Below are 57671 nucleotides of genomic sequence, written 5' to 3'. Positions count from 1 at the left end.
GTGGAAGGTGTCGACCCCCTCGACACCGACGGCGCGCACCTGCACGCCGGCCTTCTCGGCCTTCTTGATGTTGCGGCGCCACTGCTGGTTCATGCCCTTGAGCACGGACTCGGCGTCACGCCCCGCGAGGTCGACGATGCAGAGGTAGCGGGGCTGGCCGACGGCCGAGGTGGTCCCCCACCCGATCGGCTTCCACTCGTTGGCGTCGAGCCAGCTCTCGACCCGGCGGGCGACCGGGTTGTCGACCGCGGGCGGGAGCTCCGTGAACGAGAGCAGGCCACCGTCGGCGATCTGCTTCTTGACCGGGTCGGGCTCCCACGTCCGCGAGACGATCGGGAAGCCGAGCCGCAGGGCGAAGGCGCCGGCCGAACGGGCCCACTCGACGAGCGGGTCGAGCCATGCCGACGGGTCGTCGGCGACGGCAGCCCAGGGCAGGGCCGGCCCCTCCGGCAGGTAGGCGAAGGTGTGCTTGAGCTTGGGGATGTTGCGGGCGAGGACGAGACCGGCCCCGACCAGCTGCCCCGACGCGTCGAACCAGCCGAGGAACTGACGGCGCCAGTCGGGCTTGGTGTCGGCCCACGAGGGCGTCTGGAGGAAGCTGCCCCCGACCGAGAGCATCGCCTGCTGGGCCTGGTCCGCCGGGATCGGACGGACGGTGAAGGGGCCGGTCGGCTCGGGAGCGTGGGTCTGCTGATCCATGGGCGTCACCCTATCGGCGCCCCGCGGCGGCTCCGGGGGTGGCCTTCGAGCTCACCGGGAGGTGGCGGCCTACGGGGTGGTGACCTCGGCCGTCGAGGACGCCGCGCTCGTGCGACGGATCCACCACAGTCCGACGATGGGCAGCACGAGCGGCACATAGCCGTAGCCGGAGCCGAAGTGGGACCAGACGGTCTTGTCGGGGAAGGCGGACGGGAAGGCATACGAGATGGTCCCGACGACGAGGACGCCGATGAGCTCCACCGTGAGGGCGATCCTGGCCACGCGGACCGAGGCTCGGTCGCCCCGGGCGAGGCCGACGGTCGCGACGATGTAGATGACGGCCGCGAGCGCCGAGAGGATGTAGGAGACCGGAGCGCGGTCGAAGTACTCGGTGATCTGCAGGACCGAGCGGCCGGTCGCCGCGAGGGCGAGCAGGCCGTAGATCGCGACGAGGAGGCGACCGGGACCACGTCCCGTGTGAGGGGCCGTCCCTGCGGTCGAGGCGGCCGAGGCGGCCGAGGCGGCCGAGCCGGACGAGCCGGACGACCCGGACGAGCCGGACGAGCCGGACGAGCCGGACGACCCGGACGAGCCGGACGACCCGGGCGCGGGTTGCGTGTCAGACATTGAGGCTCCAGACCTGCTGCAGGCGGGCGACGAGGATCGCGACGACGAGGGCGCCGCCGGCGACGACGGCCATCGCCCACTGGGTCTTCTCCTTGATGGAGATGTAGATCGTGGCGGGGATGACGACGAGCACGGTGAAGAGATAGGCGATGAAGGTGGCTCGCTCGGCCCCGTCGGCGATGGCCGAGGCCTTGGCCAGCCCGACGACGAGCTGGACGAGGAGCGCCAGCTCGATGACGCCCCCGGTGATGATGAGCGGGTCGTCCACGAGGCGCCGGCGCACGAGGTGGTGGACGGCGAGCACGCCGAGGAGGCCGCTCGCAACGAGGAGGGCCACGGTGAGGGGCTGGAGCACGAGCGAATCCTACGGGGCGATCCTGAAGGGCCCCGGTCGGGCCGTCGAGCGTGCCGTCGAGCGTGCCGTCCACGGGAGCGGTCCGACCTCGCGGGCGCCGCTCCCGTAGATTTCACCTCGTACCCCTCACGTCCCCTCCCGGTTCGACGTACTCCGCCGATCGTCCGTGATCGCCGCACATCGAACGGGAGGCCGCCGGCCAAGGAGAACCGTGCCCATCCGTCCCATCGCCGTCGACCGAGCGGCCGGGGTCCTCCTCGGCGAGGCCTGCGGCGACGCCCTCGGCGTCCCCTACGAGATGGCGAGCCCGCCCGTGGGCGAGGCCGTCATGAAGGGTGGCGGCCTCGGACCGTACGACCCGGGCGAGTGGAGCGACGACACCCAGATGACCCTCTGCGTGGCCCGGGTGGCCGCGACCGGCCTCGACCTCGCCTCCCCCGAGGCCCTCGACGAGGTCGCGGAGGCCTTCAGCGCGTGGCTCGCGGGCGGGGCGACGGACGTCGGCACGCAGACGCGCGCCGTCCTCACGTCGGCCGCCTCCCTGCCCGGCCGGCCGCACGAGCGGCTCACCGCGGCGAGCCGGGCCCTCCACGCGCGTACCGGTGTCACCGCCGGCAACGGCGCCCTGATGCGCACCTCGGTCGTCGGCATCTCTGCGGTGCGCGACCGCGTCGCGACGGCCCGGGCAGCCCGGGCGGTGGCCGAGCTGACCCATGCGGACCCTCTCGCCGGCGACTCGTCGGTGCTGTGGTCGGAGGCCATCCGCGTCGCCGTGACCGAGGGCCGCCTCGACCTCGCCGCCGGTCTCGATCTCGTCAGCCCCGAGCTCGCGGGGCGGTGGGGCGACCTCATCGAGGAGGCGACCGGGGCGGAGCCGAGCGCTTTCGTCAACAACGGCTTCACCGTGACCGCCCTGCAGGCCGCCTGGGCGGCGATCACCTCGACCGACCGCGGCGACGGGTCGGCCATGCACCTCCAGCGCGGCCTGCAGGCGGCCGTCCGGGCCGGTCACGACACCGACACGGTGGCGGCCATCGCCGGCTCCCTCCTCGGTGCGCGCTACGGCGCCTCCGCGGTGCCGACCCAGTGGCGCCGGATGGTCCACGGCTGGCCCGGTTACCGCGCCCACGACCTCGTCGAGCTCGCCGTGTCGACGTATGCCGGGGGGCGCACTCCGGGCCAGTGGCCCTCGATCGCGTCGATGACCGACGAGGACATCCCGGCGCTCGGCCTGCCGCACCCCATCGACCCGGACATCCTGCTCGGGACCATCAGCGACCTCGGCCGGGTCAAGGAGCTCGACGTCCAGGCCGTCGTCTCGCTCTGCGCCCTCGGGCTCGACGACATCCCGGCGGAGGGCATGACCTCCCGCGACCACATCGAGTTCTGGATCAGCGAGGACGACGTCGCGGAGTCCAACCCGCACCTCGACTTCGTCCTCGACGACGTGTCGTCCGCCCTGCGCCAGTTCCGCGCGGAGGGCAAGCGCGTCCTCGTCCACTGCCGGACCGGCACCCAGCGCACGCCGGCGGTCGCGCTGCGGTATGCCGTCGACCTCGGTGTCGCTCCCGAGCTCGCCGAGCGGTCGATCCGTTCGGCGATGCCCGCGATCCGGAGCGAGGGGCGCCTCTGGGAGGTCGCGGCCCACGGGGCCTGACGACGTCCTCCCCGACGACGGGCGTCGGGACCAGAGGTCCACCTTCGGCCGGCCCAGTGCGGCAGGTGCGCATGGGTGGGCGCGGGTACGGTGCCGGCATGGCGATCGCGACGTACAAGGACCTCTGCATCGATGCTGCCGAGCCGCATGCTCTCGGAGCCTTCTGGGCGGGGCTGCTCGGCTGGGAGCTCAACCGGCACGACGACGGCGACGCGTCCCTGCGCGAGGGTGAGCGGGTGCACGTGTGGCTCAACCGCGTCCCGGAGCCCAAGACCGTCAAGAACCGGCTCCACATCGACGTCGACGCGGAGTCGCTCGATCGCGCGACCGCTGCCGGCGCCACGGTCCAGGAGGAGCTCGAGCGCTGGACGGTGCTCCGGGACCCGGACGGTCAGGAGTTCTGCGTGTTCGTCAGGGACGAGCCCGTGACCCGGCGCTTCTACGAGCTCGTCTGGGACATCACCGGAGGCCCGGACGACGCGGGACGCGCCGCGGCGTGGTGGTCGGAGGTCCTCGGCGGACGGACCGGTGAGCAGCCGGGCGAGTTCTCCTGGGTCGAGCAGGTCGACGGAGCACCGTTCGAGTCGATGGTCTTCGTCCCCGTGCCCGAGGCCAAGACGACGAAGAACCGCGTCCACATCGACGTGACGACGGATGACGTCCGACCGCTCGTCGCCCTGGGCGCACGGGTGCTCCGCGGGAAGGGCGACGGAGGACTCCGGTGGCACGTGATGGCCGACCCCGAGGGCAACGAGTTCTGCGCGTTCACCCCGGACTGATCCGAGCCGACGGCCCGCGCCGACCCCCGGGCGCGCTCCGCAGCCGTCCCTGACACACAGGAAGGCGGCCCCGCGAGGGACCGCCTTGCTGTGTGTGAGCCCTGTGGCGCTGGGCTCGCACGGTGGGTGACCGTCGACCCTGTGGCCTGGGCGGTCACCCGCCCCGCTCACCGAAGGATGCCGTTACCGACCTTGCGGCCCCACCACTTGCCCAGGCCCCACGTGTCGCCGGCGTACGTGGCCGCGATCACCGCGATCCCGAGGGCCTCGATCCAGTGGCTGTCGATGAGCGGGTTGGTGTATGCCCCCGTGGTTCCGAGAGGGAACTCGGCGAGGTACATGAGGGCGAGAAGGACGGCTGCGCTCCAGGCGGCGATCTTGAGGCCGGCGCCGGCGAGAAGGGCGACGCCGATGCCCAGGAGGCCTGCCATGAACACCCAGTCGGCCCACGGGCCGGCGATGTTCTTGAAGAAGCTGCCGAACGGGCCTTCGGCGCCCTTCATGAATCCCTGGGCGGGCGTTCCGCCGTGGATCCAGGCCTTGGCCGTCGGGGTCATGTAGCCCAGGCCGAACATCTTGTCGATGAAGGGCCAGAGGAAGGTGAACCCGAGGACGATACGCAGGCCGGCGAGGAAGCGGCGGGCCCAGAGCGAGCGGACGACCTCCTCCTCGAACGTGACGACGCCCTCCGTGGGGTGAATCAGGCTCCGACGGTGGGGGGCGACGTTCTCGTGCTTGATGGTGGCCATTGATCTCATCTCCAGAACTATGTGCGTTCCGGCAGCTTCTCTGTCGGTACTACTGACTGTAGTAGTTATCGCCGCAGGTCACAGGACCTAGCCATGTGATCTAGCAGTCACTCTCGCGCCGGTGTCCAGCTCAGCGACGAGGCGTGCGGATGAGGGTGGGCACCTCGACCTCGCCGGGCGCGTCCGCAAGCTCGCGGACCATGTCGGCGAGCTCGTCGAGCGAACGCGACACGGCGGCATACGACCCGTCGAGGCGGATCGGGCGGCAGAGGATGCGGGTCCCCGCGTTGCGGATGACGATCTCCGCCTCGGGCGCCCGGTCGGTGTTGCAGTGGATGAGCAGACCCGTCGAGAGGCCCATCGCCGTCGTGTAGGCCACGAGCTGGAGGTAGTCGCGAGAGGCCATGTAGCCGTCGGCGCCCATGGAGTACGAGGCATCGCCGACGAGCACGACCTCGCTCCCCCGGCGTACGACGAGATCGGGCGCCATCGTCACGGCCCGGCCCTCGTCGAGCCAGACGTCCTCCTCGCTGTCGATCCGCAGGTCGGGCGCGAGACGTAGGTCGAGCTCCTGGACGATCCAGCGCTGGAAGAGGTCGTCCATGTCGACCATGAGGCTGTTGGCCTGCTGGTCACCGGCCTCGTGGCTGAGCGACATCGCCTGCAGGACGAGCCGGCTGAGGCGCATCGCATCGGCGTAGTGCTCGTTGAGCCGGGTCAGCGGCACAGGCACCGCGTGCTTCGTCGCGGGCGTGTCGCTGACCCCGTCGAACCGCCCGAGCACGCGAAGCGCCTCCCGGCGCACCTGCGGCGCGAGCTGCGGCCACGAGAGCATCGCCTCGAGCGTGCAGCGGAAGAGCTGGTTCTCGGAGATGTCCGCCGTGAAGTCGTCGAAGCGGCACTGCGGCTCCGCGGCGCTCCACGGCCGACGGGCGAACTCCTCGACGAGCAGGCGCCCGCGAATCGTCCGCATGCGCTCCTCCCGACCCACGTAGCCGTGGACGAGACCACGCATGGTCGCCGAGTCGATGAGCCTGATCGCGAAGTAGGCGACGCCGTCGATGAGCTCGTCCGTGTCGGACCACGTCACCTGCTCGTGCTCGAAGGCCTCTGGCGAGACCCCCGCGCTCAGCATCGCGAAGAAGTTCGTCACCGAGACCTTCGGCATGACGCGCACGACGAGGCCGGGCACGGCGAGCGCGCCGACCCAGCTCGTCGCCCCGATCGTCACGACGTCGGGGTCGGCCGTGGCGTGGATGACGAGCCGCTCCCCCGCGGCCGCGACGAGCGCCGCCCGGGTCTCGCGGGAGAGCCGGACGGGCCCCGAACGACCGTGCTCGGGGATCGGGGTCAGCTCGACGGTGGTCATGCCGACATCATGGACGAGTCATCTCGTACTGGCCGTAGCGGGCCCGGACGTTCTCCCAGCGGAACTGGGCGAGCTCGTGCTCGCGCCCGTAGAGCTGGTCCTCGATGAACGGGTAGACGTTGTAGTCCCAGATCCGGCGCAGCGTCGCCTCGTCGTCGTCGATCCCCGGGCGCATGAAGTAGCTGTGCCCGATCTGCAGGTGCGGGCCGCGGAGCGCGCGACGGAGGTCCTCGTTGACGCGGTCGACGAGGTCGGCGACCCAGACCGGACCGTCGTGGACCTCCAGCCAGCGCCGCAGCAGGCCCTCCATCGGCCCGTCGTGCGGCATGAACGGCACGAAGTCGAAGCGGCGGCGCAAGGCCGCGTCGACGAGGGCGATCGAGCGGTCGGCGGTGTTCATCGTGCCGATGAAGTAGAGGTTCGGCGGCAGCTCGAAGCCCTCGTCGGGACGGTAGGACGTCTTGACCGAGTGCGATCGGTACTCGAGGAGGAAGAGCAGCTCACCGAACACGCGCGGGAGGTTCGCACGGTTGATCTCGTCGATGATCATGATGTGCGGCGTGAGCGGGTCGGCCTCGGCCGCCTCCGCAAGGAGCGCGAGCGGCCCCTTGCGCAGCTCGTAGACCATCTGGCCCTGGTGGTCGATCTGCGGGCGGAACCCCTCGAAGAAGTCCTCGTAGGAGCTGCTCGGGTGGAACTGGACGATGTCGCGCTTGGCGGGGTCGGGCTGCAGCGCCTGGGCGAACCGCTGCGCGAGGTAGGTCTTCCCGGTGCCGGGCGGCCCGTAGAAGATGACCTGCTTCTTCTCCTCGAGGAGGCTGCGGATCTCGCGGAGGAAATCCTCCTCGATGAGCAGCTCCTTGGCCGCCTCGCCCAACGCGTCGTGGTCGGGCATGAGCGCCTTGTCGGACCGGCGCATGAGCCAGAAGGCGAGCTGGGCCTGACCCCACGGGTCGTCGGGCAGCAGCGGGTCGAGGGTCTGGCGGAGCAGGGCGTTGGTCTCGACGTGGAGCCGACCCCGCGACTTGCCCTCGGTCCACTTGGCCGGGCCGCCGAGCCGCCCGAGCATCGCGATCTTGCCCGAGTCGCCACCCGTGGCGAACAGAGGCAGCCAGTGCTCGGGGTGGGCGATCGCGAAGAGCTTGATGACGACGCTCTCGCCGAAGCCCTGGACCGGGACGTCCTCGGAGCTGAGGACGCGGTTGATCCGCTCCTCGTCGCGGCCCTCCCCCCACAGCAGCTCGCGGACCATACGGGCGAGCTCGTCGATGCCGGCGGCGTCGAGGGCGTTGATCGAGCTGATGAGGACCGACTGGGCGCCGATGTCGCCATAGCCCCGCGTGGAGACGATGCGCTTGAAGGTCGGCAGGTCGAACGTCTCGAGGCCCTCGCGCGAGAGGCAGGCGGCGAAGACCCGGCGCTGCTCCTGGTGCCAGGCGTCGCGCTCGTTGGGGTACGGACGCTCGGCCTTGAAGATCTCGACCTCGGACTCGAGGTCGATGACGGGGGACATCTCGAGGCTCGGGTCGTCGAGGGCGCTGCGCTGGCTCGACGTCATGAACCGCAGCAGCGGGGTCAGGGCCCGCGCGGTCGTGACGATCTCGTCGGCGAAGTCGGCGCGACCCAGGGCGGCGTCGCCCTTCCACCACCGGCCGACGAAGGTCTCGCCGCCGGGGTACTCGCGGGCCATCGGCTCGATGCGCTCGACACGGTTGTCGTCGTGGACCCGCAGGAAGTTCATCCCACGGGGCAGGTGCTCCTGGACGAGGGAACCGACCTCGCGGTGCTGCTGGTCGCTCTCGCCCTCCCAACCGCCGTGAAGACCGAAGGCGACCCCACCCGGGGTGACCCAGAGCCGGAAGCCCGGGGCGCCGGCGCCGCCGACGAGGATCCACGAGGCGTAGAGGTCGTGACGGTAGGCGGAGTCCTCCCCGCCGTGCTGCTGCAGGGCGAGCGTCGGGGCCTCGAGGTAGAGGCCGGTCTCGCCGGACAGGCGCTCGATGAGGCTGTCGGATAGGTGGTCGGCCTCACCGCGGAGCTGGCGGGCCAGGTCGGCGGCCCGGTCCTGCTGCTTGGCCGTGGCGTAGCCCGTCGACGGGCGGAACTCGGCCGCGATCTCGGCGGCCTCTGCACACAGGTCGAGGATCTTGGGGGCAATGCCGACGAACGCCTCGGTCTCCTTGAAGTACCAGAGGATGCGGGCCGCGTAGCGCGGGTCCTCGGGGCGCAGGTCGGCGCAGAGCGCCGCGAACGCGACGTAGCGCTCGGCGTGGCTGAGACCACGCTCCAGCCAGCCGAGCCGCTGGAGCATGTGCGGCGCGTTCTCCCACATGTGCGGCCACGCGCCCGCGTCGTCGGTGGACCAGAAGAGGGAGAGCACGTATGCCGTGTGGGCCGGTCCCGGGGCCCGCTGGCCGCGGCTCCCGCCGCGGGCGAGGAACGCGTCGACGGCGTGGAGCTTGTCGGCTGCGTCGAGCGGCGAGGCCGGGGTCTGGAGGGCCCGGGTGAGCAGGGCGACGACCTCGGCGTGCTCCTCCTCGGCGCGACGCACGAGGGCGGCGACCCACGGGCCGCCGATCGGGCCGAACCCGACATACGGGCCGTCCTTTCGGGCCCACTGGTTCATCGCCTCCTTGAAGGCGACGAGGTCACTCGAGGCGACCAGGTCGGCGAGGATTTCACGCAGCTCGCCATTGCGCTCGGGACGCTCGGCGTCGAGCTCGGCGAACAGCGCCTGGGCGTCGCTGTCGGCCTGGGCTGCTCGCTCGATGAGCGCATACTTCGCGCGCCAACGCTTGACGTCGACACTGTCGCTGCGTGACATGGTGCTCCCTCGCACGCCGTGGTTCTCTGGCGTTGTAGTTGCTGCGCTCGCGGACGTGGGCGCAGGACCGCCGCAAAGGTTACCTGCCAGTCGTCGATGCGCTTAATCCAAGGCCGCCCCGCATGCTCGTCCCGGCGTGTCCCTCCCGGGTGTGGGTCAGGCCACCCGCGACGAGCACGATTCGTCCGGGCCTCGGTCCTGCTGTTGACCGGCGTTTGCCCCAGTTGGTCGTCGTGTGCCGTGGTGCGGCCCGTCCGTTCCTTCATCCGTCCGGTAGCGGGCCGCTCATGCCTCGTCGGTCTCGGACGTCTTCTCTCGCGGAGGGATGATGGCGTCCTCGTCGACGGCGTCGGCCATCCAGCGCGTTGCGGCCCGGTCGCCCTCGACGTCCGCGAGGTAGTGGTCCGGCGGAGCCGTGGGTTGGCCGCCGAACCCGGAGGGGTCGTCGTCCTCCTCGGCATCGACCCCGTCGGGCTCGGGATCCGTCACGGTCGCCTGCCCCGGTCCGGGCCCCGACCCGGGCTCGGACTCGGACTCGGACTCTGGCTCTGCCTCTGGCTCTGGCTCTGGCGCAGCCAAGGAGGCCGCCTCGGATGCGGCCGTAGGGTCCGGCTGCGGCGCGACCGCCGGTGGTTCGTCCGTGTCGCTGCGTGACTCGGCGCTCGGCTGACCGCCCGCCTCAGGGCCGGCCTCAGCGCTCGACGTGCTCGGCACGGTGCTCGACGGGGTGGGCGACTCGGACGGCGACTCGCTGGCCGGCCCGAGAACGGTCCACGTCGCAGCGTCCGCCCCCTCGAGTGGCTCCGCAGCGGCCGCGGACCCGTCGTCCCAGGCGAGCGCGTCCAGCTCGAAGCCCTCGTCGGCGCGCGCCCCCCAGCCGTAGGCGCCCGTGCCGACCTCGACGGCGCCTGCGGAGACGTCGCCGACCGGGAGGTAACCGGGCGGCAGCTCACCCGAGGGAAGATCTCCGACGAAGCCGTACGGATCGGTGTCGAGACGGGTGTCGATCCCGGGGTCGCCTGCAGTATCGCGTCCGGGGACGTCCCCGGCATACGCCGCGGATCGGGGTGTGGTCGACGGGTCGGGCTCGCGCTTGACCATGAGGTACCACGTCACGACCGCCCCGGCGGCCAGGGCGAGGACGAGCAGCGCCCAGGTCATCCGAGCCCGCCCATCGCGGACTCGGTGGGACCACCGTCCCGGACGGCTGCCCGTCGTTCGGGGACGAGGAACGCCGCCGCAGCCGACGCACCGACCGTCCCGATGCAGAACGCGACGACGCTCCAGAGGAAGACGTGCAGGATCCCCGCTCCGGCGCCGATGAGGGCGAGGACCGCCGGGACGAGGACCACCGCCACCCACCACTCCGGCCCGAGGTCCGTGCGGTATCGGCCCGTGACCGTCGTCCCGTCCCCGGTGCCGGGCTGCAGCATGTGCCTCTCCTCTGAGTCGCTCGGGCTCCCCTGACCTGGGGACCACACCGACGCTACCCCTGCGGAGGGTTCCACGAGGGACGCGGCGCCCAACATCAGGCCGCGGAGTCGTCCGTCCGGTCCTTGGGGTAGGCGACGACCCCGCCCGGTGCCGCGATGGCCACGCCGAGCAGATCGACACCGGCCGCGCCGCAGACGGTCTCGAAGACGGCTCGCAGCCGACGGTCGCGGGCGGTCGGCCGCGTCCCCCCGGGCCTGGCGATGGCCATGACGACCGACACGACCCCCTGCTCCGCGGCGCCCGGGAGGAGCACGCGCAAGCCGTCCTCGACCGTCTCGACGCTCGGACGGGAGCCGCCGTCGTCGATGCAGATCGGCTGGAGCAGCCTGCCGTCGGGATGGCAGAGGATGGCATAGACCGCGCCGGTGGCGCGCGACTGCTCGGTGACGATGAGGTCGATGACACCCTCGAAGATCTCGGGGTCGGTGACCGGACGGGTGGGCCAGCTCTTGGGCAGCTCGTCGAATCGCATGGCCCGAGCATCGCTGACCACCGTGCGACACCCCGCCCCTTTTCCACAGGCCCACGAACCGTTCCGCCCTCACCTCGGGGGTGTGGATGGCGCCCGCCGGGACCGACCTCGCCCGGCCCGGTCGATGGGTACCGTTGCCTCGTCACGCCGCCCACGCACCGGAGGGGACGCATGCCGAACCCGGCCCGACGTCCAGCGAGCCTGACCGCGACAGCCCTGTCAGCGGCATACGCGTCGTGCGAGCTGTCCCCCGTCGACGTCCTGCGCGACGTCGGCGCGGTCATCGAGGCGCGAGAGCCGGAGCTCAACGCCTTCTGGGTCCTCGACCTGGAGGCGGCGCTCGACGTGGCCCGGGCGAGCGAGGCACGGTGGCGCGCCGGGACCCCGCTCGGACCGATCGACGGGATCCCGGTGACCGTCAAGGAGAACCTCGCCCGCGTCGGCGTCCCCATGGCCGCCGGCAACGCCGCGGTGACCCACGTGTGGCCGGAGCGGAGCAGTCCCGTCGTCGAGCGGATCGAGGAGTCGGGCGGGATCATCCTCGGGTCGACCGTCATGCCCGACTGGGGGATGCTCAGCTCGGGCGTCTCGAGCCTGCACGGTGTGACGCGCTCGCCGTGGGACCCCTCGCTGACGACGGGCGGCTCGAGCGCCGGGGCCGGAGCCGCGGCCGCAGCCGGGTTCGGGCCGCTCCACGTCGGCACCGACATCGGCGGGTCGATCCGTCTCCCGGGGACGTGGCTCGGTCTCACCACGCTCAAGCCGAGCGCCGGGCGCGTTCCGCTGGACGCGCCCTACCTCGGGCGCGTGGCCGGTCCCATGGCCCGGTCCGCCGCCGACGCCGCGCTGCTCCTCACGGTCATCAGCCGTCCGGACAACCGTGACTGGACGAGCCTGCCGCCGACCCCCCTCGATCTGCGGCTCGACGCCGAGACGTATGCCGCTCACGACCTTCGCGTCGGCCTGCACCTGGATGCCGGGTGCGGCCTGCCCGTCGACCCCGAGGTCCGCGCGGCCGTCGAACGCGCGGCCGGGGTGTTCGCGTCGGCAGGCGCGCGCGTCGAGACGGTCGCCCCGTTCCTCACCGACCGCATGCTCAGGGACGTCGACGAGTTCTGGCGGGTGCGCTCCCTCGTCGACCTCGAGGCGCTGCCCGAGGAGGCCCGGGAACGAGTGCTGCCCTTCATCCAGCGGTGGGTGTCGGCCGTGCGCGAGGTGGACGGCCGGGCGGTGCTGCGCGACTACGCGAGCATCATGGCCATGCAGCGGGCGACCGTCGAGGCGACCGGGCCGTTCGACCTCGTCCTGTCGCCCGTGGCCCCGGTCGCGGCCTTCAGGGCGGAGTGGCCGATGCCGTGGGGCGAGGACGACCTCGGCATGGCCCACATCGGCTTCACCGTGCCGTACAACATGTCCGGTCAACCGGCCGCGTCGGTCAACTGCGGCTTCACCTCCGACGGACGGACGATCGGCCTCCAGGTGTCCGGACGGCGGTTCGACGACGTCGGCGTCCTCCGTGCCGTCGACTGGTACGAGCACCAGCGCGGTCCCGAGGCGACCCCGGACTGGCCCATCGCCCCCGCCCCGGGTTGAGGTGATTCGCCCGCTTCCGTCTGGGGCGATTCACGTCAGAGGAGCCCGGTAGACGCCCAGCCAGTCTTCAGGCAACCATCAGCGGACTCTCGACGTCCTCTCGGCCCAGGGCTAGATTTCTGGGATCGGTGTCCGTGTGGACGCCCCAGACGGAAGGACAACGATGTTCGGACGTTCTCGCACAGTCGCGTCCCTCACGGCCGGGTGCCTGGCCCTGGCCGCAGCAGGCACCATCGCATCGTCGGCCGGCGCCGCCCCGACCACGTGCGCCAGCCGGGTCAACAGCACGGTCGACAAGCTCCTCGAGTGCGTCGACCTTGCCGGGGTCCGTGAGCACCAGGCGGCCCTGCAGGCCATCGCCGATGCCAACAACGGCACACGTGTCTCGGGGTCCCCCGGCTACGACGCCTCGGTCGACTACGTCGCCGGCCGGCTCCGGGCGGCGGGCTGGCGGGTCGCCGAGCAGGACTTCCAGTTCCAGACCTTCATCGTCCTGTCGCCGTCGGTGCTCGAGCAGGTGTCCCCCGCGCCGGTCGGGCCCGTCGCGAACGCGATCATGTCCTACTCCGGCAGCGGCGACGTGACGGCGTCGGTCACGGCCCTGCCTGCACCCGCGGCCGACGCGACACCGGGCTGCGAGGCCGCCGACTTCGCCGGCTTCACCCCGGGCACCATCGCCCTCATCTCCCGCGGCGCGTGCACGTTCGCGATCAAGGCGTCCAACGCGTACGCCGCCGGCGCGATCGGCGTGGTCATCTACAACAACCAGGCGGGCGAGATCAACGGGACCCTCGGCAACGGCTTCACCCTCAACCTCCCCGTCACCTCGGTGACGCAGGCGGTCGGGCAGCAGCTCGCCCAGACGCCCGGGCTCGTCATGCGGCTCAAGACGGACACCTTCCGCGGGATCGCGACGACGACGAACGTCCTCGCCGAGCTGCCGGGGAAGAACACCGGCAACGTCGTCATGGCCGGCGCCCACCTCGACTCCGTCAACGCCGGCCCGGGCGTCAACGACAACGGCAGCGGCTCTGCGGCCCTCGTCGAAGTCGCCGAGAACCTCGCGAAGGTCAAGCCGCAGAACACCCTGCGCTTCGCCTGGTGGGGCGCCGAGGAGGCCAACCTCGTCGGATCGACCTACTACGTCAACACCCTGCCGCAGGCCGAGCTCGACCGGATCGCGCTCTACCTCAACTTCGACATGATCGGCTCGCCGAACCACGTGTTCTTCATCTACGACGGCGACGACTCCGACGGCGTGGGGGCCGGTCCTGGACCCGCGGGCTCGGCCCAGATCGAGAAGACGTTCGAGAAGTTCTTCACCTCACGAGGCCTCCCCTTCAAGGGCACGGACTTCTCGGGACGCTCCGACTACGGGCCCTTCATCGCCTCTGGTGTCCCGTCCGGCGGGCTGTTCACCGGTGCCGAGGGGATCAAGACGGCCGAGGAGGCGGCGCTGTGGGGCGGGACGGCCGGCCAGGCCTACGACCCCTGCTACCACCAGGCCTGCGACACGTACGCGAACAACAACGCAGGGGCGCTCGAGACGAACTCCGACGCCGTCGCCTACGCCACGCTGTCCTACGCGATGAGCACCAACCTCATCAACGGCACCAAGAGCAAGGGCAACTTCCGGCCCGCGCCCGACGAGCACGCCCCGGTCGAGCGCTGACCCACGGCGCCGGGGCGGATCTCCCTGCAGTCCGTGAGGATCAGGGAGATCCACCTCGGCGCGGGCGGCGGCCTGACCCGCGGGAGCACGCCCGACGGCATACCGGCAGAATGCGAGGCTCACCAACCGGTCTGAGGAGTGCGTTTTCTGTGGTTGTGCAGTCGGTCGAGCAGCGGATCGCCGAGGAGCTCGGGGTTCGCGATGGTCAGGTCACGGCAGCTGTGGGGCTGCTCGACGGGGGCGCGACCGTGCCGTTCGTCGCGCGCTACCGCAAGGAGGTGACGGGCGGCCTCGACGACTCGCAGCTGCGCACGCTCGAGGAGCGGCTCGGCTACCTGCGCGAGCTCGAGGACCGCCGGCGCACGGTCCTCGAGTCGGTCCGCGAGCAGGGCAAGCTCGACCCGGCCCTCGAAGCGCAGATCATGGCCGCCGACACCAAGGCCCGCCTCGAGGACATCTACCTGCCGTACAAGCCGAAGCGCCGCACCAAGGCGCAGATCGCGCGGGAGGCGGGACTCGAGCCGCTGGCCGACCTCCTGCTCACGTCCCCCGACACCGACCCGGCCGCTGCCGCTGCGGGCTTCGTCGACGCCGCGCGCGAGGTGGCCGACACGACGGTGGCCCTCGAGGGCGCGCGGGCGATCCTCGTCGAGCGCTTCGCGGAGGACGCCGACCTCATCGGCGACCTCCGCGAGCGGATGTGGAAGCAGGGCCGGGTCGGCTCGAAGGTCCGGGCCGGGAAGGAGGAGGAGGGCGCCAAGTTCTCCGACTACTTCGACTTCTCCGGGTCCTTCGCGTCGATGCCGTCGCACCGCGTCCTCGCCCTCTTCCGCGGAGAGAAGGAGGACGTCCTCACCCTCTCGATCGACCCGATGCCCCCGACCGACGAGCCACCGGTCGGTCCGACGGAGTACGAGCGGGCCATCGCCCACCGCTTCGGCATCGCCAACCGGGGACGGCCCGCCGACACGTGGCTCGCCGACACGGTGCGCTGGGCCTGGCGCACGAAGATCCTCGTCCACCTCGGGATCGACACGCGCATGCGACTCCGGGCCGCCGCCGAGGACGAGGCCGTCCGCGTGTTCGCGGCCAACCTGCGCGACCTGCTCCTAGCCGCGCCCGCCGGTGCCCGGGCCACGATGGGTCTCGACCCCGGCTTCCGGACCGGCGTCAAGGTGGCCGTCGTCGACGCCACCGGTCAGGTCGTCGCCACCGACGTGATCTACCCGCACGTGCCGCAGAACCAGTGGGACCGCTCGATCGAGACCCTCGCGCGTCTTGCGGCGGCCCACCGCGTCGAGCTCGTCGCCATCGGCAACGGCACCGCCTCCCGCGAGACCGACCGGCTCGCCGCCGAGCTCATCAAGCGCCACCCCCAGCTGGGACTCACCTCGGCAGTCGTCTCCGAGGCCGGCGCGTCCGTCTACTCCGCGTCGGCGTTCGCGTCGCAGGAGCTGCCCGGCATGGACGTGTCCCTGCGCGGCGCGGTCTCCATCGCGCGCCGCCTGCAGGACCCGCTCGCCGAGCTCGTCAAGATCGACCCGAAGTCGATCGGCGTCGGCCAGTACCAGCACGACATCTCCCAGGTCGCCCTCTCGCGCTCGCTCGACGCCGTCGTCGAGGACTGCGTCAACGCCGTCGGCGTCGACGTCAACACGGCGTCGGCTCCCCTGCTGACCCGGGTCTCCGGGATCACGGCGAGCCTCGCCGAGAGCATCGTCACGCATCGCGACACCCACGGCGCCTTCCGGTCGCGCACGGCGCTCAAGGACGTGCCACGCCTCGGACCGAAGGCGTTCGAGCAGGCGGCCGGCTTCCTCCGGATCACCGGCGGGGACCCGCTCGACGGATCCGCCGTCCACCCGGAGGCCTACCCCGTCGCGCGGCGCATGGTCCAGGCGACCGGTCACGACCTCACGAGCCTGATCGGCAACTCGACTGTGCTGCAGTCGATCTCGCCGAAGGACTTCGTCGACGGGAAGTTCGGCCTGCCGACCGTCACCGACATCCTCGCCGAGCTCGACAAGCCCGGGCGCGACCCGCGCCCCACCTTCAGGACGCCGACGTTCAAGGAGGGCGTCGAGGAGGTCAAGGACCTGAGGCCCGGCATGACCCTCGAAGGCGTCGTGACCAACGTCGCCGCCTTCGGCGCGTTCATCGACATCGGCGTCCACCAGGACGGTCTCGCACACGTGTCTGCGCTGTCGAAGAGCTTCGTGCGCGACCCGCGCGAGGTGGTCAAGCCGGGTGACGTCGTCATGGTCAAGGTCCTCGACGTCGACATGCAGCGCAAGCGCATCTCCCTGACCCTGCGCCTCGACGACGAGGTCACGCCGGGCGGTCCGGCGACGGGCCCGCGCCAGGGTGGCGGCCGTCCCGCGCCCGGCCGTGGGGGCCAGCGCGGCAACGGCGGCCAAGGGCGCGACGGCGGCAACCGGCCTCGCCGGGACGAGGGCGCCCCCGTCAACAGCGCGATGGCCGAGGCCCTGCGCCGCGCGGGCTACCAGGGCTGACGGCCCCGAACCTGCGGTCGCGTCCTCCCGTCTCGGGACGGACGCGACCGCTCGACCGAGCACAGCAGACGACGTATGCCGTCGAGCTGGCCCGGCGGCCCCGGCGGGACTGCCGCTCCGCCTCGCCCCGCCCGGCGGCAGTCGCGGGCCGTGGGCTGCCGGCTCGGTCAGCTCTCCGGGGGCGCGCGGTGGAAGACGGCCTCGACGTTGTTGCCGTCGGGGTCGCGGACGAAGGCCCCGAAGTAGCCGGGGTGGTACTCGGGCCAGAGGCGCGGCTCGTGGAGGGACTCGGCCCCGAGGTCCATCGCCTTGGCATGGAACGCCCGCACCGCGTCGACACCCTCCGCCTGGAAGGCCACGTGGACCTCACGGTTGGGCTCGGGGCCGTCCCAGCCGCTGATCCAGAAGACCGGGTGACCCTCGGGGCCGTAGCCGATCGCGACGCCGAAGTCCATCTGCCGGGTGAAGCCGAGGACGCCGAGGACCTCGTCGTAGAACCGTGCGCTCGCGGTCAGGTCGGAGCAGTTGATACCGAAATGGTCGATCATGACCCGAGGCTAGAGGCACCCACCGACACGCACCCCCGAACTGGCTGAGCGGCATACGTCTCGAAGGCATTGTCATCCCGGCCAACCTTTGGTCGACTGTCTCTGGTGGGTCCAGCCCATCCGGGGCCGGACCCGAGCGGACCGGAGGTGCCCATGAGCAGTTCAACGCAGTCGATCCCCGAGGACGCCGAGCTCGAGGGGTCGCCCGCCGGCGTGCACGCCAGCGTGACCGTGGAGGCGCCCGTCGCGAAGGTGTGGGAGCACCTCATCAGTCCGCGCGGGACCGAGGCGCTCCTCGGCCCGGGCGTGACCCTCGGCAGCAAGGGCCAGTCGTGGCACAGCGCCGACGGCCCGCACGGAGTGGTCCGCAGCTACCACCCCCTCGAACAGCTGCGCGTCACGTGGCACCCGGCCGAGGACGGCCCGCTCAGCCTCGTCGACGTCCACCTCGTGGAGGACGGCACGGGGACGCGCCTCGACCTCTACCACGAGGGACTCGGCATCGCCGAGGACGGCCCCGGCGACAAGCACCGGTGGGACGAGGCTCTCGAGCGCGTGGCGACGACCCTCGGCGGCTGAGACCCGGCCACCGCCGGCAGGACGCCCGTCGGCGCAGCGCCGGAAGTTCTCCCAATCACCTGAAACGGCGGCTCGACGCGCGTAGCGTCGAGTCGCCGTCTCGTTCGGGTCAGGGTCAGGGGGTCACGAGGCGGTGCGCCCGGTATCCCGCCGTCGGCGCGCTCGGGGGGCTCCTCGTCAGCCGTGGAGACCGATATGAGTTCGATCCGCACGACCCGCTTGATCCTGACCAGCCTCACGGCGGCACTTCTCGCCGTGCTCGTCCCCGCCACCCTCACGTCCGCCGATACCCAGAGCTGGACCATGGGTGGTCACGACTATGCCAACTCGCGCTCCAACCCGGCGCAGACGGCCATCTCCCCCGGCAACGCCCGGCTGCTGGCCACGAAGTGGACCTTCACGACGCATGGCGACGTGTCGGCGACACCGGCCGTCGTCGGCAAGGCCGTCTACTTCCCCGACTGGGGTGGCTATCTCAACAAGGTCGATGCCACGACCGGCACCCTCGTCTGGCAGAAGAAGCTCTCCGACTACGGCTACAACGACGACCCGACCCTCGTGTCGCGCACGAGCCCGGCCGTCGTCGGCGACGTCGTCTACATCGGCGACCAGGGCGGCGGGAGCTTCTTGACGCCGCGACCTGCCCGGCTGCTCGCCATCAACGCCAATACCGGTGAGCTCCTCTGGAGCTCGGTGATCAACCCGAGCATCTACTCGATCATCACGCAGTCACCGATCGTCCGGAACGGCGTCATCTACGTGGGCGCCGCCTCTGCGGAGGAGAACGTCGCGGCCTTCATCCCCGGCTACGAGTGCTGCACCTTCCGTGGCTCGTTCAGTGCGGTCGACGCAGCGAGCGGCCAGGTCATCTGGACGACCTACACGGTGCCCGAGGGCTACTCGGGCGGGGCCGTCTGGGGCAGCACCCCGGCCATCGACGCGAAGACGGGCGCGGTGTACATCACCACCGGCAACAACTACTCGGTCCCGCCGGCCGTCAAGCAGTGCCAGCTCGACGGCGGGTCCCCGGCTCAGTGCCTCGACCCCAGCGACCACGTCGACGCCGTGATGGCGCTCGACCCGGCGACCGGTCTGGTCAAGTGGAGCACGGGCGTCCAGGGCTTCGACGACTGGATCGTCTCGTGCATCGTCGGCGTGCCCAACTGCCCGGTTGCCGCAGGTCCGGACTTCGACTTCGGATCGGGTCCGAACCTGTTCTCGGCGACGACGAACGGCAAGAAGCGCGACCTCGTCGGCGCCGGGGCGAAGAGCGGCATCTACTGGGCCCTCGACGCCACGACGGGCGAGATCGTCTGGTCGACCCAGGCCGGGCCGGGCTCGACCCTCGGTGGGATCGAGTGGGGCACGGCGACGGACGGCAAGCGCATCTACGTCGCCGAGGCCAACTGGAACCGGCAGCCGTACCCGAACGGGTCGACGTTGCCCGCCTACGGCTCGTTCGCGGCCCTCGACCCGGCGAGCGGGCAGGTCCTGTGGCAGGTGCCCGACCCGAGTGCCGACTCCCCCCTCGGCGCCGTCTCGGTCTCGAACGGCGTGCTCTACGGAGGGTCGATGAGCGGACACATGTACGCGTTCGACGCGGCCACCGGTGCCATCCTCAAGGATCTCGTCGGCGAGGGCTCGAGCAACGCCGGTCCGGCGATCAGCAACCAGGGCGTCGTCTACTGGGGCAACGGCTACGGCCGCTTCGGTCTCGGCACCCCGAGCACGACGTTCTACGCGTTCTCCATCAAGGGTAAGTAGGCGCGTCGCGAGAGGCGGGCCCGGCAGTCACCCCGGGCCGGGCCCGCCTCCTTCGCGCCACCCGGTCCCCGCCATACCCAGTCGGGGGATCCCCTAACCACACGTCCATGAAGGGGGCAAGAGGTATGCCGCTGGGTGGGCACCAGCGCCCACCCAGCGGCATACCTCGTGATGGGGTCCGGACGAGGCCGTCTGCTAGCGCACGACCATGACGGGGCAGCTCGCCTCGTGGATGACCGTGTGGCTGACCGAGCCGAGAAGCAGCCCGGAGAAGCCGCCACGCCCGCGTGAACCGACGACGATGAGGCCCGCGCGCTCGCCGAGCTCGGCGAGGGTATGGCCGGCGTCGCCGTAGAGGACCTCGGTCTCGATCGAGACGTTGGGGTAGGCGGCACGGACGTGGTCCGCGGCCCGGCGCACCGTCTCCTCGGCGTGGTCGCGCAGCTCGTGGGTCTGGGACGTCCCGGCCTTGGCGGTCTCGGCGTAGGTCCACGCCTCCATGGACACGGCCATCGCGACGCGGACGATGTGAAGCTGCGCGCCGGACGCGTCGGCGAGCTGGGCGGCCATCTCGAGCGCGCGCACCGACTCGTCGGAGTCGTCGACGCCGACGATGACGCGGCGGTCCGGTCCGGGCATCACGAGGTCGTCGGGATGCTCGCGCACCTGGCTGCGCACGACGACGACCGGGCAGTGTGCGTGCGCCGTCACGGCATAGGCGGTCGACCCGAGCAGGCCGCCGAGCAGGCGTCCGCGGCCGCGGCACCCCATGACGACGAGGTCGTGGTCCTTGGAGCTGTCGACGAGCTCGGCGGACGGGCTGCCGATCGCGTGGAGCATCGCGACGTCCTTCGGGTCGAGGACCTTCTGCGCGCGAAGGACGCCGGCGTCGAGGACCGCTCGGGACACCTCTCGCAGGGAGGGAGCGATGTGGACCGGGTCGTAGGCGGGAAAGGCGGGCACCATGGCGAGGTCGACGCAGTGCAGCAGGGTGAGCTTCTTGCCCTGGCGGTGAGCCGTCTCGGCGGCCCAGTCGAGCGCGACCCGGGATCCGACCGAGCCGTCGTAGCCGACGAGGATCGAACCTTTCTGGGCGTTCATGTATACCCCTTCCCGAGGTGTGAGGGCCGGGACCGACTGCCCGCCCACCCTCATCCTCCCGCCGTCACCGGCCGCCGTGGGGCCGATGTGAGGACATAGACAGACAGAACCGTCGCAACGCCGTATGCGGCCGGGTCCCGTCCGGAGCCACGGTTCGTGCCGCGGCACGTCCGATCGGGCCGCGTACCCGAGCTCCAGGGTTACCGTCGAAAGGTGAAGCCATCGGCGGAACCCGTGCAGGCGCGCCCGCATCCGGTCGTCGCGCGACCGGGGATCGAGCGGATCAGCCCCAACGACCTCACGACTCTCGCGACCGACCGCGGACCGGTGCCGACGAACATCGGGGCCGTGCTCGTCATGGACGGCGGCGGCGAGGGGGCTGGCGACGGCGGCGCCGAGCTCGACCTCGCGGCGGTGCGCAGCCTGCTCGGTCGCAGGGTCTGCCGGGTCCCCCGGCTGCGTCAGGTCCTCGAGACGGTGCCGATCGGTGCGGGGCGGCCGGTCTGGGTCGACGATGCGGCCTTCGCGATCGAACGGCACGTGACGGGCCGCGTCGCCCACGACGAGACGGAGCTGCTGCGTGTCGCCGCCGACCTCGCCTGCACGAGGCTGCCCCGCGACCGGCCACTCTGGGCGGCGTGCTGGGTCAGCGGCCTGCCGGACGGGCGCGGCGCGCTCATCCTGGTCATCCACCACGTCCTGACCGACGGGTTGGGCGGGCTGGCCGTGCTGGCCGAGCTCTGCGACCCGAGCGATGACGACGACAGGGCTGGTTCCGGAGCCGCGTCCCGGGATCTCGCGCCCGTGGCTCGGCCGTCGTCGCACACGCTCAGGGCGGATGCCGGCCACGACCGGCTGGTCGCCCTCGGTCATGCCTGGGGCAGCGCACGAGCGGCCGTGCGTGGGGTCAGAGAGCTCATGGTGGCGCGCGGTGGCGCGAGCGCGAGCACGGGAGGCCGTGGAGCCCGGCGTGAAGGTGTTCGTGCGGATCGCCGTGGGTTGAGGCTCGCCGCGCGGACCTCGCTCAACCGCCCGACGGGTTCCCGGCGCCGGCTGAGCACCGTCGAAGTCGCTCTGGCCGACGTTCGAGAGGCGGCACACGCCCATGGGTGCACCGTCAACGACCTGCTGCTCTCGGCCATCGGCGGGGCCGTCGGCGGCGTGCTGGCCCAACGCGGCGAGCACCCGGACGAGCTCGTGGTCTCCGTGCCGGTCTCCGTGCGGCGGTCGACGACGGCCGATCGCCTGGGCAACGACACCGGCGTTGCACCCGTCGCCGTGCCGGTGTCGGCGCACCCCGGGGAGCGCCTCGCCGTCGTCGCGGCGAGGACCAGCCGTCAGAGGGCGGCGGGGTCGAAGGGTGCCTCGGCGGTCCCGCTCGGCGTGGTGTTCCGCCTCCTCGGCCGCATGGGCCTCTTCCAGGTCTTCATCGACCACCAGCGCCTCGTCCACACGTTCGTCACCAACGTGCGCGGCCCCTCGGCGACGCTCCACTTCGCCGGCCGACGCGTCGCCAGGGTCGTGCCCTTCGCCCTCACCCCGGGAAACGTCGGGGTGTGCTTCGACGTCCTCTCGTATGCCGGTCGCCTCGTCGTCACGACCGTCGCCGACCCCGACGTGGTCCCGGAGCAGGACCTGCTCACGCAGCTCGTCGGCGAGCAGATCACCGCGCTGACGCGGCCGAGCTGAAGGACGGGGCATCGGTGGTTGCCGGCTGCCCGGTCGGGTATGGGACAGGGCATCTGAACAGCATCCAGTCCCGACGCGAAGGAGACGAGCCATGGCTGTGACCAGCTTCCAGGACCTCCCACTGGCCGACCGCGACCGCCAGTGGGACGGCGACGCCGCGGAGTCGAGGGTGCGTTCGTGGGCGAAGGCCGACGACGGGCCCAACGAGCGCTACCGCGACGCGCACGTCTGGTACGACGCGGACAAGAAGGACAACTTCACGGCCTACAAGCTCCTCATCGCCGACGTGGTCGGCGGCAGGCTCGTCGCGGTGCCACGCGGGGTCATGGCGGCGGCTGCGGTGATGCAGGGGTCCAGGGGCGGCGTCGACCTGCCGAGTCGAGACGTCGACCGCGTGAAGAGCCACCTCGCGAAGTACTACGCGAAGATGGACGAGACCGCCCCCTGGGACGACAAGGGCTGAGCTCCCCTCGCGGCCGGCCGCGACGTCTGCCGGGCCGTCTGGGCCGTGACAACCGCCCGGACGGGCCGCCTTTCCCTTCGAGGGACGGTCGTCGGCGGGAACCAACATCATCCGTGGCGGGCTAGGCCCTCCGCTTCGAAGGGGACGACGCTTGGTCACGTGAGCGGTCACGCACCTCCCCCGGCCCCGGAGCGCGGCCCTTCCGTCGCCCGATGGCTCGAGTCGCAGCGCAAGCGCCTGTGGGCGCACCTCGCCGACGCCGCGGCGCGGCGGACCACGTCCGAGGCACCGGCCCCCGAGCCCATTAGCGCTCAGCCGCCCGCGGCGGTTCTCGACCTGCTTCGCAAGCTCGGCATCGCGATGTCGCGTGCGGGAGACCCCGCAGACCGCGTCACCCAGATCCTCGAGCAGGTCGCGACGGTCTATGCCGCCACGGGTGTGACCTTCTTCGTCGTACCCACTGGTGTCTTCGTGCGGATCGACACGGGGAACACCAGCACGATGGACTTCGAGGCCGGCACGAGCGCGCCGTTGCGACTCGACCAGGTGGACGCGCTCTACCGGCTCATCGACGACATCCGCCATGCCGCCCTCGACGTCGAGGGAGCACACCGGCGGCTCCACGACCTGCTCACCTCGCCCCCGAGGTTCGGCGCCCTCGTCGCGATTCTCGGCAGCGGCATCCTCACCGTCGGTCTCGGGCTCATGCTCAACCCCACGCTGACCGCCCTGCCCGTGTACCTGGTTCTCGGTCTGCTGGTGGGAGGCATGCGATGGTGGGCGGACCGGGAGGCCACCCTGTCGCTCGTGCTCCCGGTGGCGACCGCCTTCGCCGTGACGTGGCTCGTGTTCGAGTGGGTTGCCGAGCTCATTGACGTCGCCCCGCTCGACATCGTGGTCCCGGCGCTCGTCACCTTCCTCCCCGGGGCCGCGCTCACCATGGCGACTGTCGAGCTGTCCACGGGCGACATGCTCGCGGGCTCATCCCGGCTCGTCTACGGGCTCGAGCGTCTCCTGCTGCTGACGTTCGGGATCGCCATGGGCGCGCAGGTTGCCGGGCCGATCTCGGGCTCGGGCAGCCCTGCCGCTCATGCACTCGGACTGTGGGCTCCCTGGGTCGGGGTGCTCGTCTTCGGCCTCGGGCAGTACCTTGCCTCGTCCGCGCCGCGGGGCACCCTGGCCTGGCTCCTCCTCGTGCTGTACACCGCCTACGCCGTCCAGGCGGGGACCGGGCGTCTCCTCGGTTCGCTCGGTGGGAGCTTCGTCTCGGCGGCGGTCATTCTGCCCTTGTGCTACCTGATCCAGAGCCGACGCAGCGGACCTCCTGTGCCCGTCACCTTCCTGCCCACCTTCTGGCTGCTCGTTCCCGGGGCCCTCGGGCTCCAGGGCGTCGCCCAACTGGTCGGCGCGGACGAGGCTGCGGGCCTGACCGACTTCCTCAACGCCCTGATGTCCATCGTCGCGATCGCGGTCGGGGTCCTCGTCGGGGCCGGAGTGTCCGAAAGGGTCGGCAGGATCACCTCCACCTGGCGCGGGATCTGAGGCGGAGCGCAGTGGGCCAGCACGGATGCCGCTCAGCCCGGGAGCGCTCGCGGGCTGAGCGGCATACGTCATGCAGATCGGTCAGTGCGAGACGGCCTTGAACGCGTCGACCTCGCCAGAGCCGAACCAGCTGTTGTGGCCCACGCCGCCGGAGCAGGTCTGCGGCGTCGTGAGGTCGAGCTGGCTCGGGAAGAAGGCGTACATCGACACGTCGGCCGGGCACGAGAGCGAGTTGGTGGCACCCGTCAGGGCCGCGGCGAGGGCTCCGCCTCGAGCGCCTGTCGTGCTCGCGATCAGGGCGGCGACCCCCACGGCGTGCGGGGAGGCCATCGACGTGCCCTGCTGGTAGCAGTACAGCGAGCCGTTCTCGAAGAGCCGGCGGCTCGCCAGACAGTTGTTGATGGCGCCGAGCGGCCAGTCGGACAGGACGCGCCCGTTGGGCGAGGCTGCCGTGCGCTGGAGGATCGAGTCACCGCCGGGGGCCGCGACGTCGGCGGTCGAGATGCCGTACGACGAGTAGAAGGACTTCATCTGCAGGTTTCCTGTCGCCGTGACGCCGACGACACCCGAGACCTCGACGGGAACGACCGCACAGGCGTTCGTGACGGTGCGGTCAACGGGAGTCGTGTTGTCGGGGCTCTGGTTGTCCATCGTGGGGTGCGAGAGGTCGTCGGCGAAGTTGCCTTGGGCCGCGACGACGGTGACGCCCCGGGCCTGGGCATACCGGATCGCGCGACGCTCGGCCTCCCAGATGGCGCGTTGCACCGGGTCGTTCTTGCAGTTGAAGAGGTACGGGTCGGCGAAGTAGCTGTTGTTCGTGACGGTGACGCCGTGCGTTGCCGCCCACATGAAGCTGCAGACCACCGCCTCGGGGAAGAAGAAACCGTCGGCGTCTCCGGCACGGATCCCGGCGATGCGCACGCCTGGCGCCACCCCGACGATCCCCGTGCCGTTCGCGGCTGCCGCGATCGTGCCGGCGGTGTGGGTGCCGTGACCGTTCGCGTCATTACCGATCGCAAGAGGTGCCGACGCACCGCTGGTGCAGTCGGTGCTGTTGGCCGCGTCGTAGACCGGCGCGAGGTCGGGGTGGGTGAAGTCGAGGCCGGTGTCGATGTCACCGACGAGCACGGAGGAGCTCCCCGCATTGATCGCCTGTGCCTCGGGCACCTTGATCTGCCTCATGTCCCACTGGAGCCCGGAGAGCGAGTCGCCCCACGTCGTCGGCGCCGCCGGTGCAGCGGGTGCGGTGTCGCTCGTCGCATCGCTCGCGCCGTCTGTCGTGTCACCGACCTTCGTCGCGAACCCGGCTGTCGCCGAGACGCCCTGGATGCCGCTGCGGCCACTCACGGTCGCGGCGAAGTCTGCGGATGACGAACGGGCGATGACGACCCCGATCGCGTCGTACGACGCGACGACGGTGCCCCCGGCAGCGGTGACCGCCCGGGACGCGCCTCCCGCAGCGGCGCCGTCACGAGCGAGGACGATGTAGGTCGAGGCGGCCTGGCCTGACGCGCTCGCCCCGAGGGCGGTCGCGGTGAGGGCCGTGCCCGCGCCCAACGTCACCGCGGTGGCGGCGACGAGGAACCGGCGTGATCTCCCCCGAGATACGGAATTCGACATGGATGCTCACCTCCACGGCGGCGGCAGGTGTGCCCCGCCGGTCAGGCCGTCCCCTTCGGCGACCCTCTCGCGACGCTAGACCCGCTCGTCGGTCAAGGAGGGCGAAACGCCCGAACTTTCTCGACTGCAGCACCGGGTCGCCGGCCGGGGATGCCCGATCGCCGACGGGAACCGAGAACGAGCGGGCTACAGCTGGATGCCCCGTGTGAGGGCGCCGTCGACGACGAGGTTCGTGCCACTGATCCGGCTGGCCACGGGGCTGGCGAGGAAGACGACCGGCGCGGCGACCTCCGCCGGGGTGCCCATGTGGCCGGTCGGGTTGAGCCCCACCGCCATCTCGAAGAGCGCCGGGTCGCCGGTCTCGATGGACGCCCACACACCGCCCTCGAAGTAGGTGTTGCCCGGCGAGACCGTGTTGGCGCGGATCCCCTTGTCAGCCAGCTGGAACGCGAGCCCGTGGATGTAGCCGACGATCGCGGTCTTCGCGGTGCCGTAGGGCCCCGAGGCGAAGTCGGACTCGCGCCCCGAGACGCTGGAGATGGCGATGATCGACGCGGCGTCGCTCCGCTCGAGGTGGGGCATGGCCGCTCGCACCAGACGCACCGTGTGCATGACGTCGACGTTGAGGCTGCGCTGCCAGTTCTCCTCTGTGTCAGGGATGGCGAGGGCGCTGACGTTGGCGACGACGACGTCGATGCCGCCCATCGCCTGCGCGCAGGCGTCCACCCATGCGGCGAGGGCCTCGGCGTCGCCGACGTCGACGACCGAGCCCGTGGCCGGTCCCCGGCCGCGCAGTCCCTCCTGCGTCGTCGTGACGGCGTCGGCGTCTCGGGCGCAGTACCCCACGGTCGCGCCCTCGTCGAGGAACGCCTCGACGATGGCCCGGCCGATGCCGCGCGTGCCGCCGGTGACGAGCACGCGCTTCTCGCTGAGCTGGAGATCCATGGTCTCGGCCTTTCGTCGGGGTCGGTCAGGTACCCACCTCCCGTTCGATGTTTTCCACGGTCACGTGTGACCGTGGAAAACATCGAACGGGAGGGAGGTCTGGGGTCAGGTCATGCCGAGGGAGTGCGCCCGGGCCCGAAGGTCCGCGTGGATCCCGCCGAAGGCATCCGCGGGCGGGAGCAGCGCCTTCGCCGCTTTGACAACGACGCTGTAGTTGGCGTCGACGACGTTGGCGACGGGCACCTCGGCGATCTGCGAGCAGAGCTGGTAGGCGTCCATCGTGTGCAGCCCGAGGAGCCGGGCCACCCAGTGGACGAGCTCGGCATTGGCGATGCGCCATGAGTCCTCCATCGGCCGGCTCGAGCCGACCGTCATCCAGTGGGTGTCGTCCTCGATGCGTGGCCAGCCCGGAGCGCTCCCCTTGACGAGGTCGACGATCAGGGTCGTCGTCATGGCCCCCTCGACCGCGGTACCGCAGGCCTCTCCCTCGCCCTGCCGGTAGTGACCGTCCCCGATCGAGAAGAGCGCGCCCTCGACGTTGACTCCGAGGAACACGGTGGACCCGGCACGCATCTGCGGGGTGTCCATGTTGCCGCCGAACCGCTCGGGGACCAGGGAGGAGCGGGCCTCTCCCCCGGCGGGCGCGACGCCGACGGTCCCGAGCATCGGCTCGAGCGGCAGCTCGATGCGGTGGTCGCTGTGACGGGCCGCGAAGGCGACCGTGCCCCGGTCGCGGTCGAGCTCGTAGATCCACGTGGTGTCCGGCAACGGGTGCTGGAGGGTGACGACCCGGTCGGTGCTCGTCATCCCGCCGAAGAAGGGGATCGCCGCCGAGGCACCCCAGTCGCGTGCCGGCTCGAGCGCGACGAGGTGGAGCACGAGCGTGTCGCCGGGTTCGGCGCCCTCGACGTAGAAGGGCCCGGTCTGGGGGTTGACGAAGCGGAGGTCCACCTTGGCGCTCGACAGGTCGTCCACCGTGCGCAGGGCCCCACCGAAGGCGTCGTCGGACCAGAGCCGCAGCGCGGTCCCTGGCTTCACCCGCATCACCGGTGCGGCGCCGCCGAAGGTGTAGGCGTACTGCTCGGTCGAGGGCGTGTACTCGATGACGTCCATGCTCGAAACTACCTCCCGTCACTGCGGATCCGCAGGTGATCGGGCCGCAGGTCGGTCACCCGGGTCACGCCGAGCAGCGCCATCGTCGATGAGACCTCGCCCAGGAGGATGTCGGCCGCGCGCTGGACCCCGCGCTCGCCCCCGGCCATGAGTCCGTAGAGGTAGGCGCGCCCGACGAGCGCGGCCCGAGCCCCCAGGGCGACGGCCGCGACGACGTCGCTGCCCGACATGATCCCGCCGTCGACGTAGACCTCCGCCCGGTCGCCCACGGCGTCGACGACCGCCGGGAGCACCTCCAGCGGAGTGGCGGCCCGGTCGAGCTGGCGACCGCCGTGGTTGGACACGACCACCGCGTCGGCTCCCGCGTCGACGACGGCCCGCGCGTCCTCGACCGTGAGGACGCCCTTGACGACGATCGGTCCCTGCCACGCCGATCGGAGCCACGCCAGGTCGGCGATCGTCGCGGCCGGGTCGAAGAGCCGCCCGACGAGCTCGGCGACGGTTCCGTCGGAGCGGTTCAGGGACGCGAACTCGAGGGGTTCTGTCGTGAGCAGATCGAACCACCATGCCGGGTGGAGGGCGCCGTCGACGAACGTCCGGAGCGACAGGGACGGCGGGATCGTCAGGCCGTTGCGCACGTCGCGCAGGCGCGGGCCCGCGACGGGGGTGTCGACCGTCAGCACGAGGGCCTCGTAGCCCGCCGCGTGAGCGCGGGTGACGAAGTCGCGGCTGGCCCCGCGGTCGCGCCACAGGTAGAGCTGGAACCACCGTCGTCCCTCGGGGGCCGCGGCCGCGAGTGCCTCGATCGACGTCGTGCCCATCGTCGACAGGGCGTACGGGATGCCCTCCCGCGCCGCCACCCGGGCCACCGCGGGCTCTCCCTCGGTGTGCATCATCCGGGTGAACCCCGTGGGGGCGAACACGAGCGGGGCGGAGGCCGGTCGCCCGAGGAGGGTCGTGGTCGAGTCGACCACCGAGACGTCGTGCAGCACCCGGGGCCGGAACTCGATGCGCCCGTAGGCCTCCCGAGAGCGCTGCAGGGCCACCTCGTCCCCCGCCCCGCCGTCCGTGTAGTCGAACACCGCCCGCGGTGCCCGGCGGCGCGCCAGGCGGCGCAGGTCGGCGATCGATGCTGCGGAGGCCAGGCGACGGTCGGTCGGACTGAGCGAGGCGCCGCGGGGCTGCAGCAGCGGCTGCAGCTCGGACCATCTCGGACGCCGGCGGGCGGTCACCTCTGAGTTCTACACGACCGTCGGCGCCGCCGGAAGCCGCGTGGTGCACGATCCCGGCCGTATGCCGCTCAGCGGGCGAGTGCTCGCGCGCTGAGCGGCATGCGGGCTGGGCGGCATACGGGCTGGGCGGCATACGGGCTGGGCGGCATACGGGCTGGGCGGCATACGGGCTGGGCGGCATACGGGCTGATCGCCCCCTGTGGGATCGGCCATTCCGATGACCCTCGCGGGGCTCGTGCCTAGTGTGGAAGGTGGCCAGTCGGCCCTCCGGGACGTCCGTGCTGGTCGTGGACGAGCGCCCCTCCCCTGTCCCCGAGGCGCCTGCCAGGATCCGCCCCGGGAACTGGAGGTCGTCATGACGACACATGCCCCATCCCCAACCTCGAGCACGTCGAGCACCGGACGGGCGGGCAGCGCGGGCCTCGACCCGGCCGTTCGCATCGGGCTCTACGAGACGATGGTCCTCTCCCGGACGTACGAGGAGGCGATCCTTCGGGAGTACCACGCCGACAAGGGGCCCGGCTTCGACATCGGCAAGGGGCTCGTCCCGGGAGAGATGCACCTCTCGGCCGGGCAGGAGCCCGTCGCCGCCGGGGTCTGCGCACACCTGACCACGGACGACGCGGTGACGGCGACGCACCGGCCGCACCACTTTGCCGTGGCCCACGGCATGGACCTGCACCGGATGACGGCCGAGATCTTCGGCCGGGAGACCGGCCTCGGCCGGGGACGCGGCGGCCACATGCACCTCTTCGACCCTGCCACGCACTTCTCGTGCTCCGGGATCATCGCCGAGGGCTACCCGCCCGCGCTCGGGCAGGCGTTCGCCTTCTCGCGGCGCGACACCGACCAGATCGCCGTGGCGGTGACCGGTGAGGGCGCCGCCAACCAGGGCGCGTTCCACGAGTCGCTCAACCTCGCCGCGCGGTGGACGCTGCCCGTGGTCTTCGTCGTCGAGGACAACGACTGGGCCATCTCGGTGCCTCGCGACGTGGCCACGGCGATCCCCTCCAACGCCGACCGGGCCGCGGCCTACGGCATCCCCGGCGAGCGCATCGAGGACAACGACGTCGAGGCCGTCTACGACGCGGCGCAGCGGGCCGTGGCCAGAGCCCGAGCCGGTGACGGTCCGTCGCTCATCGAGGTGCACACCCTGCGGATGTGGGGTCACTTCGAGGGCGACGCGCAGGGCTACCGGCCCGAGCTCGCCGAGGTGCCCGAGCACGACCCCATCCCGCGCTACGAGCGCCTCCTCCGCGATGCGGGAGTGCTCGACGAGGACGCGGTGTCCCGCATCCGTGCGACCGCGAGCGAGCGTGTCGAGGACGCCATCGCCTTCGCCAAGAACAGCCCCCTGCCCGACGCGGCCACGGCCACGTCGTACGTGTTCGCCTGAGGAGACGACGATGACCATCACTGACACCCCAACCGCCTCCACCCCGACGAACCGTCGCCTGACCACCTCGAAGGCGATGGTCGAGGCGATCGCCCAGGAGATGGACCGGGACCCCTCCGTCGTCTACCTCGGCGAGGACGTCGGCGCCTACGGCGGGATCTTCAGCTCGACGACCGGCCTGCTCGACCGCTTCGGCCCCACCCGGATCATCGACACCCCGATCTCCGAGACGGCCTTCATCGGCCTCGGCATCGGCGCCGCGGTCGAGGGGATGCGCCCGATCGTGGAGCTGATGTTCGCCGACTTCATGGGCGTCTGCCTCGACCAGATCTACAACCACATGGCCAAGATCCACTTCGAGTCCGGCGGCAACGTCGCGGTGCCCATGGTGCTGACGTGCGCCGTCGGCGGCGGCTACTCCGACGGCGCACAGCACTCGCAGTGCCTATGGGGCACCTTCGCCCATCTGCCGGGCATGAAGGTCGTCGTGCCGAGCAACCCGGCCGACGCGAAGGGCCTCATGACCGCGGCGATCCGCGACGACAGCCCGGTCGTCTACATGTTCCACAAGGGCGTCATGGGCCTGCCGTGGATGGCGAAGAACGCCCGCTCGATCGGGGACGTGCCCGACGGCGAGCACGTCGTGCCGATCGGCAGGGCGGCTGTGGCCCGCGCGGGCACGGACGTCACCATCGTGACGGTCTCCCTGTCGGTGCACCACGCGCTCGACGTCGCCGAGAAGCTCTCCGGCGAGGGCATCGACGCCGAGGTCATCGACCTGCGAAGCCTCGTCCCCCTCGACCGGGAGGCGATCCTCGCCTCGGTGGCCAAGACCGGCCGCCTCGTCGTCGTCGACGAGGACTACCTGTCCTTCGGCATGTCCGGCGAGGTCGTCGCGACGGTGGTCGAGCACGACCCCACTGTGCTCAAGGCGCCGGTCCAGCGGGTCGCGGTCCCCGACGTCCCGATCCCCTACGCCCACGTCCTCGAGTACGCCGTCCTGCCTCGCCCGGAGCGGATCGAGGCCGCGGTCCGCCGGGTGGTGGCCGGATGACGGACGTCCTCTTCCCCTCCCTGTCGAAGGAGACCCCCGATGCCGAGGGCATCCTCTCGACGTGGTTCGTCGGCGAGGGCGCCGCGGTCACCGCCGATCAGCTCATCGCCGAGGTGCAGGTCGACAAGGTCGCCGCGGACGTGCTCGCCCCGGTGGCCGGGGTCGTCCATCTCCTCGTCGAGGAGGAGGCCGTCGTCAGCCAGGGGACCCCGATCGCGCGCATCGAGTGACCGAGGCCGTATGCCGCTGCGCCGGCGAGCGCTCGCCGGCGCAGCGGCATACCTGCTGGGTCCTAGCCGCCGAACGCCTGCTCGTAGGCCGCCGCAAGGTCGGGCGTCCACTCCGCGGAGAAGCCGCACCCGGTCACCTGGCCACCGGTCGCGGTGACGAGGTATCGCCTGCCCTTCTCGAAGGCGACCCCGCCCTCCAGCGACGGCGAGCGGTCCCGGGTCGTGAGCCTCACTTCAGTCGAGCCATCGCCGCCCTTGTACCACCGGTCCACGTCGAGCATGACCGAGCCGTCCGCCACAGCGGTCGCCGTGCCTGAGAGGGCCACCTCCATCGGCCTGAGCCCGTCGACGGAGAACCGCATGCACATCCCGGCCGCGTTGCCGCCCGGCAGGGCCAGGGTCATCACCGCGGCGGGCTTGGTGACCGACGGTGTCGGCTCGCCGCCCCTGCCGAGTCCGATGCCGGCCATTCCCGCAGCGAGGACCGCTGCGGCCGCCGCGCCGATCGCCCAGGCACGGCCGCGGCCCCGCTCCCTGCCCTGCTGCTCCTCGTCCCTCACGTCGTGCTCGACGTCCGTCTTCATGATGGCCTCCGCCAGGTCGTCTACCCATGAGTCGGCCAGTCCGGTGTCGTGCGCTGAACCGGTCTCGCCGGCCGGGTCCGCGGCCCGCAGCCGGGCCAGGAGCTCGTCGTCGTTCACCGTGGCCTCCTCCCTTCATCGGGTACCTGTCCGCCGAGGGGCGCGTTCTTTCCGAGCTCGCGGGCGAGGGCCTTCTTCGCCCGGTGCAGGCGGATGCTGACCGCGTTGGGGGTGAGACCCGTGACCGTCGCGATCTCCCGCGGCGCGAGCCCCTCCCAGGCCCACAGCGTCACGACCTCGCGGTCGACCTCGCGCAGACCGGCCAGCGCGGCATGGACCTCGGCGTCGGCATCCGACTGCCCCTCTGGTGCGAGCAGCGCCGGGCGCCGCTCGAGACGCCCGAGGCGGTCGACGAGACGCAGGTGACGCTGCTCGGCCCGGCGCGCGTTGGCGACGCAGCCCCGCGCGACGGCATACGTCCAGGGCAGCGGGTCGTCCGGTGGCACGTCGGCCAGCCTGCGCCACAGCACGAGCAGCACCTCCGCGACGACGTCGTCGACGGCCGCAGCGGAAACCCGGCGGACGAGGTAGCGGCGCAGCGGGGTCGCCACGTCGTGCGCGAGCGCGGTGAATCGCGCCGTCTGGTCGGCGTCGGACATGGTCTCCACACTCCCATGTGTCCGGGTGGGGTCCGGTTCTTTCTCGGCCGGGCGCTCGGCCGGCAGCGGTCGGCGTCCCGATGTGGCAGCCCGACCTCGACCCGGGCCTGGCGCTCTTCGCCTTCGACGCCACGCCGGGCAGCGGTTGGCCCCAGTTTTCGCGTCCCGCCGCGGACCCGCCCCGGTTTCACCATAATTGGGACGAAGCCGGAAACGGCGTGGGATCTCCACGGGCAGGGGCGCGTAGTGAGCCGACAGCTGGCCTTCGTGATAGCAGGCGTCGCCGCCGTGATCGGCGTGCTCCTGGTCGTCCACCTGTGGCGCTGGTCCCGCGCGCACCCCGGCCAGTGGGGCGCGGCACAGTCCCTCACCGCCCTCGGGCTTGTGGTGTCCCTCCTCGCGGTGATGCTTCCGCTCGTCACGGCGAACGGCGGCGAGGACCCCGCCGTGGCCACGTACCGCCAACGGGTGTCATCGACCTGTGCGAGCCTGCAGGCGTCCACCAACCCCCTCATGGACGCCATGAACAGCTCCGGCAGCATCGACCGCGCCAGGCTCGAGAAGGGCCTGCGCAACCAGGTCAAGGCCGCCGAAGGTGCCGTCGCCACGCTGTGGCGCACGGCGCCGCCGGATGCGCTCGCAGACGCGTCGGCGGCCGCCCGACAGTCCGCCGACGCCTTCTTCCGGACCATGAACGGCGAGCTCGACCGGATGAGCGAGGAGCTCCCCCGGACCGCGAGCCTCCAGCAGGTCTCGGCGTACTTCGGCTCGCTCGACGCCGCGGTCCGTCCGGCAGCCAGCGAGTTCGCGGCCGCCATGACCGAGCTGGCCGGGAAGCAGTGCGGCGTGACCACCGCACCAGCCGGCTGACCCCCCGCCCGCTGAGCGGCCCACGGGCCGATGCGCGACTCGCCCATTCCGGCATCGATCGGGCAAGGGCGGGCGTAACCTCGTCGGGAGGGCCCGCTCCGCATCACGTGGGGGTGACCATGGATGCTTCAGCCGTCGCCACTATCGCCGCCGCCCTCGTCGCCGCGCTGGCGGCACTCACGTCGGCGTGGTTCGCGCAGCGGTCTGCAGCCGCGAGCCGCATGCACACGGCGGAGGCGCTTGCCGTCAAGTTCCGAGAACCCTTGCTCCAGGCGGCCTTCAACCTGCAAACGCGCATCTACAACATCTTGCGTCAGGGCTTCCTCCGGAAGTTCACGACTGGCCCACACCCTGAGCGAGACGTCGCGTACTCGATCGACAACACGCTCTACCTGTTCGGCCAGTACTTCTGCTGGGTCGAGATCCTGCGCCGCGAGTCGCAGTTCCTCGACCCGCGCAGCAGGGAGCGAGAGCGGGCAGTCGCCGACCAGCTCGAGAAGATCAGGGACGCCTTCGCCTCGAGCGATGTGCCGGGGGCCACCCTGCGCATCTTCCGGGGAGAACAGCGGGCCATCGGCGAGGTCCTGCTCGAACCGGCCGGAGGGGACGGGCCCGGGGTGGCTCGGTGGGACTGCATGGGGTACGCAAGCTTCGTCGAGCGCCTGGGGAGCGAACGTCTGGACCGCTGGTTCTCGCCGCTGCGCGCGGACATCGAGGCCATCAGGTCGGACCCCGGACTCGGCCGTGCACGTCTAGTCCTGGTGCAGCACGCGCTTCTGACGCTCGTCGAGATTCTGGACCCAGAGGCGGGACGGACCTCCGGACGTATGCGTGAGCGACTGTGAGGAAACCGTATCTACGGACCTCCTGAGGTCCTCATACTCGTTAGAGGGCTACTTGCCACAGGGGGCAGGGGCCCGAGGGGGCTTGGGCCATGGCGAATCAGCCGGATGCAGCGCACTTCGAGATGGTGGCCAACCGTCTGCTCGACGGGGGCGTCGTCCCGTTCCTCGGCGCGGGGGTGAACCTCTGTGGTCGTCCCGAAACGGCGCACTGGGAGCGCGGCCGCTACCTCCCCAGCGGGAGCGAGCTCGCGAGCCACCTCGCTACGGGGATCGGCCTGCGGTACCCGTACGGCGACTCCTCCGACCTGCTACGCGTGTCGCAGTACGTCGACGTCAGTCTGGGCAACGGCCCGCTGTACGAGGCCCTGCACGCTGTCTTCGACGCGGACTACTCACCGACGCCGGTTCACCGGACCCTCGCGGCGGTTCCGGCCTTGATCCGCGCCCGGGCCGCCGGTGCGCACTGCTTCTACCCGCTCTACATCACGACGAACTACGACGACGCGCTGGAGAACGCCTTCCGTGACGCAGGCGAGGAGTTCGACCTGCTGACGTACATCGCCGATGGACCGAGCTCAGGAAAGTTTCGGCACACCCGGCCCGACGGGACCTCCGAGGTCATCCTCGTCCCCAACAGCTACACCGGCCTCACCTGTGACGAGCGGCCTGTCATCGCCAAGATCCACGGAGCCGTCGACCGGCACGCCGAGCAGGACGACAGCTTCGTCATCACCGAGAACCACTACATCGAGTACCTCAGCCGCTCGGACACCGCCCAGCTCATCCCCGTGAACATCCTGGCCCGGATGCACCGGTGCAACTTCCTCTTCCTCGGCTACAGCCTGTCCGACTGGAACCTCCGTGTGATCCTCCATCGGCTCTGGGGCGATCGCGGGCTGAAGTACAACTCGTGGGCGGTCCAGCCCCAGCCGGAACGCATCGAGGAGAAGGCCTGGGCCAGGCGCAATGTCGAGCTCCTCGACATGCGGCTGGAGGGGTACACCACCGAGCTGGACTCATGGCTGACGCGGGCGCTCCAGCCGGCGACGGAGTCACCATGAGTACCGACCTGTCCGCCGCGGTCCACTCCGAGACGTCGCTCTCGGAGTGCCCCTACCGCGGACTGCAGCCCTACGGCGAGGAGGACGAGGAGTACTACTTCGGGCGCGACGCAGACCGCGACCTCGTGATCGCCAACCTCATGGCCAGCCGGCTGACTGTGCTCTACGGGCCGAGCGGTGTGGGCAAGAGCTCGCTCCTGCGCGCCGGAGTCGTGAGCAGGCTGCGCCGTATGCCGGACTCGGCGTTCAGCTATCTCGCCGTCGGTCACGCCGTCGTCGTCTACCACGCGACCTGGCGCGAGGACCCACTGAGCGGGCTCGGGACGGCCGTCCGCGAGTCGATCCCTGCGAAGCTCAAGCCGCCGGACTTCGTTGCGCCGGAAGGGCCCCTGTCGCTCGAGCTCCTCCGCGAGGTCAGCACCGCCCTCGATGCGGACATCTACCTCCTGCTGGACCAGTTCGAGGAGGAGTCGCTCTACGTCGCCCCCGACGAGGCAGAGTCCCTCGCGATCGAGCTCGGCCGGATCGTCTCGGCCCAAGGGCTGCGCGTGAGCGTCCTCATCGGGGTGCGTGAGGACGCGCTCGCCAAGCTCGACTCCCTCGAGGCGCACGTCCCCGGCCTCTTCGCCAACAACCTCAGGCTCGACCACCTCGGGGCTGCGTCCGCACGCCGAGCCATCGAGCAGCCGCTCGCGCGCTACAACGTGGGTCGGCCGACGGAGCAGCAGGTGAGCATCGAGCCGTCTCTCGTGGATGAGCTTCTCCAGCAGCTGCGCACCGGACACCTGTCCGTGGCCGAGTCCGGTGCCGGCGGACGGGACGAGTCGGCGGTCACGATCGAGACACCGTTCCTCCAGCTCGTCATGACCCGGCTGTGGGGCGAGGAGCGGTCACGCGGCAGCCGCGTCCTGCGGGAGTCGACGCTGCACGAGCTGGGTGACGCAGAGCGGATCGTGCGGACGCACCTCGACCACGTCATGGGACAGCTGACGGACGCCCAGCGCGACACCGCAGCCGCGGTCTTCCGGTACCTCGTCACTCCTTCGGGGATGAAGATCGCTCACACCGCTGCGGACCTCGCCGAGTACGCCGGCCTCGACCCGTCGGCGCTCATCGCGCTCACCGAGGAGCTCGCCTCCGGCAGCGAACGGATCCTGCGACCCGTCGAGCCACCGGTCGACCGACCCGGTGCGCCTCGGTACGAGATCTTCCACGACGTCCTCGCGCCGGCCGTCCTCGACTGGCGGCGTCGGTACGTCGACGAGAAGGAGCGGGAGGCCGCGGAGCGATCTCTCGTCGAGCAGCGGCAGGAGGCCGAGCGACTCCACCGCGAGACCACGCAGCGACTTCGACGGTCTCGCCTCGTCTCCGCTGCCCTCTTGGTGTTCCTTCTCGTCGCCGTCTATGCCGTCGTGGACTCTCGACGCAGTCGGGACGCAGCGAACGCCGCCTCGACGGCGGCGAACTCGGCCACGACTCTGTCCGACGCGATGGAGCGCCTCGCGAGCGACCCGGCCACCGCGCTCGGGCTCGCGGTCAAGGCGCGGGACATGGTTCGGAACGCTGCGACGGAGAGCGCCGTGAGGGTGGCGCTCGATGCGGACCGGCAGCGGCTGCGGGTCAGGGCGGACAACGGGACGGTCAACGTGGCCGCCTTCAGCCCGGACGGCACCGCCTTCGTGACGGGTGGCTCGGACGGGGTGGCCAAGCTCTTCGACGCCGGAACCGGCCGCCAGGTCCGAGTATTCGGCGCGCCGCAGTCCACCGGGTCCACCGCTCCCCCATCCGTCGGCGACGGACTGGTTCCCGGAACGACCTCCACGACGCATCCGACGCGCGGTGAGATCACCGCCGTCTCCTTCAGCAAGGACGGGACCCTCCTGGCGGTCACGTCGGGCGCTCCCGAGACCTCCGTGTACGCAGTCGACACGGGCAGGAACGTGCTGAAGGTCGAGGGCTACGTCTACTACATGACCGCCGTGTGGGGCGCCCGCAAGGGCGAACCGGTTCTCTACACCGGCGGCTACGGCAAGCCCGCCCAGGCCTGGCTGGCGGGTGTCGGCACGCGGCTCGCGACCTTCGGCAAGGACGGCACGGACTCGGCCAGCCTGGACCTGAGCGCCGATGGCAGCCGTCTCGTGACGGCCGGTTCGGGTCGCGCGACGGTCTATGACACGCGGACCGGCCGGGCCCTGAAGGAGACGATCGCCGGGCCGACCGACATCGCGGATGTCGCCTTCGCGGGGAAGGGCTCCGACACGGTCGCGATGTGGTCCCACCCCCACGGTGAACCCTGGTCGTTCGGTCTCTGGACATGGCAGACCTCCACGTCGCCCAAGGCCATGAACCGGGCCGCGCGAGCGCCGTCGGAGATCGTGGTCAGCGCCGACGGCTCCCGGGTGGCCACGGTGTTCGGCAAAGGGGTCGAGATCTTCGACGTCGCCTCCGGAACCGAGCTGAACCGCCTCCCGGACCAGCCGGATCTCCTCACCGCCGTCCGGTTCAGCCAAGACGGGGAACACGACGTCACCGCAGGGGTTGGCGGACAGGCGCTCGTCTGGCGGGTCGGCGCCGTCGACCTCGCGCCCGTCGACAGGCTGCTCGGCCACGCAGGGGCGATCAGCGACGTCCGATACTCACCGAAGGATCCAGGCCTCGTGTTGACCACCGGGTGGGACGGCTCGGCGCGCCTGTGGGAGCTCACCCCGCGCACTGTCGTGGCCGAGGTCGACACGTGGATGCAGGGAGCCGACATCAGTCCGGACGGCAGCGAGATCGTCAGCGTGAGCGACAGCGGCGAGGTCCAGATCTCCGACCGTGCCTCCGGCAAGCTCACGAGCGAGGAGTGGGCGGACTCCGAGCTCGGCAAGTACGACTACCTTCGCGTGGCCTGGCTGCCCGACGGCAAGCGCGCCGTCCTTTCCACGTCGGCCGACTCGGCGCCCCGCATCTGGGACAGGAACGGGTCGACCGATGCACGGGTCCTCGAATTCGACGACCAGCTCACCTACGGTCTGGCGGTCGATCCCACCGGACAGACCGTGGCCATGGGCGACCAGCGCAACCGCCTCGTCATCTGGGATGTCGAGTCCGGGAAGATCACGGCCAGGCTGAGTGGCGGCGACACCAGTCACCACGTGTTCGACGTCACGTTCGTGCCGCACACCTCGCTGGTCGCTGGAGCCAGCACGGATGGCGTCGTGCGTCTCTGGGACCTCTCGCAGCGCACCGCACGTCCGCGCACTCTGGGTTCGCCGGGATCGGCCCCGCTGACCGCCGTCACGTCGTCCGCGGATGGCGCGTGGATCGCGGCGGCGACCACGAGCAACCTCATCCGGATCTACCGGGTCAAGGACGGCACGCTCGTCCGCGAGATCCAGGGCCCGACCACCTACCTCGGCGACCTGGCCTTCAGCCCGGACGCGTCTCTCGTCGCCGTGGCCGCCGGTGACGGCGCCGTCCACGTGTGGGACCGCGCCACCGGTGAGCTCCGGGCCGTCCTGCACCGTCACGGAGGTGCGGTCAACACCGTGGAGTTCACCAAGGACGGCAAGCAGCTGGTCACGGCCAGCGACGACGGCACGACCGCCATCTTCGCGTGCACGACCTGCGGGGCCTTCGACTCCGTGATGGAGGCAGCACGGGCCCGGGTTGCGGCACGGTCGAACAACAGCATGGTGCCGATGGAGAAGCGCTCGGACGCGACGGCGCTCGGTCAGCCCGCCCAGGCGACGGGCTGAGACGCAGCGACGTATGCCGCTCGGCGGGCGAGCGCTCGCCCGCCGAGCGGCATACGTGGCTCGGTGCCTGACGCCGGGGGGGTCAGGCGACGCGCGTCTGGGGCGCGTTCTCCATCGTCTTGGCGGGGTCGGTCTCGACGATGTCGCCGAGGGCGGCGTCGATCCGCTTCATGAGCTCGGGCTCGAGCTTCACGCCGGCGGCCTTGACGTTCTCGGCGACCTGCTCCGGGCGCGAGGCACCGACGAGCGCGGAGGCGACGTTGGGGTTCTGGAGGACCCACGCGACCGCGAGCTGGGCCATCGTCAGTCCCGCGTCGTCGGCGACCGGCTTGAGGGCCTGGACGCGCGTGAGGACGTCGTCGTTCATGAACCGCTTGATCATGTCGGCGCCGCCCTTCTCGTCGGCGGCTCGCGAGCCGGAGGGGGGCTGCTGGCCCGGGAGGTACTTGCCCGTGAGGACGCCCTGGGCGACCGGGCTCCAGACGATCTGGGAGACCCCGAGCTCCTCGCACGCCGGGACGACCTCGGCCTCGATGACGCGCCACAGCATGGAGTACTGCGGCTGGCTCGAGATGAGCTGGAAGCCGAGCTCCTTCGCGAGCGCGACGCCCTCGCGGATCTGGTCGGCAGTCCATTCGCTGACGCCGATGTAGAGCGCCTTGCCCTGGCGGACGATGTCGGCGAAGGCCTGCATCGTCTCCTCGAGTGGCGTCTCCGTGTCGTAGCGGTGCGCCTGGTAGAGGTCGACGTAGTCGGTCCGGAGGCGCTTCAGCGAGCCGTTGATCGACTCCATGACGTGCTTGCGCGACAGGCCCGTGTCGTTCTTGCCGCCGGGGCCGGTCGGCCAGTAGACCTTCGTGAAGATCTCGAGGCTCTCGCGGCGCTCGCCCTTGAGGGCCTCCCCGAGGACGGTCTCCGCCGCGGTGTTCGCGTACACGTCGGCCGTGTCGAAGGTCGAGATGCCTGCATCGAGGGCGGCGCGCACGCACTGCGTGGCGACGTCGTTCTCGACCTGGGAGCCGTGGGTGAGCCAGTTGCCGTAGGTGATCTCGGAGATCTTGAGCCCGCTGTTGCCGAGGTATCGGAATTCCATGGTGCCCACCGTATGCCGGTCGGCGGGCGCGCCGCAGACGGGCTCGGGTCGCGGCCGGCGCTGCTTGGGCCGGGCCGCCACCGGGTACGACCTCTGCATGACCTCCATACCGACATACGCAGAGCAGAAGCCACGCCTTCCTCTCGCCGCCCAGGCGGCGACTGCACTGGAGGCCGAGGACCGCCTCGACATCGTCGCCGACCGCGTGAGCCAACTGACCGGTCGGCTGGCGCGGTCCGCCGCCGGCCCGGCGCTGCGCGGCGAGTGGCTGGGCCACGCACTCCATCCGCTCCTCACCGACCTTCCCATCGGGATGTGGACGGCCATGTCGGTCCTCGACTTCCTCGGCGGGAAGGAGGCTCGACCGGCCGCGCAGCGCCTGCTCGGGGTCGGGCTCCTCGCCGTCGCGCCCACCGCGCTGTCGGGCTGGGCCGAGTGGCACGAGGCCGATCGCCCCGCACAGCGCGTCGGGCTGGCCCACGCGGCCCTCAACATCGCCGGGATCGCCTTCTACGCCCGCTCGTGGTCGGCACGCCGCCGCGGCCACCACCTCCGCGGCGTCGGCCTCTCGGTGGCGGGCGCCTGCATGACCGGCGCGGCCGGCTACCTCGGTGGCCACCTGGCCGCGGTCCGGAAGGTCTCGACCGTGCATCCCGGGTTCGAACGGCACGACGAGCCTGCAGTCAGGAACCCGACCATGAACGGGAGTGCCATGCATGACGGGAGCGGCGCCCGAACCGGGCTGCTCGAGGTCGTGACCGGCCAGCACGCGAGGATCACGGCGCTCGCGCGGCGGGTCTCCTCGACGGCGGGCGTGGAGCGGGCCCACGCGCTCCAGGAGCTGCTCTCCTACCTCGCCGGCCATGAGGCGGTCGAGGAGGAGCTCATCCACCCGCTGATCCCGACGGTGGGTCAGCGGGAGGTCGGCGTCCAGCGGGCTCGTGAGGAGGAAGGCGCGGCCCAGCAGATCGAGCGACTCGAGGAGCTCGACTCGGACTCGCCGACGTTCGGGATGCAGTTCGGGCTCCTGGAGGAGGCCATCTCCCACCATGCCAAGGCCGAGGAGACCGAGGAGCTGCCCCGCGTCATCTCCCGCCTCAGCCGCGACGACGAGGCAATGATCGTCAGGGCCTTCACCGCGCAGGAGGCCGGCGTCCCGGAGCGCCACGGGACCTTCGCAGAGATGCTCCGGTCGGCCAAGGCGGACGTGCGCGCCCTCTCCGCCTGACCCGACGCCGCCTGACCCGACGCCGCCTCGCCCGGCCGTCTGAGACCGAGCCCGTACGCCGCCCGCCCGGCCCCGTGAGCCGGCGGAGCGGCATACGGGCTGGGTCGACGCTGGGTGCCGCTGCGAGCGCCGTCGGCAAGGCTCGGGGAGGATGGGCGGGTGAGCGTGGTCGTGGCGGTGCTCGGCATCGCGGTCGTCGTCCTGACGTGGGTCAGCGTCCTCGGGGTGCTCGTCGTCCCCCGGCGCACGCGCGAGCCCCTCACGCGTGCCGTCAACGCGCTGACCGATGCCGGCTTCAGGCTCCTCACCACGCGCGTGCACAGCTATCGCCGTCGTGACCGCATCCTCGCGGGCCAAGCGGCCGTCGTCATCCTGGTGCAGCTGGGCGCGTGGCTCTGCCTCTTCTACCTCGGTTTCGCCCTCATCCTTCACAGCATCGACCGCAACGGCATCCGTGACGCCTTCGCACAGGCAGGATCGTCGCTCTTCACGCTGGGCTATGCCGGTCCGGACACGGGGCCGCTCAGCGTCGTCGACTACGTCGCGGCCGCGACGGGGCTCGTCGTCGTCGCGCTGCAGATCGGCTACCTGCCGACGCTCTACAGCGCGTTCAACCGGCGCGAGACCGAGGTGACCCTCCTCGCGAGCCGTGCCGGGACCCCGGCCTGGGGCCCCGAGATCCTCGCCCGAACGCGTTTTGGCGTCGGGGAGGACGACGAGGGCGCAGTGATGGACGAGTTCTACCTCGGCTGGGAGCGGTGGGCCGCCGACGTCAGCGAGAGCCACGCCAACTACCCCGTACTCATGCGCTTCCGGTCACCTGCGAAGTACTCCTCGTGGGTCGTGGCCCTCGTGGCCGTCATGGACTCCGCAGCCCTGTGGCTCGCCCTCTCGCCCGGTCGCGCTCCTGCGGTGGAGGCTCGGCTCGCCCTGAGGATGGGTTTCACCGCACTGCACGAGATCGCCGAGACGCTCGGGATCCCCTTCGACCGGGACCCGGACCCGGACGGAGAGCTGGCCCTTTCGTACGGGGAGTTCCTCACCGGCATCGAACGGATCCGGTCGACGACGTTCGTCATGGAACGCAGCGCTGAGGAGGCGTGGCCGGACTTCCGCGGCTGGCGGGTGAACTACGAGCCCGTGGCGTACGCCCTCGCAGAACGACTCGACGTCGTGCCGGCCCCGTGGACCGGCACCCGGCGAACGGGCGACGCCACGGTCGAGCCGATCCGGCCACCGAACCGCCGGCCGACGCCCGCGGCCCCACGCTCCACCGGGTCCGATTGATGTGAAACGCCCCTGGCACCGGGTGTGAATCACATCAACCCGGGCCCGTGACGGTTACCCTCGACCGAGGTCCGGAGCCGGGAGGGGACGACATGCGGGTGACGATCTTCGGCGCAACCGGGTCGACGGGTCAGCTCCTCGTGGAGCGCGCCCTCGGCCAGGGTCACCTCGTCACGGCGTTCGCGCGGAATCCTGACCGGCTCGAGCCCAGGCCCGGTCTCACCGTCGTCGGCGGTGCGATCGACGATCCCGACGCCGTGGGGCCCGCGGTGTCAGGCGCGGACGTGGTCATCAGCCTTCTCGGGCCCGGCCGCGACCGGTCCAGCGTGCCGTCCCTCGTGCCAGGCATGCGGACGATCGTGACGGCGATGGAGGCCGCGGACGTCAAGCGACTGGTCGCCACGCTGACTCCGTCCGCCCCCGACACCAGCGACGGCAAGGACCTGCGAGTCACCCTGCTGGTCAAGGCAGTTCGCTTCACTCTCCCCTACGCCTACAACGCCGTCCGCGGCATGGACGAGGTCATCCGCTCCTCTGCGCTGGACTGGACCATCGTCCGCGTGCCGGTGCTCCACGACAACCCCACGAGCCTCCCCGCGGTGACCCGTTCCGTCGGCGAGCCGGGCAGCATGCGGCTCGCGCGGGCCGGTCTCGCAGCCTTCCTTCTCGACGCGGCCCAGGACCCCGCCTGGATCCGCCGGGCCCCCTTGCTCGCCGACACCCCACCGAGCGCCACCCTCGAAGCCGGCTGAACGGCATACGGCCGACGGCGACCGGCCCGAGCGAGCTGCGGAAAGGCGTCACGGTCGGCCGGCGTCCGGCGCGCGCGAAGGTGGAGCCGGGCCGTCGAGCAGATAGGTCGTCATCGGGCCCTTTCCCTTGACGACAACGGTGCCCCGACGGCGGACGGAGAACGTGCCTCGCAGTGCGTCCGCGACGCGCTCGGTGACCTGGATCTCGCCGGGGAGCCCGTGGGACTCCATCCGGCTGGCGGTGTTGACCGTGTCGCCCCACAGGTCGTAGATGAACCTCCGCCGGCCGATCACGCCGGCGACCGCCGGGCCGGTGTCGATCCCGATGCGCACGGCTAGCCAGCCGTAGCCGGGCTCGCGCGCGATGGCTGCGAGCTCGGCACGCATCGCCAGGCCGGCCCGCGCGACCGCCTCGAGGTGGTCCGGGCGTCGGTCGGGCACCCCCGCCGCGAGCATGTAGGCATCGCCGATCGTCTTGATCTTCTCGACCCCCTCTGCATCCGCCACTCGGTCGAAGGCGGAGAACACCCGGTCGAGCACCGCGACGAGCTCGTCGGGTGCCATGATCTGCGACCGCTCAGTGAACCCGACGAGGTCGGCGAAGAGGACGCTCACGTCGTCGTACTGCTCGGCGATGACGCCCGTCCGCTGCTTGAGTCGCTCCGCGATCGGCTCAGGAAGGACATTGAGCAGCAGGCGCTGCGACCGCTCCTGCTCGCCCTCGAGCGCGAGGCGGGCCAGCTCACGCTGCTCGACGAAGTACCCGAGCATGACGTACGCGCTCACCGTCACGCCGATGACGTTGAGCACGAACAAGGTGACGACCAGGCCCGTCGGCAGGATCGCCGGATGCCGGGCAAGGCTCGGGTCGATGGCGGCGAGCAGGACGAGCTCGGCGAAGACGGCGACGAGCCAGGCGAGGGAGCCACGCACGCCCAGCAGGGCCAGTGCGGCAAGCGGCACGAAGGTCGACCAGAGGACCATGCCGCTCGACGCGACGAAGCCGCCGAGCGACGCCTGGAGCAGCGCGGGCAGGACAAGGAACATGAGCAGCTGCGTCGTCCGGAAGACCCCGAACCTCCGGGTCCGCGCCAGCACGACGACGCCGGCAACCGTGACCACCTGGTAGAGGGCGGGGATCGCCGCGGAGCGTGGATCGCCATGGGCGAGGTAGATCACGACCCAGACGCAGGAAAGCAGCACGATGAGCAGGGACGCGAGGATCAGCATCCCCTGCCGGAGCATCGCGTCACGTGAGTCGCCGGGCCGCGCGCCGAGCGCGGAGAGCCGCTCGAGGAGGCGCAGGACCGCGCCCCCGGGTCCGCCCGGGACCGGCGTCGGCAGGACGTCGGCTGCGCCCATGGGCCGATGCTACGGCGCCGGCACAGGTCGACGACACGAAACGGCATACCTGTGCCCCACCCGGAATCCTCAAGTGCACTCGAACGTTGAACCGGGTGCGCACGGCCGGCGTCTAGAGGTCGTGCGCCGTGGCGAGCAGGAGGTGAGGCCATGCAGAACCACAACAGGTACGAAGAGATCGAGGAGCAGGACGGCACGATCCTGCGGTATGCCCACCACGAGAACGGCGACGGGCTCGTGGAGTCGACCGCGGTCGTCGACCCGTCTGCCTACGTCGCGAGGTCGGCCTGGGTCGACCCCGGCGCGCGAGTCGAGGCCGGTGCCCGGGTCGGCGCCGGCGCGTGGGTGGACCGCGACGCCGTCGTGCACGCGGGGGCGGTCGTGCGCTCGAGCGCCCACATCGGCGCGGGGGCCGTCATCGGCCGCGGAGCGAAGATCGGTTCGCGCGTCAAGATCGGTTCGCGGGCGCACGTCTGGGACGGCGCGCACGTGGCCGAGGACACCATCGTTCCGGCGGGCGCCGTCGTGCGTCGCGACCGGAGGGCCGTCAGCGCGGCAGCCTGACCCTGCGGCTCGGCCGATAGCCTGACACTGCGGGCTCGCCCGACGGGCGGGTCGCGTCTCAGGCGATCCCGAGCTGGAAGGCGACCTGCGCCCCGCCGATCTCGCGGACGGTCTGCGGGTCGCCGACGACGACGAGCCGGTCCGTGGCAAGTGACATGCCGACGTAGAGCATCTCCTTGGCCCGCTCGGGGCTCTTGGTGTTGACGCAGAGGACGACGGCCTTGCGCTCGAGGCCCTTGCAGCCGAGGACGTGTCCGTAGAAGACGTCGTCCTTCTCCCAGAAGGAGCGCCAATAGCCGGTCGGACCCTCCGACTCCCACCGCTCGGTCTGGATCGGGTGGCGTGAGCCCATCGTGAGAAGGGCGACGTGCTCGGGACCCCATCCCTCGCCGAGGAGCCGGTCGACATGGTCGTCGGCGACGTCGACGACGTCCCCGCGGGCGCACGGGACGAACGTCACCTCGGCCCCCTCGCCGCCGCGTAGGTGCATGCGCATCGGTGCGAGCGGCGCGAAGGCCTTGGCGATCTGCCGGGTATTGCGCAGGTTGTGGTCGAGGACCAGCGGCACGAGCGGCACCGGGGGACGCCCGAAGCGCGCGAAGATGCGCTGGTTCTCGTCGGAGTAGACGTAGAGCCCGCCCTCCTCCTCGTCCTTCAACGCCTTCATGAGCGGGTGCCACCAGTGGTCGGCGAAGTCCTGCGCCTCGTCGACGATGACGGCGTCGAAGCGCTTTGACTCCGGGAGCTCGGCGGCGATGTCGCGCATCTGCTCGGGCTGTCGTCGCGGTCGGCGAACTCTTTGATGCCCCAGTGCCGCGCGAGGTCTTCGAAGTTGCCCACGAAGGCGGGCCGGTGGTGTCGGTTGGCCGTGGCGAGCTGTCGCTTGAAGTACTCGCTCAGGCCGATCGAGTAGCAGAGCAGCGCGACGCGCTGCGGCTTGCGCTCTCCCTGTCCGCGCGTCAGGTCCTTGGCCTGGGTCAGCGCCAGGATCGTCTTGCCCGAGCCCGCTCCCCCGCGGACCTCCATGCGCGTGATGAGACGGGTGACCTTGAGGAGAGCGGCCTGTTCCTGGGTGAGACGGTCGGCCGCGGCCTCCTGCTCGTCCGCCTCGGCCGTGATGGCGTATGCCGGGAAGCTGCGTCCCAGCACGATCTCCTGGATGAGTGCTCGAGGGTGGTGAAGGGGAGCACGACGGCGTGGCCCCAGCGGACCCGCGTGCGCGAGGTGTCGCGCCAGCGCGGATCACGCTCGACGTACGCACGCAGGGCGTACTTGCCGTCCCGACACTGGTCGACCGGATGGATCACCTTGTGGCGGTTGAGGTTTCCCTGGTGCCACTCGCCCCGGTCGTCCACCCAGACGTCGCCGCCCTTGACTTCGAGGACCACGATGCCGACCTCGGGCATGAGGACGACGAAGTCGAGCTCGTAGTCCTTCTTCTCGTTCGTGAGGCGCAGGTTCGGGAGGACGACCCAGTCGTCGCCCTTCTGCTTCTGGAGCAGGTCCCAGACGATCCGCTCCGCCTCGTTGGAGAACTGCTGGCTACCCCCGTCGGTGATCACGGCGCCACACTATTGGCCCGGTTCGTCCGAAGTGCCGGAACCGCGCAGGCAGCGCCCCGATCGGCTACCTGCGCGGGGCCTCGGCCCGAGCAGCGGCCGGAGACGCGGTGACTCGTCATTCGAGAGCCGCCCACCTGCGGGGCTCCTGTGTTGTGCAGACTGTGCGCATGGCGAAGGTGATCGACGGCGCGCTCTCTGAGTCCGCCCTCCGTTCGGCAGCAGGAGAGCGGATCTTCGGCCGGGGTGAGGACATGGTCGAGCAGGTTCGCGGACTGCGCCTGGAGCCCGGGAGAGCAGCGGCGAGCGTGCAGGGCAAAAGGGTGCACACGACGTCGCTGGAGTGGTCTTCCGCCCATCTCAACGGCACGTGCTCCTGCTCGCCGCATGATCGAGAACACTGGTGCCCGCACATGGTCGCGGTAGGTCTCGCTGCCCTCGACTCGGTTCACATACCGGCGGCCGACGTCTCCTCGTCGCCAGTTCACCGGTACCTCGCCCAGCTCGACAGGACCGAGCTCACCGATCTCGTGAACGAGCTCGCCGCTCTCGACGCGGCGGCGACACGGCTCCTCGAGTCTCGGGCTGCCCTCGCGACCGGTGACCTCTCGACGCTCGCCGAGGAGCTGATGGAGGCCGTCAAGCGCGCCACGTCTCCGCGTGGCTTCATCCACTATCGGCGCACCTTCGAGATCGGAAGCGACATCCAGAGCGTGCTCGACGACCTGGAGGAGCTGGTCGACCACGGTGGATCCGACGTTGCTCGCCCGGCCCTCCTCAAGGCCCTCACCGCGACTCGGCGCCTGACCCTGCACGCGGACGACTCGGGTGGTGTGATCGGGGACGCCTGCCAAGCCGCCGCCGACCTGTACGCTCGCGCGTGCCGAGAGGGAGACCCCGACGGCGTCAAGCTCGCGCGCTGGCTGCTGAAGTTCCGCAAGGACAGTCCCGGATGGCCCGAGACGCCACTCGATGGCTTCGCGCCCGCGATGGGCGACAAGGGTCTGGCTCTCTACAGGAAGGGCGTCCTGGAGCTCGACGTCGAAATGCGTGGGCGCGATCAGATCGAGCGCTTCGGCGTCGACCAGATGTTGCTCGAGCTCGCGGATCACGACGGTGACGTCGAGGCCGCGATCGCAGTGCTGTCTCGTGACCCCAAGAGGCTCGCCTACGGGGAGGTCATCAACCGGCTCGTCGCTGCCGGACGCGAGACCGAGGCCCTGGCCTGGACCGACCGGGCGGTAGCAGCCGGACGCGTTGGTCTTCTCGAGGGGTACGGGCAACGCAACGAGTACTGGCTCGACCCCGTTGAGGTCGCAGACCGGTATTTGGCGCACGACCGGCGCGATGATGCCCTCGCCGTGCTGAGACGCGCCTTCTCCCGACAACCCGGCCGAGCGGCATACGAGGTCGTGGGGCGTTTCGCCGATCGCCTGGATCACGGAGCAGTCGAACGCGCATGGGCCCGCGACGAGGCCCGCCGCGCCGCCCAAGGGCCCCACGCGACGGGTCAGGCGCTCGTCGAGATCTTCCTCGGCGATGGGGACCTCGAGGCGGCCTGGGGCGCTGCCGACGAGTTCGGACCGGGGGACGCGTGGTCGCGCCTCGCGGAGGCGAGCAAAGAGGTCCGCCCGATGCAGGCCGTCGCGTTGCACCTTGCCGCGCTCCGGCCCAAGCTCGAGCGCGCTGACCCGCGAATGTACGCCGAGGTCGCCAAGCAGCTCGTCACGATGCGGGCGTTCTACGAGGCGGGTGGCGCCCTCGATGCCTTCGAGGCACTAATCAGGGAACTGCGCGAGACTTACCGTCGCCGTCCGACGTTCATCGCGGCCCTCGACAGGGCCCGACTGCCCGGACGCACCTGAGCGGGAAGGCCCTACCCAACCTGACGGAACCGGTCGAACTCGATCTCGAGCAGCGCTGGGTCCGGGTACTCGGACCTCGCGCGAGGCAGGACCATCAGCCTCTGGTTGTGCCGGGCCTTGAGCCCATGCTCGAGCATCGGGCCGTCGATCTCTTCGAGGAGATCGGCCCTGATCTGGACCACGAGGTCAGGACGAATCCCCAGGATGTTGGCATCGAAGGCGGCATGGTGGATCTTGCAGAGCGCCAATCCGTTTCGGACAGAAGCGATCCCGCGGTCGTGGCTGTCGGCGACGATGTGAGCGGCGTCAAGCAGCTGACCATGGCGAAGCGCGCAGACGGCGCACTGGGTGTTGTAGGCACGCATGACGGTGGCTCGGAACACCGGCTGGTGCACCCGCTGCCTCGTCTCCCGGAGGACGTACCGGAGGACGTGCTCCTCCACCGGGCTGTCCGGGCGGGTGAGACCGAGGGTCTGCTCGTGGGCGACGACGAACTGGTGCTGTTGCGGTTCTTCCGCGATGAAGAAGACGGGGAAGATCGGCTGGTAGCGGCCAGGGCCGACCCCGAAGAACCAGATGAGGGGCAGACCGCGCTCCATGGCCGCTCGGAGCGCACGGTTCTCGGGATGGTCACCGTCGTCACCTCGCCATTTGTAACGGATGAAGCCGTCGGGGCCCTGGCTGTCCTCGTACGGTCGCGTCGCGCCCTCAGGCTGGTACACCGTGCGAATCGAGAGAGCCGCGTCGAGGACCGCCGGTTTGCGAATGCCCCGCTGGGCGTCCATCAGCGGAACATTCCGGCCCTCGAACTCGAAGTCACGCAGCTCCTCCGAGTGAATGGAATCCAGACCGTCGTTCGTCCGGACCGTGAGCCAGGCCATCGCAGCCCGTCGCAACGCCATGTCTTGCTCGGGCCCCCAGGTCGCCATGGGTGCAGCTTGCCAGGTTCTCGCGGGGGGATGCGGGCGGCGTTCATCGGATTCGGCGCGAGTGTCCGATGGCCGACGCAGCGCCACCAATACCTCTGTCCCGGAGTCACTTCGCGGTAGAGAGCATGGACGCCTGAGCAGGTCGCGATCGGTACTGGCCGCGCTCGATCGTCCGGATCCGGTGGCAGTTCGCGCAGACGCACTCGCACTTGACGAGCTCAGCGACGATCTCGGTCCAAGGACGATTGTTGGCGATGAGCTTAGACACAGGGGCAACCTTGTGCCCCCGCACATGATCGAAGTCGAGGCTCCTTGCCCAACCCTGCCAGTCGCAGTCATGGCATCCGAGCCCCAACTTCAGAAGGTCGATCCGGTCTTGGTGATCCAGACGTCGCTGCCATGACGGAGGCAATCGGTCTGCCTTACGCATCGTTGACGGTTGAGCGGCGGCTGTCGCCAGTCGATGGCATCGAGTGCACCGCGGCAAGCATTTGGCGAGTTCCTCACGGATCCGCTTTTCCGAGGCACACATCGTGACCATCCTCGAGACGTTGTCGTGCTTCTCTGCCGGGTCGAGATGATCCGGTTCGATCGCCCGGACGTCTGCATAGCCACAGTCGGCGCAGCCCTGACGCTTCCAGTCGATGACGATCGCCTGCAGGCGAGCACGCGCCTTCTTGAGCTCCCAGGTAGCGCCATGACGGTTTCTCCGGTCGCGCTGCCACTGGCGCGACTGCTTCCGATACTCCTCATTTGCCCAGCGCCGCTGGTTCCTGGCCGCCGTCTTGGCCTTGCCCTCCTCGCTCTGCCGTGCCCGCCGCTGGGCCTCGCGACAGATGCCATGCAGACCGCTGTACCTCCGGGACTCCTTGTTGAATGCCGAGGCCGGATGCTCCGTCTGACAGGCGGGACACCAGATCGGAGTGTCCGGACGCACCTCATGAGCGGGCGGCCTCCTGTGTCGCTTTCTCTTCTCCGACATGGCAACTCCCGGACTCGGCGTTGTTACCCCTTTCTACCTGCCGGCGCGGACAGCGCTGGTTGACAGCCCGAAGGGCCCGGACGATCGTCCGGGCCCTTCGGGTTTGCTGATTGGTCAGCTGCAGCCGCTCGTGCTGCCACAGCCCTCGCACACGTAGCACGATCCGGCCGGGCGCATCTTCGTGCCACACGTCATGCAGATCGGCGCGTCGGCGGAGATCCCCATGAACTTCTCGAGCAGCTCGGCCGAGCTGTGGACCTCACTGGAGGCCTCGCGGGCAGACGCCGCACCCGCCCCGGACTTGAGCTCGTCGGCCTTGTCGACCACCTTCTCCTCGGCCTTCTCCGACTTCGGCTCCGCCTTGCGGACGACCGGAGCCGACTGCTGAAGGGTCTCGAGCTCGTCCTCGAGCTCCTCGTCGGACTCGACAGAGTCGACCGCCTCGTAGGAGCCCGTCTCGAGCTGGCGAGCCCGCTCCTCCGCGGTGTGGATGCCCATGAAGGAGCGCGTGTCGAAGTCGAGGTAGTCGAGCGCCAGGCGGCGGAAGACGTAGTCCATGATCGACTGCGCCATGCGCACATCCGGGTCGTCCGTGAGGCCGGCCGGCTCGAAGCGCAGGTTGGTGAACTTCTCGACAAAGGTCTCGAGCGGCACGCCGTACTGGAGGCCGATCGACACGGCGATCGAGAAGGCGTCCATGACGCCGGCCAGGGTCGAGCCCTGCTTGCCGAACTTGAGGAAGATCTCGCCCAGGGTGTCGTCGTCATAGGTGCCGGCCGTGAGGTACCCCTCGGCCCCACCCACGGCGAACGAGGTCGTCTGCGAGGAGCGGCGCTTCGGCAGGCGGCGCCGAACCGGGCGGTACTCGATGACCTTCTCGACCTTGACCTCAGCCTCAACCTTGTCGGCGTCCTTCGACTTGGCCTTCGAGTCCGACAGCGGCTGCCCGACCTTCGATGATTCGCGGTAGCACGCGAGAGCCTTGAGGCCGAGCTTCCAGCCCTGCATGTAGACGTCAGCGATCTCCTCGACCGTCGCCGTCTCGGGCAGGTTGACCGTCTTGCTGATCGCCCCAGACAGGAACGGCTGGGTCGCGGCCATCATCCGGACGTGCCCCATCGGGGAGATGGCCCGAGTGCCAACAGCGCAGTCGAAGACCTCGTAGTGCTCCGGCTTGAGGCCAGGCGCGTCGATGACGTGGCCCTTGTCGGCGATGTACTCGACGATCGCCTCGATCGACTCCTGCTGGTAGCCGAGCTTCTTGAGCGCCCGCGGGATCGTCAGGTTGACGATCTGCATCGAGCCGCCGCCGACGAGCTTCTTGAACTTGACGAGCGAGAAGTCCGGCTCGATGCCGGTCGTGTCGCAGTCCATCATGAAGCCGATAGTCCCCGTCGGCGCCAGGACGGAGGCCTGGGCGTTGCGGTATCCGTGCTTCTCGCCGAGCTTGATGACGTCGTCCCACGCCTTCGTGGCGAGCCTGTGGATGTCGGTGTCCATCGCGTCGAGCGTCTTGATCTCGTCGTTGGCCCCCTGGTGCTTGCGCATGACGCGCTTGTGGGCCTCGGCGTTGCGGGCGTACCCGGCATAAGGACCGACGACGCCGGCCATCTCCGCCGACCGCTTGTAGGCGGCGCCCGTGAGCAGCGAGGTGATCGAAGCGGCGAGCGCGCGGCCGCCGTCGGAGTCGTAGCCGTGCCCGGTCGCCATGAGCAGCGCCCCGAGGTTGGCGTAGCCGATGCCGAGCTGGCGGTAGTTGCGCGTCGTCTCGCCGATCGGCTCGGTCGGGAAGTCGGCGAAGCAGATCGAGATGTCCATCGCCGTGATGACGAGCTCGACGACCTTCTGGAAGGTCACCGCGTCGAAGGTGTCGTCGTCACGGAGGAACTTGAGGAGGTTGAGCGAGGCGAGGTTGCACGACGAGTTGTCGAGCGACATGTACTCCGAGCACGGGTTGGACGCCGTGATGCGGCCCGTCTCGGGGTTGGTGTGCCAGGCGTTGATCGTGTCGTCGTACTGGATGCCCGGGTCGGCGCACTCCCACGCCGCCTTCGCGATCTTGCCGAAGAGCTCGCGGGCGTCGACCTCCTCGATGACCTCACCAGTGAGGCGAGCGCGCAGGCCGAACGTCCCGCCCTCCTCGACGGCCTTCATGAACTCGTCGTTGACGCGGACCGAGTTGTTGGCGTTCTGGTACTGGACGGAGACGATGTCCTTGCCGCCGAGATCCATGTCGAAGCCCGCGTCGCGCAGCGCGCGGATCTTGTCCTCCTCACGCGCCTTCGTCTCGACGAACTCCTCGATGTCGGGGTGGTCGATGTCGAGGACGACCATCTTGGCGGCGCGGCGCGTCGCGCCACCCGACTTGATCGTCCCGGCGGACGCGTCGGCGCCGCGCATGAACGACACGGGGCCGCTCGCCGTGCCGCCCGAGCTCAGGAGCTCCTTGGACGAACGGATGCGGGAGAGGTTGAGTCCGGCGCCCGAGCCGCCCTGGAAGATCTTCCCCTCTTCCTTGTACCAGTTGAGGATCGAGTCCATCGAGTCGTCGACGGAGAGGATGAAGCACGCCGAGACCTGCTGCGGGCTCTTCGTGCCGACGTTGAACCAGACGGGAGAGTTGAACGAGAAGACCTGGTGGAGCAGGGCGTGCGTGAGCTCGTGCTCGAAGATCTCGGCGTCCTCCGGGCAGGCGAAATAGCCGTTGGACTTGCCGGCGGCGACGTAGGTCAGCACGACGCGGTCGATGAGCTGCTTGAGCGAGGTCTCGCGGGCCGGGGTGCCGACGGCCCCGCGGAAGTACTTCGTCGTGACGATCGTGCTCGCGTTGACCGACCAGAAGTCGGGGAACTCGACGCCGCGCTGCTCGAAGATCGTCTCGCCCGTCTTCCAGTTCTGCTGGACGACGTCGCGCTTCTCCCAGGTCACCTCGTCGTAGGGGTGCACGCCCGGGGTCGTGTAGATGCGCTCGATCGTGACGCCCTTCTTCGCGCCTGCCTTGGAGCGTGAGCTGCGGTTTGCCATCTCCGTCATGGTTCTGCGGCCTCCCTGACCGTGGTGGGACCCCCCGAGGAGTCTCCGTGGGATTGCTCTTCTTCGTCTTCTCGTCAAACGTCAGTCTCTCGCCGACCACCGACAGCGGGGTGGGTCTGCGACAGAGTGGCTGGTTACCGCTGCGCGCCGATCTCGGGCGCCGTCTCAGGCTTCCCGAGCGCGTCACGTTCGGCTCGAAGGAGCGCGATGGCCCCCTCGAAGTCCTCGAGGCTCTCCCACGCCTGGTAGACGCTGGCGAACCGGAGGTACGCGACCTCGTCGAGCTCGCGGAGCGGTTCGAGGACGGCCATGCCGACCTCGTGCGCCTCGATCTCCGCGTTGCCCTGCGAGCGAATTGCCTCTTCGACCTTCTGTGCGAGCAAGGCCAGGTCGTCCTCGGTGACCGGGCGGCCCTGGCAGGCCTTACGGACACCGGAGAGCACCTTGGCCCGGCTGAACGGCTCGGAGGCCCCGGAGCGCTTGATGACGTTGAGACTCGAGGTCTCGAGCGTCGTGAAGCGCCGGTTGCACTCCGGGCACTGGCGCCGACGACGGATGCACGTGCCGTCGTCAGTGGTGCGTGAGTCGATGACCCGGGAGTCGGTGTGCCGGCAGAACGGGCAGTGCACCTGCGCCCACCTTCCCTTCCGATCGGTCGTCGTCCGACACCCATCCCGTATGCCGCTCAGCCGGGTCGCCCCCGGCGGCACCTGAGCGGGCACCTGGGGACACGACTGGGGACGGTCTGGGGATGACCTGTGGGTAAGTCCCGATGAGCTGGGGACTAGATGTGGACGTCTTACATCCATGTAACTACTAGATGTAGGGGTAACTCTAGGCAGGCCGTGACCTGACCGCAACCCTCGGGCGTGTCGCGACGCCTGTGGCGCGGGCCCGTGCCCCTGACCTGCGCAAACGTCTCAGGAGTCCCATCCGTCCCCGCGTGTCGCGAGACGATCAAACCACCCCAAACCCCATATCTAGGGCCCCTGCCAAGGTCCGACCCCAGATCCAGTGGCCCATCCACCCGCGTCCCCGCCGCTACAGGAGCGGCGCGAGGTCCCCCCATCGTGGGTCGGCGGCCCGCTCGGCATGCGACACCCGAACGACGAGGTCAGGTCGACCTGCGGCCACAGCGACGAGGTTGTGCTCGCTGACGGTGCCGGCTGACAGATAGTCCGAGTGGCCCGAGGCCGATGTCCACCCGTTCGCCCCTGCGGGTTTGGTGGCGGCGAGCCATGTGGCTCCCGTGACCCAGGTCGCGGGCGTCCCGTGCACGAGCCAGCCGCTCGACGCCACGAGGTCCCACGGCGCCCGGATGACGTTGAGCGCGCCGGGCTTGAGCCCGGTCTCCTCGATCCGGGCAAACGGCTCCCCGGGCGAGCCGAAGAGCGCCACATCGTCGACGCCGCTACGCAGCAACAGGGCCCTTCCGGCGAGGACCGCGCCGTAGGAGTGGGCCCACCAGGTCTGATGGGCAGGACGGTCCCGCGCGGCGTCGAGCCCATTCGCGAAGGCCGCGAGCTCGTCTGCGTTGTCGCGCGCGACCTCGCCGCTGAGGACGCTTCGTCGAGCCGTGACGATCTCGTGCATCTGCGGCGCCTCGTAGCCCAGCCACGTCACGACCGCGACGTCGCCGGCGCCGGCAACCGCCTTGGCCTCCTTGCGCATTCGCGCGAAGGTCGTGTCGTATCTGCCGAGGTCGCCGCGCACCGTCGTCGAGAGCCCACCGACGAACGTCGCGACGTGCTGGGCTCCGTCGACATCTCCGAGAGCCACGATCGCCTTGACGTTCCTCCCGCGGGCGTCGACGAGGAGCAGGCTGCGCTCGACCCCGTCCCGGCGTGCAAGGACGTCACGGATCGCACGCAGGTCGTCAACGCGCTCCTGCGCCTCGGTCCGTTCGGTCGCGTTCCACGGCGTGGCCTCCGCGATCGCCTGCCGGAGCCGCACGGATGCCGCCCGCTCGGCTTCCGCGAGCAGGGCGAGGTTGGCGGCGTGCCGGGCGCGAGCCGGGAGTCCGTCGCGTGGGCCGACCCACTGCGGGTGCTCGCGGATCGCCCACGCACGCTCCTCCGCTATAAGGCCGCGCCACCAGGCCGCCGAAGCGAACGGCAGGTCGACCGAGGGTTGGGCGTCGGGGCAGACGGCCGCGGGCCACGACCCGGAGGACGAGCAGGCCGGCACGGGAAGCTCCGTTCCCGAGCCCGTCGGCCCCGGCGACCACCACGTCGGGGATGCTGGCGGGGGCGGAAGGGCCCGGAGCCCGACGACACCGGGGTCGACCGCCGCACGGGCTGCCGCGACGATGACCCGAGCGAGCTCGACATCGGTGGCGTCAGCCTCCCGTTCGGCCTCCAGCAGGGTCCGGCGGACCTCGAGGGCGAGCAGCTCGTCCGCTCGGGCGCGGACGGCCAGCAGGACCGTGTCGCCCGAGGTCGGTCGCGCTGGGAGGACGAGACGTCCGTCGAAGTCGACCCACGCCCCCTCGCGCTCGGCCCGTCTCTCGGCGCGGCGAACGAGGTCCAGGGCCGCCTGCATCCGGGCAGCGGCTCGGACCACGGCCGCGGTGGTCACGCCGATGCGGGCGGCCACGTCCTGAAGTCGGACGACGATCCACCCGTAGCGGTCCGCTGCGCTGGCGGAGGCCGCCCCTGACCATGAGACTCCGACGGCGCGCCGCCGCAGCAGCACCTCGAGGGCGGCCACGACCCGACCCCGCTCGGCGTCGAGGTCGTGCCCGATGCCAGAGACGCCTGCGGGCCGAAACCTCCGGATGTCGGTCACGCCGAGCCGGGTCACCCGTGGCCACCCAGGTGGCGGGCGACGACGGACTCGACCTCGGTGTACCCAGCAGCGGTCGCTGTCAGCCCGTCCGCGAGCGCCCCGACCTCCCTGGCCACAGACGCGACCTGTCGGTCCCACTCGGACCGGGACTCGGCCAGGCACCGCGCCACCTGCCCGCCCGGCAGGAAGGACGCCAGCGGCCCCAGCGCCGCACCGACGCGGACACCCGCGAGCAATCGGCCTGCTCGCTCGACTCCCCCGGCGTCGTCCGCGACCGCATCCGGCTCAACCCTGCGACGCATGATGCGCTCCCTCACTTCTCGTGGCCACCAGCCCGGCCGCTCCCTTGCCCCGACGCTAAGCGCCAACCACTCGACCTCGCGCCGCACCGTCCA

49 protein-coding genes and 1 pseudogene (1 of these 50 only partly in view) are annotated in these 57671 nt (G+C 70.7%); 22 read left to right on the top strand and 28 right to left on the bottom strand.

The genetic code is table 11. From position 1 onward, the window contains the following. From N865_RS02900 to N865_RS02890, 3 genes are all read right to left on the bottom strand, one after another. Window positions 1-699: the 5' portion of a lipid II:glycine glycyltransferase FemX gene (locus N865_RS02900; RefSeq protein ID WP_034801329.1), read on the bottom strand. It extends 510 nt beyond the left edge of the window; the window shows 699 of its 1209 coding nt (coding positions 1-699); the start codon lies at window positions 697-699; the stop codon falls past the left edge of the window. A gap of 69 nt (window positions 700-768) precedes the next feature. Further along, window positions 769-1143, bottom strand: a complete 375-nt coding sequence (locus tag N865_RS02895; RefSeq protein WP_051510015.1) for a hypothetical protein — start codon at window positions 1141-1143, stop codon at window positions 769-771. A gap of 175 nt (window positions 1144-1318) precedes the next feature. Continuing rightward, on the bottom strand, window positions 1319-1681 hold the full coding sequence (locus N865_RS02890; RefSeq protein ID WP_034801326.1) for a hypothetical protein: 363 nt from the start codon (window positions 1679-1681) through the stop codon (window positions 1319-1321). A 211-nt stretch (window positions 1682-1892) separates the two neighbouring features. Between N865_RS02890 and N865_RS02885 the strand changes: the two genes are divergently transcribed. Both N865_RS02885 and N865_RS02880 read left to right on the top strand, forming a co-directional pair. After that, entirely contained in the window at window positions 1893-3338 is a 1446-nt protein-coding gene (locus N865_RS02885; protein WP_034801323.1) for an ADP-ribosylglycohydrolase family protein, read from the top strand. A gap of 98 nt (window positions 3339-3436) precedes the next feature. Then, entirely contained in the window at window positions 3437-4117 is a 681-nt protein-coding gene (locus N865_RS02880) for a VOC family protein (RefSeq protein WP_034801477.1), read from the top strand. 167 nt (window positions 4118-4284) lie between these two features. On the opposite strand, the gene N865_RS02875 is transcribed toward N865_RS02880, so the two are convergent. The 6 genes from N865_RS02875 to N865_RS02850 all read right to left on the bottom strand — a co-directional run bounded on the left by N865_RS02875 (window position 4285) and on the right by N865_RS02850 (window position 11025). After that, on the bottom strand, window positions 4285-4875 hold the full coding sequence (locus tag N865_RS02875; RefSeq protein WP_245603642.1) for a DoxX family protein: 591 nt from the start codon (window positions 4873-4875) through the stop codon (window positions 4285-4287). A 121-nt stretch (window positions 4876-4996) separates the two neighbouring features. Then, window positions 4997-6235, bottom strand: a complete 1239-nt coding sequence (locus N865_RS02870) for an McrC family protein (protein ID WP_034801318.1) — start codon at window positions 6233-6235, stop codon at window positions 4997-4999. A gap of 7 nt (window positions 6236-6242) precedes the next feature. Continuing rightward, the gene (locus N865_RS23215) at window positions 6243-9059 is read right to left on the bottom strand and encodes an McrB family protein (protein WP_051509980.1); all 2817 of its coding nucleotides are present in this window, start codon (window positions 9057-9059) and stop codon (window positions 6243-6245) included. A 285-nt stretch (window positions 9060-9344) separates the two neighbouring features. Further along, window positions 9345-10220 carry a hypothetical protein gene (locus tag N865_RS02860; RefSeq protein ID WP_034801316.1) on the bottom strand — a complete coding sequence of 292 codons (876 nt, stop codon included), beginning with the start codon at window positions 10218-10220 and terminating at the stop codon, window positions 9345-9347. Then, window positions 10217-10492, bottom strand: coding sequence for a hypothetical protein (locus N865_RS02855; protein WP_034801314.1), 276 nt, complete (start codon window positions 10490-10492; stop codon window positions 10217-10219). Before N865_RS02855 ends, N865_RS02860 begins: the two co-directional genes overlap by 4 nt. Window positions 10493-10587: 95 nt before the next feature. Next, a complete protein-coding gene (locus tag N865_RS02850) occupies window positions 10588-11025 on the bottom strand; it encodes a hypothetical protein (protein ID WP_034801312.1) in 438 nt (145 codons plus the stop codon). A gap of 171 nt (window positions 11026-11196) precedes the next feature. Here N865_RS02850 and N865_RS02845 point away from each other — a divergent pair, with 171 nt between their 5' ends. The 3 genes from N865_RS02845 (at window position 11197) to N865_RS02835 (ending at window position 16803) form a co-directional block, all read left to right on the top strand. Continuing rightward, entirely contained in the window at window positions 11197-12618 is a 1422-nt protein-coding gene (locus N865_RS02845; RefSeq protein WP_034801310.1) for an amidase, read from the top strand. A 163-nt stretch (window positions 12619-12781) separates the two neighbouring features. Beyond that, entirely contained in the window at window positions 12782-14290 is a 1509-nt protein-coding gene (locus N865_RS02840; protein WP_051509978.1) for a M28 family metallopeptidase, read from the top strand. Window positions 14291-14400: 110 nt separating this feature from the next. After that, window positions 14401-16803, top strand: coding sequence for a Tex family protein (locus N865_RS02835; RefSeq protein WP_157557533.1), 2403 nt, complete (start codon window positions 14401-14403; stop codon window positions 16801-16803). Between the two features lie 167 nt (window positions 16804-16970). Here the strand turns inward: N865_RS02835 and N865_RS02830 are convergent, their stop codons facing one another. Beyond that, complete coding sequence (locus N865_RS02830) at window positions 16971-17351, bottom strand: VOC family protein (protein WP_034801307.1); 381 nt, start codon at window positions 17349-17351, stop codon at window positions 16971-16973. Window positions 17352-17504: 153 nt separating this feature from the next. On the opposite strand from N865_RS02830, the gene N865_RS02825 reads away from it, so the two are divergent. Both N865_RS02825 and N865_RS02820 read left to right on the top strand, forming a co-directional pair. Continuing rightward, on the top strand, window positions 17505-17930 hold the full coding sequence (locus tag N865_RS02825) for an SRPBCC family protein (protein ID WP_034801305.1): 426 nt from the start codon (window positions 17505-17507) through the stop codon (window positions 17928-17930). Between the two features lie 195 nt (window positions 17931-18125). After that, window positions 18126-19694, top strand: a complete 1569-nt coding sequence (locus N865_RS02820) for an outer membrane protein assembly factor BamB family protein (RefSeq protein ID WP_034801302.1) — start codon at window positions 18126-18128, stop codon at window positions 19692-19694. 195 nt (window positions 19695-19889) lie between these two features. Here the strand turns inward: N865_RS02820 and N865_RS02815 are convergent, their stop codons facing one another. Further along, window positions 19890-20795 carry a universal stress protein gene (locus tag N865_RS02815; RefSeq protein ID WP_034801300.1) on the bottom strand — a complete coding sequence of 302 codons (906 nt, stop codon included), beginning with the start codon at window positions 20793-20795 and terminating at the stop codon, window positions 19890-19892. Between the two features lie 213 nt (window positions 20796-21008). Here N865_RS02815 and N865_RS02810 point away from each other — a divergent pair, with 213 nt between their 5' ends. The 3 genes from N865_RS02810 (at window position 21009) to N865_RS02800 (ending at window position 24489) form a co-directional block, all read left to right on the top strand. Beyond that, complete coding sequence (locus N865_RS02810; RefSeq protein ID WP_169735687.1) at window positions 21009-22484, top strand: wax ester/triacylglycerol synthase domain-containing protein; 1476 nt, start codon at window positions 21009-21011, stop codon at window positions 22482-22484. 91 nt (window positions 22485-22575) lie between these two features. After that, a complete protein-coding gene (locus N865_RS02805; RefSeq protein WP_034801298.1) occupies window positions 22576-22947 on the top strand; it encodes a hypothetical protein in 372 nt (123 codons plus the stop codon). A gap of 159 nt (window positions 22948-23106) precedes the next feature. Further along, window positions 23107-24489, top strand: a complete 1383-nt coding sequence (locus N865_RS02800; protein WP_084327889.1) for a threonine/serine exporter family protein — start codon at window positions 23107-23109, stop codon at window positions 24487-24489. Between the two features lie 81 nt (window positions 24490-24570). Here N865_RS02800 and N865_RS02795 read toward each other — a convergent pair whose 3' ends face one another. From N865_RS02795 to N865_RS02780, 4 genes are all read right to left on the bottom strand, one after another. Further along, a complete protein-coding gene (locus tag N865_RS02795) occupies window positions 24571-26109 on the bottom strand; it encodes a S8 family serine peptidase (protein ID WP_034801296.1) in 1539 nt (512 codons plus the stop codon). Between the two features lie 186 nt (window positions 26110-26295). Then, a complete protein-coding gene (locus N865_RS02790) occupies window positions 26296-27054 on the bottom strand; it encodes an SDR family NAD(P)-dependent oxidoreductase (protein WP_034801294.1) in 759 nt (252 codons plus the stop codon). Window positions 27055-27159: 105 nt separating this feature from the next. Then, window positions 27160-28167, bottom strand: coding sequence for an acetamidase/formamidase family protein (locus tag N865_RS02785; RefSeq protein WP_034801292.1), 1008 nt, complete (start codon window positions 28165-28167; stop codon window positions 27160-27162). Window positions 28168-28175: 8 nt separating this feature from the next. Then, window positions 28176-29399, bottom strand: coding sequence for an alpha-hydroxy acid oxidase (locus N865_RS02780; protein ID WP_034801291.1), 1224 nt, complete (start codon window positions 29397-29399; stop codon window positions 28176-28178). Window positions 29400-29754: 355 nt separating this feature from the next. Between N865_RS02780 and N865_RS02775 the strand changes: the two genes are divergently transcribed. From N865_RS02775 to N865_RS02765, 3 genes are read left to right on the top strand one after another with little or no spacing between them, the layout of a single operon-like run. After that, the gene (locus tag N865_RS02775) at window positions 29755-30795 is read left to right on the top strand and encodes a thiamine pyrophosphate-dependent dehydrogenase E1 component subunit alpha (protein WP_084327888.1); all 1041 of its coding nucleotides are present in this window, start codon (window positions 29755-29757) and stop codon (window positions 30793-30795) included. 10 nt (window positions 30796-30805) lie between these two features. Further along, window positions 30806-31849 carry an alpha-ketoacid dehydrogenase subunit beta gene (locus N865_RS02770; RefSeq protein ID WP_034801288.1) on the top strand — a complete coding sequence of 348 codons (1044 nt, stop codon included), beginning with the start codon at window positions 30806-30808 and terminating at the stop codon, window positions 31847-31849. Further along, window positions 31846-32079: a lipoyl domain-containing protein gene (locus tag N865_RS02765; RefSeq protein ID WP_034801285.1), complete on the top strand. Its 234-nt coding sequence runs from the start codon at window positions 31846-31848 to the stop codon at window positions 32077-32079. The genes N865_RS02770 and N865_RS02765 overlap by 4 nt, the downstream gene beginning before the upstream one ends. 62 nt (window positions 32080-32141) lie before the next feature. Here the strand turns inward: N865_RS02765 and N865_RS02760 are convergent, their stop codons facing one another. Then, a complete protein-coding gene (locus N865_RS02760; protein ID WP_034801283.1) occupies window positions 32142-32780 on the bottom strand; it encodes a hypothetical protein in 639 nt (212 codons plus the stop codon). After that, on the bottom strand, window positions 32777-33319 hold the full coding sequence (locus N865_RS02755) for an RNA polymerase sigma factor (RefSeq protein WP_169735686.1): 543 nt from the start codon (window positions 33317-33319) through the stop codon (window positions 32777-32779). Before N865_RS02755 ends, N865_RS02760 begins: the two co-directional genes overlap by 4 nt. 246 nt (window positions 33320-33565) lie before the next feature. Between N865_RS02755 and N865_RS02750 the strand changes: the two genes are divergently transcribed. The 4 genes from N865_RS02750 to N865_RS02735 all read left to right on the top strand — a co-directional run bounded on the left by N865_RS02750 (window position 33566) and on the right by N865_RS02735 (window position 39835). Then, a complete protein-coding gene (locus N865_RS02750; RefSeq protein WP_034801279.1) occupies window positions 33566-34189 on the top strand; it encodes a hypothetical protein in 624 nt (207 codons plus the stop codon). Between the two features lie 107 nt (window positions 34190-34296). Next, window positions 34297-35034, top strand: coding sequence for a hypothetical protein (locus N865_RS02745; RefSeq protein WP_157557532.1), 738 nt, complete (start codon window positions 34297-34299; stop codon window positions 35032-35034). Window positions 35035-35123: 89 nt separating this feature from the next. After that, window positions 35124-36095: an SIR2 family NAD-dependent protein deacylase gene (locus N865_RS02740; protein WP_084327887.1), complete on the top strand. Its 972-nt coding sequence runs from the start codon at window positions 35124-35126 to the stop codon at window positions 36093-36095. Beyond that, the gene (locus N865_RS02735; RefSeq protein WP_157557531.1) at window positions 36092-39835 is read left to right on the top strand and encodes an nSTAND1 domain-containing NTPase; all 3744 of its coding nucleotides are present in this window, start codon (window positions 36092-36094) and stop codon (window positions 39833-39835) included. Before N865_RS02740 ends, N865_RS02735 begins: the two co-directional genes overlap by 4 nt. Before the next feature lie 82 nt (window positions 39836-39917). Here N865_RS02735 and N865_RS02730 read toward each other — a convergent pair whose 3' ends face one another. Next, window positions 39918-40928 (bottom strand): aldo/keto reductase family protein, encoded by a 1011-nt coding sequence (locus tag N865_RS02730; RefSeq protein ID WP_034801455.1) that lies wholly within the window; start codon window positions 40926-40928, stop codon window positions 39918-39920. A 97-nt stretch (window positions 40929-41025) separates the two neighbouring features. On the opposite strand from N865_RS02730, the gene N865_RS21545 reads away from it, so the two are divergent. The 3 genes from N865_RS21545 to N865_RS02715 all read left to right on the top strand — a co-directional run bounded on the left by N865_RS21545 (window position 41026) and on the right by N865_RS02715 (window position 44195). Continuing rightward, window positions 41026-42156 carry a DUF2231 domain-containing protein gene (locus tag N865_RS21545; protein ID WP_051509971.1) on the top strand — a complete coding sequence of 377 codons (1131 nt, stop codon included), beginning with the start codon at window positions 41026-41028 and terminating at the stop codon, window positions 42154-42156. 159 nt (window positions 42157-42315) lie between these two features. Continuing rightward, window positions 42316-43443, top strand: a complete 1128-nt coding sequence (locus tag N865_RS02720) for a hypothetical protein (RefSeq protein ID WP_034801268.1) — start codon at window positions 42316-42318, stop codon at window positions 43441-43443. A gap of 92 nt (window positions 43444-43535) precedes the next feature. Beyond that, window positions 43536-44195 (top strand): NAD(P)-dependent oxidoreductase, encoded by a 660-nt coding sequence (locus N865_RS02715; protein ID WP_084327886.1) that lies wholly within the window; start codon window positions 43536-43538, stop codon window positions 44193-44195. A gap of 48 nt (window positions 44196-44243) precedes the next feature. Here the strand turns inward: N865_RS02715 and N865_RS02710 are convergent, their stop codons facing one another. Beyond that, window positions 44244-45557: an adenylate/guanylate cyclase domain-containing protein gene (locus N865_RS02710; RefSeq protein ID WP_051509967.1), complete on the bottom strand. Its 1314-nt coding sequence runs from the start codon at window positions 45555-45557 to the stop codon at window positions 44244-44246. Between the two features lie 150 nt (window positions 45558-45707). On the opposite strand from N865_RS02710, the gene N865_RS02705 reads away from it, so the two are divergent. Further along, a complete protein-coding gene (locus N865_RS02705; RefSeq protein ID WP_034801266.1) occupies window positions 45708-46121 on the top strand; it encodes a hypothetical protein in 414 nt (137 codons plus the stop codon). Between the two features lie 58 nt (window positions 46122-46179). Here the strand turns inward: N865_RS02705 and N865_RS23425 are convergent, their stop codons facing one another. The 3 genes and pseudogenes from N865_RS23425 to N865_RS23415 all read right to left on the bottom strand — a co-directional run. Next, window positions 46180-46887, bottom strand: a complete 708-nt coding sequence (locus tag N865_RS23425) for a DEAD/DEAH box helicase (RefSeq protein ID WP_245603640.1) — start codon at window positions 46885-46887, stop codon at window positions 46180-46182. Next, the gene (locus tag N865_RS23420; protein ID WP_245603646.1) at window positions 46785-47270 is read right to left on the bottom strand and encodes a hypothetical protein; all 486 of its coding nucleotides are present in this window, start codon (window positions 47268-47270) and stop codon (window positions 46785-46787) included. Before N865_RS23420 ends, N865_RS23425 begins: the two co-directional genes overlap by 103 nt. 152 nt (window positions 47271-47422) lie before the next feature. Then, window positions 47423-47683, bottom strand: a pseudogene (locus N865_RS23415) (nuclease-related domain-containing protein); the annotation flags it as partial. Window positions 47684-47850: 167 nt separating this feature from the next. Here N865_RS23415 and N865_RS02695 point away from each other — a divergent pair. Further along, the gene (locus N865_RS02695; protein ID WP_157557530.1) at window positions 47851-49545 is read left to right on the top strand and encodes an SWIM zinc finger family protein; all 1695 of its coding nucleotides are present in this window, start codon (window positions 47851-47853) and stop codon (window positions 49543-49545) included. A gap of 11 nt (window positions 49546-49556) precedes the next feature. Here the strand turns inward: N865_RS02695 and N865_RS02690 are convergent, their stop codons facing one another. From N865_RS02690 to N865_RS02665, 6 genes are all read right to left on the bottom strand, one after another. Continuing rightward, on the bottom strand, window positions 49557-50561 hold the full coding sequence (locus N865_RS02690) for an HNH endonuclease (RefSeq protein WP_245603639.1): 1005 nt from the start codon (window positions 50559-50561) through the stop codon (window positions 49557-49559). 19 nt (window positions 50562-50580) lie between these two features. Then, window positions 50581-51411, bottom strand: coding sequence for a hypothetical protein (locus tag N865_RS22575; RefSeq protein ID WP_157557529.1), 831 nt, complete (start codon window positions 51409-51411; stop codon window positions 50581-50583). 159 nt (window positions 51412-51570) lie between these two features. Continuing rightward, a complete protein-coding gene (locus N865_RS02680; protein WP_034801262.1) occupies window positions 51571-54489 on the bottom strand; it encodes a vitamin B12-dependent ribonucleotide reductase in 2919 nt (972 codons plus the stop codon). Between the two features lie 134 nt (window positions 54490-54623). After that, a complete protein-coding gene (nrdR, locus tag N865_RS02675) occupies window positions 54624-55118 on the bottom strand; it encodes a transcriptional regulator NrdR (RefSeq protein WP_034801261.1) in 495 nt (164 codons plus the stop codon). A 412-nt stretch (window positions 55119-55530) separates the two neighbouring features. After that, a complete protein-coding gene (locus N865_RS02670; RefSeq protein WP_157557528.1) occupies window positions 55531-57276 on the bottom strand; it encodes an alpha/beta hydrolase in 1746 nt (581 codons plus the stop codon). An 11-nt stretch (window positions 57277-57287) separates the two neighbouring features. Continuing rightward, on the bottom strand, window positions 57288-57578 hold the full coding sequence (locus tag N865_RS02665) for a hypothetical protein (RefSeq protein WP_157557527.1): 291 nt from the start codon (window positions 57576-57578) through the stop codon (window positions 57288-57290). Window positions 57579-57671: the final 93 nt, after the last annotated feature.

Source organism: Intrasporangium oryzae NRRL B-24470 (genome assembly GCF_000576595.1).
GTDB lineage: Bacteria > Actinomycetota > Actinomycetes > Actinomycetales > Dermatophilaceae > Intrasporangium_C > Intrasporangium_C oryzae.
Note: the sequence above shows the minus strand (reverse complement) of the source record. Positions and strands in the feature narration are given on the sequence as shown.

Excerpts from the sequence above, each read along its gene's own strand:
- N865_RS23215 (WP_051509980.1), bottom strand. The coding sequence starts at position 9,059 with ATGTCACGCAGCGACAGTGTCGACGTCAAGCGTTGGCGCGCGAAGTAT.
- N865_RS02740 (WP_084327887.1), top strand. The coding sequence starts at position 35,124 with ATGGCGAATCAGCCGGATGCAGCGCACTTCGAGATGGTGGCCAACCGT.
- N865_RS02765 (WP_034801285.1), top strand. The coding sequence starts at position 31,846 with ATGACGGACGTCCTCTTCCCCTCCCTGTCGAAGGAGACCCCCGATGCC.
- N865_RS02825 (WP_034801305.1), top strand. The coding sequence starts at position 17,505 with ATGAGCAGTTCAACGCAGTCGATCCCCGAGGACGCCGAGCTCGAGGGG.
- N865_RS02880 (WP_034801477.1), top strand. The coding sequence starts at position 3,437 with ATGGCGATCGCGACGTACAAGGACCTCTGCATCGATGCTGCCGAGCCG.
- N865_RS02860 (WP_034801316.1), bottom strand. The coding sequence starts at position 10,220 with ATGACCTGGGCGCTGCTCGTCCTCGCCCTGGCCGCCGGGGCGGTCGTG.
- N865_RS02665 (WP_157557527.1), bottom strand. The coding sequence starts at position 57,578 with ATGCGTCGCAGGGTTGAGCCGGATGCGGTCGCGGACGACGCCGGGGGA.
- N865_RS02840 (WP_051509978.1), top strand. The coding sequence starts at position 12,782 with ATGTTCGGACGTTCTCGCACAGTCGCGTCCCTCACGGCCGGGTGCCTG.
- N865_RS02870 (WP_034801318.1), bottom strand. The coding sequence starts at position 6,235 with ATGACCACCGTCGAGCTGACCCCGATCCCCGAGCACGGTCGTTCGGGG.
- N865_RS02855 (WP_034801314.1), bottom strand. The coding sequence starts at position 10,492 with ATGCTGCAGCCCGGCACCGGGGACGGGACGACGGTCACGGGCCGATAC.
- N865_RS02680 (WP_034801262.1), bottom strand. The coding sequence starts at position 54,489 with ATGACGGAGATGGCAAACCGCAGCTCACGCTCCAAGGCAGGCGCGAAG.
- N865_RS02705 (WP_034801266.1), top strand. The coding sequence starts at position 45,708 with ATGCAGAACCACAACAGGTACGAAGAGATCGAGGAGCAGGACGGCACG.
- N865_RS02820 (WP_034801302.1), top strand. The coding sequence starts at position 18,126 with ATGAGTTCGATCCGCACGACCCGCTTGATCCTGACCAGCCTCACGGCG.
- N865_RS02835 (WP_157557533.1), top strand. The coding sequence starts at position 14,401 with ATGCGAGGCTCACCAACCGGTCTGAGGAGTGCGTTTTCTGTGGTTGTG.
- N865_RS02735 (WP_157557531.1), top strand. The coding sequence starts at position 36,092 with ATGAGTACCGACCTGTCCGCCGCGGTCCACTCCGAGACGTCGCTCTCG.
- N865_RS02805 (WP_034801298.1), top strand. The coding sequence starts at position 22,576 with ATGGCTGTGACCAGCTTCCAGGACCTCCCACTGGCCGACCGCGACCGC.
- N865_RS02815 (WP_034801300.1), bottom strand. The coding sequence starts at position 20,795 with ATGAACGCCCAGAAAGGTTCGATCCTCGTCGGCTACGACGGCTCGGTC.
- N865_RS02790 (WP_034801294.1), bottom strand. The coding sequence starts at position 27,054 with ATGGATCTCCAGCTCAGCGAGAAGCGCGTGCTCGTCACCGGCGGCACG.
- N865_RS02695 (WP_157557530.1), top strand. The coding sequence starts at position 47,851 with ATGGCGAAGGTGATCGACGGCGCGCTCTCTGAGTCCGCCCTCCGTTCG.
- N865_RS02850 (WP_034801312.1), bottom strand. The coding sequence starts at position 11,025 with ATGCGATTCGACGAGCTGCCCAAGAGCTGGCCCACCCGTCCGGTCACC.
- N865_RS02830 (WP_034801307.1), bottom strand. The coding sequence starts at position 17,351 with ATGATCGACCATTTCGGTATCAACTGCTCCGACCTGACCGCGAGCGCA.
- N865_RS21545 (WP_051509971.1), top strand. The coding sequence starts at position 41,026 with ATGACCTCCATACCGACATACGCAGAGCAGAAGCCACGCCTTCCTCTC.
- N865_RS02875 (WP_245603642.1), bottom strand. The coding sequence starts at position 4,875 with ATGAGATCAATGGCCACCATCAAGCACGAGAACGTCGCCCCCCACCGT.
- N865_RS02710 (WP_051509967.1), bottom strand. The coding sequence starts at position 45,557 with ATGGGCGCAGCCGACGTCCTGCCGACGCCGGTCCCGGGCGGACCCGGG.
- N865_RS23425 (WP_245603640.1), bottom strand. The coding sequence starts at position 46,887 with ATGCGCGACATCGCCGCCGAGCTCCCGGAGTCAAAGCGCTTCGACGCC.
- N865_RS02795 (WP_034801296.1), bottom strand. The coding sequence starts at position 26,109 with ATGTCGAATTCCGTATCTCGGGGGAGATCACGCCGGTTCCTCGTCGCC.
- N865_RS02715 (WP_084327886.1), top strand. The coding sequence starts at position 43,536 with ATGCGGGTGACGATCTTCGGCGCAACCGGGTCGACGGGTCAGCTCCTC.
- N865_RS02730 (WP_034801455.1), bottom strand. The coding sequence starts at position 40,928 with ATGGAATTCCGATACCTCGGCAACAGCGGGCTCAAGATCTCCGAGATC.
- N865_RS02785 (WP_034801292.1), bottom strand. The coding sequence starts at position 28,167 with ATGGACGTCATCGAGTACACGCCCTCGACCGAGCAGTACGCCTACACC.
- N865_RS02770 (WP_034801288.1), top strand. The coding sequence starts at position 30,806 with ATGACCATCACTGACACCCCAACCGCCTCCACCCCGACGAACCGTCGC.
- N865_RS02845 (WP_034801310.1), top strand. The coding sequence starts at position 11,197 with ATGCCGAACCCGGCCCGACGTCCAGCGAGCCTGACCGCGACAGCCCTG.
- N865_RS02755 (WP_169735686.1), bottom strand. The coding sequence starts at position 33,319 with ATGTCCGACGCCGACCAGACGGCGCGATTCACCGCGCTCGCGCACGAC.
- N865_RS02775 (WP_084327888.1), top strand. The coding sequence starts at position 29,755 with ATGACGACACATGCCCCATCCCCAACCTCGAGCACGTCGAGCACCGGA.